This window comes from Chryseobacterium salipaludis (assembly GCF_022968825.1).
Lineage (GTDB): Bacteria > Bacteroidota > Bacteroidia > Flavobacteriales > Weeksellaceae > Kaistella > Kaistella salipaludis.
In genome coordinates this window covers 1-57,262 of sequence record NZ_JALHKS010000005.1, presented here as the reverse complement: position 1 = coordinate 57,262, position 57,262 = coordinate 1, and the positions used below count along the sequence as shown (strand labels likewise).

General features: G+C 43.2%; 61 protein-coding genes, 1 tRNA gene and 1 pseudogene (1 of these 63 cut by a window edge). 49 read left to right on the top strand and 14 right to left on the bottom strand.

Going from position 1 to position 57,262, the window contains the following annotated elements:
• On the top strand, positions 1-83 hold the 3' portion of the coding sequence (locus MVI27_RS09110) for a TPM domain-containing protein (protein WP_246961090.1). It extends 727 nt beyond the left edge of the window; 83 of the gene's 810 nt are visible here — the last part of the coding sequence; the start codon falls outside the window, past its left edge; the stop codon is at positions 81-83.
• A gap of 8 nt (positions 84-91) precedes the next feature.
• Here MVI27_RS09110 and MVI27_RS09105 read toward each other — a convergent pair whose 3' ends face one another.
• The gene (locus MVI27_RS09105) at positions 92-886 is read right to left on the bottom strand and encodes a head GIN domain-containing protein (protein ID WP_246961087.1); all 795 of its coding nucleotides are present in this window, start codon (positions 884-886) and stop codon (positions 92-94) included.
• Positions 887-941: 55 nt separating this feature from the next.
• Here MVI27_RS09105 and MVI27_RS09100 point away from each other — a divergent pair, with 55 nt between their 5' ends.
• The 12 genes from MVI27_RS09100 (at position 942) to MVI27_RS09045 (ending at position 9,380) form a co-directional block, all read left to right on the top strand.
• Complete coding sequence (locus MVI27_RS09100) at positions 942-3,080, top strand: M3 family metallopeptidase (RefSeq protein WP_246961084.1); 2,139 nt, start codon at positions 942-944, stop codon at positions 3,078-3,080.
• Positions 3,081-3,264: 184 nt separating this feature from the next.
• Positions 3,265-3,543: a CD225/dispanin family protein gene (locus tag MVI27_RS09095; protein WP_246961081.1), complete on the top strand. Its 279-nt coding sequence runs from the start codon at positions 3,265-3,267 to the stop codon at positions 3,541-3,543.
• Positions 3,515-3,913, top strand: coding sequence for a DUF2752 domain-containing protein (locus MVI27_RS09090; protein ID WP_246961078.1), 399 nt, complete (start codon positions 3,515-3,517; stop codon positions 3,911-3,913). Before MVI27_RS09095 ends, MVI27_RS09090 begins: the two co-directional genes overlap by 29 nt.
• An 8-nt stretch (positions 3,914-3,921) precedes the next feature.
• Complete coding sequence (locus MVI27_RS09085; protein ID WP_246961075.1) at positions 3,922-4,425, top strand: hypothetical protein; 504 nt, start codon at positions 3,922-3,924, stop codon at positions 4,423-4,425.
• Between the two features lie 27 nt (positions 4,426-4,452).
• Positions 4,453-4,668, top strand: a complete 216-nt coding sequence (locus tag MVI27_RS09080) for an energy transducer TonB (protein WP_266213263.1) — start codon at positions 4,453-4,455, stop codon at positions 4,666-4,668.
• 143 nt (positions 4,669-4,811) lie between these two features.
• Complete coding sequence (locus MVI27_RS09075; RefSeq protein ID WP_246961070.1) at positions 4,812-6,017, top strand: pyridoxal phosphate-dependent aminotransferase; 1,206 nt, start codon at positions 4,812-4,814, stop codon at positions 6,015-6,017.
• Positions 6,018-6,071: 54 nt separating this feature from the next.
• Positions 6,072-7,088 carry a UDP-N-acetylmuramate dehydrogenase gene (gene murB / locus MVI27_RS09070; RefSeq protein ID WP_246961067.1) on the top strand — a complete coding sequence of 339 codons (1,017 nt, stop codon included), beginning with the start codon at positions 6,072-6,074 and terminating at the stop codon, positions 7,086-7,088.
• A gap of 212 nt (positions 7,089-7,300) precedes the next feature.
• On the top strand, positions 7,301-7,537 hold the full coding sequence (gene rpmB / locus MVI27_RS09065; protein WP_246961064.1) for a 50S ribosomal protein L28: 237 nt from the start codon (positions 7,301-7,303) through the stop codon (positions 7,535-7,537).
• Positions 7,538-7,549: 12 nt separating this feature from the next.
• Entirely contained in the window at positions 7,550-7,732 is a 183-nt protein-coding gene (rpmG, locus tag MVI27_RS09060) for a 50S ribosomal protein L33 (protein ID WP_027384735.1), read from the top strand.
• Between the two features lie 19 nt (positions 7,733-7,751).
• Positions 7,752-7,907: a DUF4295 family protein gene (locus tag MVI27_RS09055; RefSeq protein WP_246961061.1), complete on the top strand. Its 156-nt coding sequence runs from the start codon at positions 7,752-7,754 to the stop codon at positions 7,905-7,907.
• 114 nt (positions 7,908-8,021) lie between these two features.
• Positions 8,022-8,978, top strand: coding sequence for a signal recognition particle-docking protein FtsY (ftsY, locus tag MVI27_RS09050; RefSeq protein WP_246961058.1), 957 nt, complete (start codon positions 8,022-8,024; stop codon positions 8,976-8,978).
• Positions 8,979-9,125: 147 nt separating this feature from the next.
• A complete protein-coding gene (locus tag MVI27_RS09045) occupies positions 9,126-9,380 on the top strand; it encodes a GlsB/YeaQ/YmgE family stress response membrane protein (RefSeq protein ID WP_246961055.1) in 255 nt (84 codons plus the stop codon).
• 62 nt (positions 9,381-9,442) lie between these two features.
• Here the strand turns inward: MVI27_RS09045 and sppA are convergent, their stop codons facing one another.
• The gene (gene sppA / locus MVI27_RS09040; protein WP_246961053.1) at positions 9,443-11,200 is read right to left on the bottom strand and encodes a signal peptide peptidase SppA; all 1,758 of its coding nucleotides are present in this window, start codon (positions 11,198-11,200) and stop codon (positions 9,443-9,445) included.
• 23 nt (positions 11,201-11,223) lie between these two features.
• Between sppA and folK the strand changes: the two genes are divergently transcribed.
• The 4 genes from folK to fmt all read left to right on the top strand — a co-directional run bounded on the left by folK (position 11,224) and on the right by fmt (position 16,133).
• Positions 11,224-11,640, top strand: coding sequence for a 2-amino-4-hydroxy-6-hydroxymethyldihydropteridine diphosphokinase (gene folK, locus MVI27_RS09035; protein WP_246961051.1), 417 nt, complete (start codon positions 11,224-11,226; stop codon positions 11,638-11,640).
• A 103-nt stretch (positions 11,641-11,743) separates the two neighbouring features.
• Positions 11,744-13,153 carry an OmpA family protein gene (locus MVI27_RS09030; protein ID WP_246961047.1) on the top strand — a complete coding sequence of 470 codons (1,410 nt, stop codon included), beginning with the start codon at positions 11,744-11,746 and terminating at the stop codon, positions 13,151-13,153.
• Positions 13,154-13,182: 29 nt separating this feature from the next.
• Positions 13,183-15,162: a RecQ family ATP-dependent DNA helicase gene (locus MVI27_RS09025; RefSeq protein ID WP_246961043.1), complete on the top strand. Its 1,980-nt coding sequence runs from the start codon at positions 13,183-13,185 to the stop codon at positions 15,160-15,162.
• Positions 15,163-15,182: 20 nt separating this feature from the next.
• On the top strand, positions 15,183-16,133 hold the full coding sequence (gene fmt / locus MVI27_RS09020; protein ID WP_246961040.1) for a methionyl-tRNA formyltransferase: 951 nt from the start codon (positions 15,183-15,185) through the stop codon (positions 16,131-16,133).
• A 77-nt stretch (positions 16,134-16,210) separates the two neighbouring features.
• On the opposite strand, the gene tsf is transcribed toward fmt, so the two are convergent.
• Positions 16,211-17,035 carry a translation elongation factor Ts gene (gene tsf, locus MVI27_RS09015; RefSeq protein WP_246961037.1) on the bottom strand — a complete coding sequence of 275 codons (825 nt, stop codon included), beginning with the start codon at positions 17,033-17,035 and terminating at the stop codon, positions 16,211-16,213.
• Positions 17,036-17,174: 139 nt separating this feature from the next.
• Between tsf and MVI27_RS09010 the strand changes: the two genes are divergently transcribed.
• Positions 17,175-17,753: a DUF6759 domain-containing protein gene (locus MVI27_RS09010; protein ID WP_246961035.1), complete on the top strand. Its 579-nt coding sequence runs from the start codon at positions 17,175-17,177 to the stop codon at positions 17,751-17,753.
• On the opposite strand, the gene MVI27_RS09005 is transcribed toward MVI27_RS09010, so the two are convergent.
• Genes MVI27_RS09005 through MVI27_RS08995 form a run of 3 tightly spaced genes read right to left on the bottom strand, consistent with a single transcriptional unit; the run spans position 17,754 to position 20,541 of the window.
• Positions 17,754-18,458, bottom strand: a complete 705-nt coding sequence (locus MVI27_RS09005) for a tRNA1(Val) (adenine(37)-N6)-methyltransferase (RefSeq protein ID WP_246961032.1) — start codon at positions 18,456-18,458, stop codon at positions 17,754-17,756.
• A 12-nt stretch (positions 18,459-18,470) separates the two neighbouring features.
• Positions 18,471-19,916, bottom strand: coding sequence for a sensor histidine kinase (locus MVI27_RS09000; RefSeq protein WP_246961030.1), 1,446 nt, complete (start codon positions 19,914-19,916; stop codon positions 18,471-18,473).
• 28 nt (positions 19,917-19,944) lie between these two features.
• Positions 19,945-20,541: a riboflavin synthase gene (locus tag MVI27_RS08995; RefSeq protein WP_246961027.1), complete on the bottom strand. Its 597-nt coding sequence runs from the start codon at positions 20,539-20,541 to the stop codon at positions 19,945-19,947.
• Between the two features lie 108 nt (positions 20,542-20,649).
• Between MVI27_RS08995 and pdxA the strand changes: the two genes are divergently transcribed.
• The 8 genes from pdxA (at position 20,650) to rocD (ending at position 26,587) form a co-directional block, all read left to right on the top strand.
• A complete protein-coding gene (gene pdxA / locus MVI27_RS08990) occupies positions 20,650-21,741 on the top strand; it encodes a 4-hydroxythreonine-4-phosphate dehydrogenase PdxA (protein ID WP_246961024.1) in 1,092 nt (363 codons plus the stop codon).
• Between the two features lie 84 nt (positions 21,742-21,825).
• The gene (locus MVI27_RS08985; protein ID WP_246961022.1) at positions 21,826-22,353 is read left to right on the top strand and encodes a YceD family protein; all 528 of its coding nucleotides are present in this window, start codon (positions 21,826-21,828) and stop codon (positions 22,351-22,353) included.
• Positions 22,354-22,421: 68 nt separating this feature from the next.
• On the top strand, positions 22,422-22,625 hold the full coding sequence (gene rpmF / locus MVI27_RS08980; RefSeq protein ID WP_246961019.1) for a 50S ribosomal protein L32: 204 nt from the start codon (positions 22,422-22,424) through the stop codon (positions 22,623-22,625).
• 114 nt (positions 22,626-22,739) lie between these two features.
• Positions 22,740-23,222, top strand: a complete 483-nt coding sequence (gene accB / locus MVI27_RS08975) for an acetyl-CoA carboxylase biotin carboxyl carrier protein (protein ID WP_246961016.1) — start codon at positions 22,740-22,742, stop codon at positions 23,220-23,222.
• 98 nt (positions 23,223-23,320) lie between these two features.
• Entirely contained in the window at positions 23,321-24,676 is a 1,356-nt protein-coding gene (gene accC, locus MVI27_RS08970; protein WP_246961014.1) for an acetyl-CoA carboxylase biotin carboxylase subunit, read from the top strand.
• Positions 24,677-24,785: 109 nt separating this feature from the next.
• Positions 24,786-24,980: a DUF2683 family protein gene (locus MVI27_RS08965; RefSeq protein ID WP_246961011.1), complete on the top strand. Its 195-nt coding sequence runs from the start codon at positions 24,786-24,788 to the stop codon at positions 24,978-24,980.
• 68 nt (positions 24,981-25,048) lie between these two features.
• A complete protein-coding gene (locus MVI27_RS08960; protein ID WP_343217664.1) occupies positions 25,049-25,285 on the top strand; it encodes a Txe/YoeB family addiction module toxin in 237 nt (78 codons plus the stop codon).
• Between the two features lie 54 nt (positions 25,286-25,339).
• Positions 25,340-26,587 carry an ornithine--oxo-acid transaminase gene (rocD, locus tag MVI27_RS08955; protein ID WP_246961008.1) on the top strand — a complete coding sequence of 416 codons (1,248 nt, stop codon included), beginning with the start codon at positions 25,340-25,342 and terminating at the stop codon, positions 26,585-26,587.
• On the opposite strand, the gene MVI27_RS08950 is transcribed toward rocD, so the two are convergent.
• Complete coding sequence (locus MVI27_RS08950; protein ID WP_246961005.1) at positions 26,574-27,659, bottom strand: glycosyltransferase family 4 protein; 1,086 nt, start codon at positions 27,657-27,659, stop codon at positions 26,574-26,576. The genes rocD and MVI27_RS08950 overlap by 14 nt on opposite strands.
• A gap of 243 nt (positions 27,660-27,902) precedes the next feature.
• Here MVI27_RS08950 and MVI27_RS08945 point away from each other — a divergent pair, with 243 nt between their 5' ends.
• On the top strand, positions 27,903-28,808 hold the full coding sequence (locus MVI27_RS08945; protein ID WP_246961002.1) for a glycosyltransferase: 906 nt from the start codon (positions 27,903-27,905) through the stop codon (positions 28,806-28,808).
• Between the two features lie 196 nt (positions 28,809-29,004).
• Here the strand turns inward: MVI27_RS08945 and MVI27_RS08940 are convergent, their stop codons facing one another.
• Positions 29,005-30,189 (bottom strand): glycosyltransferase, encoded by a 1,185-nt coding sequence (locus tag MVI27_RS08940; protein ID WP_246960999.1) that lies wholly within the window; start codon positions 30,187-30,189, stop codon positions 29,005-29,007.
• Between the two features lie 230 nt (positions 30,190-30,419).
• Entirely contained in the window at positions 30,420-30,758 is a 339-nt protein-coding gene (locus MVI27_RS08935) for a phosphomannose isomerase type II C-terminal cupin domain (protein ID WP_246961417.1), read from the bottom strand.
• A 91-nt stretch (positions 30,759-30,849) separates the two neighbouring features.
• Between MVI27_RS08935 and gltX the strand changes: the two genes are divergently transcribed.
• The gene (gene gltX / locus MVI27_RS08930) at positions 30,850-32,370 is read left to right on the top strand and encodes a glutamate--tRNA ligase (RefSeq protein ID WP_246960996.1); all 1,521 of its coding nucleotides are present in this window, start codon (positions 30,850-30,852) and stop codon (positions 32,368-32,370) included.
• A gap of 36 nt (positions 32,371-32,406) precedes the next feature.
• Entirely contained in the window at positions 32,407-33,363 is a 957-nt protein-coding gene (locus MVI27_RS08925) for an acetyl-CoA carboxylase carboxyltransferase subunit alpha (RefSeq protein ID WP_246960993.1), read from the top strand.
• A 74-nt stretch (positions 33,364-33,437) separates the two neighbouring features.
• Here the strand turns inward: MVI27_RS08925 and MVI27_RS08920 are convergent, their stop codons facing one another.
• Both MVI27_RS08920 and rpmH read right to left on the bottom strand, forming a co-directional pair.
• The gene (locus MVI27_RS08920) at positions 33,438-34,148 is read right to left on the bottom strand and encodes a cell division ATP-binding protein FtsE (RefSeq protein WP_246960990.1); all 711 of its coding nucleotides are present in this window, start codon (positions 34,146-34,148) and stop codon (positions 33,438-33,440) included.
• Between the two features lie 153 nt (positions 34,149-34,301).
• On the bottom strand, positions 34,302-34,460 hold the full coding sequence (rpmH, locus tag MVI27_RS08915) for a 50S ribosomal protein L34 (RefSeq protein WP_034746626.1): 159 nt from the start codon (positions 34,458-34,460) through the stop codon (positions 34,302-34,304).
• 190 nt (positions 34,461-34,650) lie between these two features.
• On the opposite strand from rpmH, the gene MVI27_RS08910 reads away from it, so the two are divergent.
• Complete coding sequence (locus MVI27_RS08910) at positions 34,651-35,658, top strand: DHH family phosphoesterase (RefSeq protein ID WP_246961416.1); 1,008 nt, start codon at positions 34,651-34,653, stop codon at positions 35,656-35,658.
• A 49-nt stretch (positions 35,659-35,707) separates the two neighbouring features.
• Here the strand turns inward: MVI27_RS08910 and MVI27_RS08905 are convergent, their stop codons facing one another.
• The 3 genes from MVI27_RS08905 to MVI27_RS08895 all read right to left on the bottom strand — a co-directional run bounded on the left by MVI27_RS08905 (position 35,708) and on the right by MVI27_RS08895 (position 37,464).
• Positions 35,708-36,487: an alpha/beta fold hydrolase gene (locus MVI27_RS08905; protein WP_246960988.1), complete on the bottom strand. Its 780-nt coding sequence runs from the start codon at positions 36,485-36,487 to the stop codon at positions 35,708-35,710.
• Positions 36,488-36,555: 68 nt separating this feature from the next.
• Positions 36,556-37,005 (bottom strand): D-aminoacyl-tRNA deacylase, encoded by a 450-nt coding sequence (gene dtd, locus MVI27_RS08900; RefSeq protein ID WP_246960985.1) that lies wholly within the window; start codon positions 37,003-37,005, stop codon positions 36,556-36,558.
• A 12-nt stretch (positions 37,006-37,017) separates the two neighbouring features.
• On the bottom strand, positions 37,018-37,464 hold the full coding sequence (locus MVI27_RS08895; protein ID WP_246960982.1) for a hypothetical protein: 447 nt from the start codon (positions 37,462-37,464) through the stop codon (positions 37,018-37,020).
• 100 nt (positions 37,465-37,564) lie between these two features.
• Here MVI27_RS08895 and greA point away from each other — a divergent pair, with 100 nt between their 5' ends.
• The 19 genes and pseudogenes from greA to MVI27_RS08800 all read left to right on the top strand — a co-directional run.
• A complete protein-coding gene (greA, locus tag MVI27_RS08890) occupies positions 37,565-38,035 on the top strand; it encodes a transcription elongation factor GreA (protein ID WP_246960979.1) in 471 nt (156 codons plus the stop codon).
• A 102-nt stretch (positions 38,036-38,137) separates the two neighbouring features.
• Positions 38,138-38,527 carry an HIT family protein gene (locus MVI27_RS08885; RefSeq protein WP_246960977.1) on the top strand — a complete coding sequence of 130 codons (390 nt, stop codon included), beginning with the start codon at positions 38,138-38,140 and terminating at the stop codon, positions 38,525-38,527.
• A gap of 44 nt (positions 38,528-38,571) precedes the next feature.
• Positions 38,572-39,756 carry an ATP-dependent Clp protease ATP-binding subunit ClpX gene (gene clpX, locus MVI27_RS08880; protein WP_246960974.1) on the top strand — a complete coding sequence of 395 codons (1,185 nt, stop codon included), beginning with the start codon at positions 38,572-38,574 and terminating at the stop codon, positions 39,754-39,756.
• 60 nt (positions 39,757-39,816) lie between these two features.
• Positions 39,817-41,100, top strand: a complete 1,284-nt coding sequence (locus tag MVI27_RS08875; protein ID WP_246960971.1) for a TlpA family protein disulfide reductase — start codon at positions 39,817-39,819, stop codon at positions 41,098-41,100.
• A gap of 112 nt (positions 41,101-41,212) precedes the next feature.
• A tRNA-Met gene (locus MVI27_RS08870) sits at positions 41,213-41,286 on the top strand.
• A 540-nt stretch (positions 41,287-41,826) separates the two neighbouring features.
• Entirely contained in the window at positions 41,827-44,289 is a 2,463-nt protein-coding gene (locus MVI27_RS08865; RefSeq protein WP_246960969.1) for an ATP-dependent Clp protease ATP-binding subunit, read from the top strand.
• A 13-nt stretch (positions 44,290-44,302) separates the two neighbouring features.
• Positions 44,303-45,178: a lytic transglycosylase domain-containing protein gene (locus MVI27_RS08860; protein WP_246960966.1), complete on the top strand. Its 876-nt coding sequence runs from the start codon at positions 44,303-44,305 to the stop codon at positions 45,176-45,178.
• Positions 45,178-45,618, top strand: a complete 441-nt coding sequence (locus tag MVI27_RS08855) for a GPW/gp25 family protein (RefSeq protein WP_246960963.1) — start codon at positions 45,178-45,180, stop codon at positions 45,616-45,618. The genes MVI27_RS08860 and MVI27_RS08855 overlap by 1 nt, the downstream gene beginning before the upstream one ends.
• 15 nt (positions 45,619-45,633) lie before the next feature.
• Positions 45,634-47,514 (top strand): type VI secretion system baseplate subunit TssF, encoded by a 1,881-nt coding sequence (locus MVI27_RS08850; RefSeq protein WP_246960961.1) that lies wholly within the window; start codon positions 45,634-45,636, stop codon positions 47,512-47,514.
• Positions 47,515-48,371: 857 nt separating this feature from the next.
• Positions 48,372-48,776, top strand: coding sequence for a type VI secretion system tube protein TssD (tssD, locus tag MVI27_RS08845; protein WP_246959169.1), 405 nt, complete (start codon positions 48,372-48,374; stop codon positions 48,774-48,776).
• Between the two features lie 683 nt (positions 48,777-49,459).
• Positions 49,460-51,400, top strand: a complete 1,941-nt coding sequence (locus MVI27_RS08840; protein WP_246960958.1) for a type VI secretion system Vgr family protein — start codon at positions 49,460-49,462, stop codon at positions 51,398-51,400.
• Between the two features lie 11 nt (positions 51,401-51,411).
• Positions 51,412-52,776 carry a zinc metalloprotease gene (locus tag MVI27_RS08835; RefSeq protein ID WP_246960955.1) on the top strand — a complete coding sequence of 455 codons (1,365 nt, stop codon included), beginning with the start codon at positions 51,412-51,414 and terminating at the stop codon, positions 52,774-52,776.
• Positions 52,776-53,456, top strand: a complete 681-nt coding sequence (locus tag MVI27_RS08830) for a hypothetical protein (RefSeq protein ID WP_246960952.1) — start codon at positions 52,776-52,778, stop codon at positions 53,454-53,456. Before MVI27_RS08835 ends, MVI27_RS08830 begins: the two co-directional genes overlap by 1 nt.
• A 117-nt stretch (positions 53,457-53,573) precedes the next feature.
• The gene (locus MVI27_RS08825; RefSeq protein WP_246960950.1) at positions 53,574-54,149 is read left to right on the top strand and encodes a hypothetical protein; all 576 of its coding nucleotides are present in this window, start codon (positions 53,574-53,576) and stop codon (positions 54,147-54,149) included.
• Positions 54,150-54,159: 10 nt separating this feature from the next.
• Positions 54,160-54,954, top strand: a complete 795-nt coding sequence (locus tag MVI27_RS08820; protein ID WP_246960946.1) for a hypothetical protein — start codon at positions 54,160-54,162, stop codon at positions 54,952-54,954.
• Positions 54,935-55,477: a hypothetical protein gene (locus MVI27_RS08815; protein WP_246960943.1), complete on the top strand. Its 543-nt coding sequence runs from the start codon at positions 54,935-54,937 to the stop codon at positions 55,475-55,477. Before MVI27_RS08820 ends, MVI27_RS08815 begins: the two co-directional genes overlap by 20 nt.
• A complete protein-coding gene (locus tag MVI27_RS08810) occupies positions 55,434-55,928 on the top strand; it encodes a hypothetical protein (protein WP_246960940.1) in 495 nt (164 codons plus the stop codon). Before MVI27_RS08815 ends, MVI27_RS08810 begins: the two co-directional genes overlap by 44 nt.
• 529 nt (positions 55,929-56,457) lie before the next feature.
• Positions 56,458-57,039, top strand: a complete 582-nt coding sequence (locus MVI27_RS08805) for a bacteriophage T4 gp5 trimerisation domain-containing protein (RefSeq protein ID WP_246960937.1) — start codon at positions 56,458-56,460, stop codon at positions 57,037-57,039.
• Positions 57,040-57,041: 2 nt separating this feature from the next.
• Positions 57,042-57,262: pseudogene (locus tag MVI27_RS08800) on the top strand (hypothetical protein); the annotation flags it as partial.

The window sequence follows — 57,262 nt, the reverse complement described above, 5'->3', positions numbered from 1 at the left end:
GTGGCAGTTTCGGCGGTGGCGGCTTTGGTGGCTTCGGCGGTGGCGGCAGTTTCGGTGGCGGTGGCGCTTCCGGCGGCTGGTAAAGTATTATTTATTTTATTGAAATACTGCCTCCGCTGCTTTCCTTAACATCGGCTTTGGTTAAAGCTCCGTTCTTATTAACATGAATATCGCCACCTGAACTGGCCCTCGCAGAAACTCGATTTGAAACCGTAAGGCTGATATCACCGGCACTGGAAGCACTTAAGTCAGCAGATTTTGCGAAGACCTTCCCGGCATTAATGCTGCCCGAAGAAGAAGCTTTCATCTTCGCGCTGCCTGTCTTTCCCGTTAAGGTGACAGCACCGGCCGAAGAGGCAGCTGCCTCCAGATTCAATGCCCAGATCTGGCCCTGATAACTGCCTGAGCTGGAAGTACGGACAGAAAGCTGATTGGCTTCGAAATCTCCGAAGATCTGCCCTGAACTGGAAGCTGAAATATCAGTGCGTTCTTGGGTGAATTTATCTTTCACGCGGATCCTGCCCGAGGAACTTGCCTCGACGGTGGAGAGATTCTTTGTATAGACTTTAGCACTCACATTATGGGCCGAGATATTCAGGCCGGGACGAAAACGGATCTGCACCGAATTGCCGGATTTTTCTGCCAACACATCATCGATGATATCTGCCGGTGCCGAAATTATGATTTTATTTTCATCGGATTTAAAGACTTCTGCATCAATTCCCTGAGAAACGCGCAGGCCGCTGAAATTCATGGTGTACTCGCGCGTGGTCAGCGGGCCGGTGGCAGTTTTGGTCACCAGGTTGGACAGCAAAGACATATCGGTCTTAATGTTGCAGGAAAACAGAAGAAGCACAGCTGTGCCCAGAAGCAGCGTATTTTTCATGGTCGTTATTTTTAGTTAAATGTAGTATCTTTACTTTAATTAAAACAACTGACGAATGAGAAATATTGCTTCTGTATTTTTAATTTCAAGTCTGGCGCTCACCACCGCCTGTACCACTATGAAAAAATCCAATCATCCGGTTGAGGTAGCCGTTCCTGCCTCCATGGCCAATAACCCGTTCCTGCAGAAGAGTGCACTGCAGTACCAGGCGCCACAGTTCGACAAAATTAAGGATTCGCATTACAAGCCCGCCTTCGATTATGGCATGAAAGTGCAACTGGCTGAAATTGAGTATATCGCAAATAACCCGGAGGCACCTACTTTTGAAAATACCATTCTCGCTTTGGAAAACAGCGGCGAAGTGCTGAAACGTGCGCAAAGCGTTTTTTATAATTTAACAAGTTCCAATACGAACCCAACGCTGCAGAGCCTGGAGGTCACGTATGCTCCGATCTTTTCGGGCCTGAGCGATAAAATATATCTGAACGAAAAGCTATACAACCGTATCAAAGCGATCTCTCCGCTCAATCTGGGCGATGAAGAGAAAAGGCTGATTGAAGTCTATAAAACCAACTTTGAAATTGCGGGTGCCGATTTGCCGCAGGCGAAAAAGGAACAGCTGAAAAAGATCAACGAAGAACTGGCTACACTTTCCACGCAGTTCTCTAATAAATTACTGGATGCGCGCAAGCACGGCGCGGTCGTATTTGATAATGCCCGTGAGCTCGATGGCTTAAGCCCTGATGCACTCGCAGCCGCTGCGGCAGATGCCAAAGAAGCCGGGATGACGGGGAAATATCTGATTGCGCTGCAAAATACAACGCAGCAGCCGGTTTTGCAAAGCCTGAAAAACCGTTCCTCACGCGAGAAAATTTTTAAGGCTTCCTGGTACCGTGCCGAGAAAGGCAATGAAGATGATACCCGCGCCATCCTGGAAAAGCAGGCAAGACTGCGTATGGAAAAGGCGCATTTGCTGGGCAAAAAATCCTTTGCTGAGTGGAAGCTGCAGGACCAGATGGCACAAACTCCGGAACACGCGATGGACCTGCTGGCAAAACTGGCCAAACCGGCGGTAGAAGCTGCCAAGCGCGAGCGGGATGAAATCCAGGCACTGATTGATAAGCAGAAAGGCGGATTTACAGTGGAGCCGTGGGACTGGAACTTTTATGCAGAGCAGGTACGCAAAGCGAAATATGACCTGGATGAGAACGAAATCAAACCGTATTTTGAGGTAGAAACCGTTTTGGAAAAAGGTGTTTTTTATGCTGCTGAAAAATTCTACGGAATTACTTTTAAGAAGCGTACCGACTTACCGGTATACCATCCGGATGTAGTAACCTATGAAGTGTTTGACCGCGACGGCAGCTCGTTGGCGCTGTATTATCTGGACTTCTTTACCCGCAATAATAAAAACGGTGGCGCCTGGATGAACAACTTAGTGGATCAGAGTTACCAGCGGAATCAGAAACCGGTGATTGTGAATGTATTCAATTATCAGAAGCCGGCCGCCGGAAAACCTTCGCTGATTTCTTACGATGATGTGGAGACGATGTTCCACGAGTTCGGGCACACATTGCACGGTTTATTTGCGGACCAGAAATATGCCTCTATCTCCGGTACCAGCGTACCACGTGATTTTGTGGAATTCCCGTCGCAGATCAACGAGTTCTTCGCGCTGGAACCTGAGGTATTGAAGAATTACGCGCTGCATTATCAGACTAAAAAACCAATGCCGGCCGCGCTGGTGGCAAAGATTAAAAAAGCTGCTGCCTTCAACCAGGGATATTCTACCACGGAGCTGGTGTCCGCCGCTACGATTGACATGAACTGGCATTCTGTGACAGACGCTTCGCAATTCCGCCCGACGCTCGAATTTGAAAAGGCTGCGCTCGCGAAATATGGCTTTAACCTGAAAGAAGTTCCGCCAAGATATCATTCGCCGTACTTTGCTCATATCTGGGGTGGCGGCTATTCCGCAGGATATTATGCCTATATGTGGAGCGACATGCTGAACGCGGACGCCTGGGACTGGATTACCAAAAACGGCGGAATGACACGCGCCAACGGTGACCGCTTCCGCAAATACATTTTATCTGTCGGAAACTCCAAAGACCTGAACCAAGCCTTCAAGGATTTCACCGGTCACGACCCGGATCTTAAACCGCTGTTGAAAAACAAAGGCTTTATTAAATAAATAATTTTACAAATTGAGAATCCGCTGCCCACGCAACGGATTTTTAATTTTTAAAGTTCTGCGTTTTTTTACCGTAAATAAATAATATCTTAGCCTAAACTAATTCTGATTTAAAAAATTTTAAACTTTTACTTTAATTTAATGAGGAAACCATCTCATCAAACTTATTTATTACTATAAAACTATGGAGAATTTAAGCAATCAAACCCCGCCGAAAAGCTGGCTGGTAGAATCTATTCTGGCAACCTTATTTTGCTGCCTGCCTTTTGGCATTGTCGGTATCGTGAACGCTTCAAAAGTGGAAGCACGCTTTTACGCCGGTGATCTTGCCGGGGCGCAGCGGTATTCCGAGGAAGCGAAAAAATGGACGCTGATCAGTGTAGTATTGGCACTTGTCGGACTTGGTGCTTATTTTATTCTTGTGTTTATTGCCGGTGTATCACTTTTTAGTTCGCAATATTAAATACCTGAAAGCAGGTCTGCTGGTGATCTTTCTGGGTGGATTGGCCTTGATTTATAAAATCTACAATCCACTGGAAAGTCACTGGTTTCCGAAGTGCCCTTTTCTTTCCCTCACAGGACTGCAGTGCCCGGGTTGCGGTTCTCAGCGCGCCCTTCATCATTTGCTGAACTTTCATCTCGCTGAAGCCGCCAGAGAAAATCTTTTACTCGTTTTGTCAGTACCATACATGGTGACGGGCCTTATTTTTAATCTAGTTAAAAGTACAGATCCTGCCTTTTTGCAATGGAGAAAACGGCTGTTTGGACCGCGGGCGATTATGGTGGTACTGGTGGTGATTTTAGCTTTTTGGGTGATTAGAAATAGTAAATGAAATTTCACATGAACAAGCTCTTTATTCTTGCTCTTCTCTTCACCGCATACTTCCCTTTTGCGCAGAAAGTACTTCCTTATTATCCCAATGGGCAGGACGCCTACCAAGGCGGTGCAACTGCCATGTTTGGGGAGATGCAGCAATATTTCGTCAGCAACAACCTGAAGCCTTGTGCCAAGCAGGAAATGTATTGGGTACACCTGAAAATAGATGAAACCGGAAAACCGGCGCTGGTCCGGAGGAAAAATGATGCTGTGACGGTGGAGAAAAACAGATGTGCCTATGAACTGGCTGTTCGCTCATTGGGAACTTTGCGCAAGTGGCAGCCTGCCGAAGTAAACGGTAAAAAAGTAACCGCCCATTTTGATTTTCCGTTTCATCCCGCCCATTTCTTTGATTCCTACACCCAGGGATATGATATTACAATGACCATTAACCGTCCTGCATTGCCCGGAGGTATCAATGCCTTTCGAAAAGAGTTTCACAAATATGTGGGCAGGTATCTCGATTAGAACAGCTACCATCCGGAAGGTGTTTTCATCCTGACTTTTGACGTAGGAGCTACTGGTAAAATGGAAAACTTTGATATTGAACCTAAAATAGCCAACAGTGACCGATTGCTGGCAGATATTGTAACCGCCGTCAAGAAAATGAAAAAAACCTGGACACCGGCAAAGTTGAACGGAGTGCCGGTTAAGTACACCTTTAGATTGCCGATCAATTTCAGCACCGAGCATTACACAGAAGATTTATAATACGGGCAGGACCCCTTCTGCAATTAGGTCGCAGTGGCGCAGTTTGCGGTCTTTTGTTCTGCTTCCAGCTGACGATCAGTCTGTCGGTCCGGCTCTGTTTTTCTTGTGAAAAAATCTGTATTTTTGTCAAAAATTAAAACAGCATGCCAACGATTTCGCAACGCGCTCACAATATGCCTGCCTCACCGGTTAGAAAACTGGTTCCATATGCTTTGCAGGCCAAGCAAAAAGGGATTAAAGTATATCACCTGAATATCGGCCAGCCCGATATTGAAACGCCGCAATCAGCGCTGGATGCTGTGAAGAATAATGACCTCAGCATTTTCGAGTATTCACTGTCTGAAGGAAATCTGGAATACCGCACGGCACTGCAGCAGTACTACCATACTTTAGGTTTCACAGACCTGACCACTGATAATTTCATCGTAACCAACGGTGGTTCGGAAGCTTTGAACTTTGCTATTTCCACCTTGTGTGATGATGGAGATGAAATTATTATTCCGGAACCCTACTATGCAAACTATAATGGTTTTGCAAACAGTTTTAATGTAAACGTGGTTTCCGTGCCGTCCAGCATTGATACAGGTTTTGCCCTGCCGCCCATGGCTGAGCTGGAAGCGAAAATTACCGATAAAACCAAAGCAATCCTGATTTGCAACCCGGGCAATCCAACCGGTTATCTGTACACCCGCGAAGAGTTGCAGCAGTTGGCAGAGATTGCACTGAAGCACGATATTGTCATCATTTCAGATGAAGTGTACCGCGAATATGTGTATGATGGCAAACAACAGATTTCCATGCTCGAGTTTCCTGAACTGGAAAACCACTGTATTATTATCGATTCCGAATCTAAGCGCTATTCCATGTGTGGGGTGCGGATTGGCTTTATGGTAACCCGTTCCAAAGCAATTCATGATGCAGCCATGCTGTTTGCGCAGGCGCGTTTAAGCCCTGTCTTGCTGGGGCAGATTGCCGCAGCTGCAGCCCACGTGAATGATGCAGATTATATCCTCAAGGTTCGCGCGGAATATACCTCACGCCGAAACCTGCTCGTGGATTTGTTAAATGGCATTCCGGGTGTAATCTGTCCGAAGCCAAAGGGAGCCTTTTACTGCGCCGTAGAACTACCGGTGGATGATTCCGACAAGTTTGCCCAATGGTTACTGGAAAGCTATTGCCATAACAACGAAACCGTAATGGTTGCGCCCATGAGCGGTTTTTACAGTGATCCTGAACTTGGCAAAAAGCAGGTGCGTATTGCGTACGTCCTGAAAGAAGAAGACCTGCGCCGCAGTGTGGAATTGCTGAACGATGCGATCCAAAAGTACCGCGCTGAATTCCAACTCTGATTATAAAGTATAATAAACAGGCGGGCTGCGGCCCGCTTTTTCATTTAAAGCTCGATGGAGATACACGAAAACTTCTCTTTACAATCCTACAATACCTTTGGTGTTCCCGCACATGCACGCTATTTTTCGGAAGTGCGAAATACACAAGAATTACGTTCCGTGATGCAACAGTTCGGGACCGAAATACCGCGTCTTTTTCTGGGTGGCGGCAGCAATGTGCTGCTTACGTCCGATTTTCCTGGTCTTGTTATTCAACTGAATCTGAAAGGAATAAATAAAGAAGTTGTTTCAGAGAATCACGTTTTGGTCACAGCACAAGCCGGGGAAAATTGGCATGCTTTCGTGCAGTATTGTCTGTCGCAGGAATATGGCGGACTCGAAAATCTGTCGCTGATTCCGGGAAATGTCGGGACATCACCTATGCAGAATATCGGTGCCTACGGCGTTGAAATTAAAGATACTTTCGAGTCGTGCGAAGTTCTGAATCTCGAAACCCTGGAAACCGAAATTTTCACTGCACAACAATGTGATTTCGGCTACCGTGAATCATACTTTAAAAAAGAAGGAAAAAATGAATATGTCATTCTTTCAGTGACGTTCAGGTTAACCACCCAGCACCATACCATGAAAACATCGTATGGTGCCATTCAGGAAGAACTGAAGAAAAAAGGAATTGAAAATCCCAGCATCCGCCAGGTTTCCGAGGCGGTTATTGCCATTCGTCAAACTAAATTACCGGATCCGGCGGTAACAGGAAACGCCGGCAGCTTTTTTAAAAACCCGGTGATTTCGCAGGAAGCATTTATTAAAATTAAAGAAAAATATCCGCACATTCCATCCTATCCGGCGGGGGAACACGTGAAAGTACCGGCCGGTTGGCTCATTGAAACTGCGGGCTGGAAAGGCAGGCAAATAGGTAATGTGGCCTCACATGCGCAGCAGGCTTTAGTTCTCATTAATAAAACGGGCCAGGCGACTGGTCAGGAAATATTTGATTTTTCCGCCGAATTAATTCGTGATGTTCAGCAAAAGTTCGGAATTACGCTGGAGCGTGAGGTGAATATTATTTAATATTTATAAAAAGCACAGAAACGGGATTGAGCAAGATATAAAACGAAGGGGGTGAAGTTGTGGCAATTGCCATAATCGCAGCAGGTTCGGGAAATGAAGTGGCAAAAGCGCTGATTTTCTTTAAAATAATACGCCGCGGTACTTGTCTAAATAAAAATTTCTTCGTTATTTTGCACTCTCAAATATTTAGTAGCTAAAAAGAACATCGAGATATGTCAAGAATTTGCCAAATAACAGGAAAGCGTGCTATGGTTGGAAACAGCGTTTCTCACGCTAACAACAAAACGAAGCGTCGTTTTGAAATCAACCTACTGGAGAAGAAGTTTTACCTGCCTGAGCAGGAAAAATCTGTGACGCTGAAAGTTTCGGCACACGGACTGAGAATCATTAACAAAATCGGAATCGAGGAAGCATTGGAAAATGCAACCAGAAACGGTTTCATTAAATAAGCTTAAGAAGTCATGGCAAAAAAAGGAAATAGAGTACAGGTTATTTTGGAATGCACCGAGCACAAAGAAAGTGGCGTTGCAGGAATGTCCAGATACATTACTACTAAAAATAAAAAGAACACTACTGAAAGACTGGAACTGAAAAAGTTTAACCCGGTTCTGAAAAAGTACACTGTTCACAAAGAAATTAAGTAATTTTTTAAGTATATAAAAAATGGCAAAAAAAGTAGTAGCAACACTTCAGGGTGGGGCAGGTTCAAAAAAAATGACCAAAGTAGTGAAAATGGTACGTTCTGCTAAGACAGGTGCTTACGTTTTCGACGAAAAAGTAATGAGCGCTGACGAAGTTGACGCTTACCTGAAAAAATAATCGCAACCACTGCGATGATATAAGAAAAGACTATCCACAAGGGTAGTTTTTTTGTTTTATCTTTGTTTGCCGCTGCTGGCGGCTTTTTATTTACTTTTAATTTATACACACGGAATGAGCTGGTTTAAAAAAGTTTTCGGCCGGGAAGAAAAGGAAAGCCTGGATAAAGGACTGGAGAAATCCAGTCAGGGATTCTTTGAAAAGATTTCAAAAGCAGTGGTGGGGAAATCCCGCGTGGACGATGAAGTGCTGGATGACCTGGAGGAAGTGCTGATTGCTTCCGATGTCGGTGCAGAAACCACTATTAAAATCATCAAGCGCATTGAAGACCGTGTCGCCCGCGATAAGTTCGTGGGGACCGATGAGCTGAATACCATCTTGCGTGAGGAAATCAGTGGCATGCTGCTCGAAAATCCGCTGGCAGCGACCGGCAATATTGACGAATCCAAGAAGCCATACGTCATTATGGTTGTCGGTGTAAACGGAGTCGGGAAAACCACCACCATCGGTAAGCTGGCACATCAGTTTAAAACCGATGGCAAAAAAGTCGTTTTGGGTGCGGCCGATACCTTCCGTGCAGCGGCAGTGGATCAGCTTGTCATTTGGAGTGAGCGTGTAGGCGTACCGATTGTCAAGCAGGGTATGGGCAGTGATCCGGCCTCGGTAGCTTTTGATACGGTGCAAAGCGCGGTGGCCAGTCAGGCCGATGTTGTTATTATCGACACTGCGGGAAGGCTGCATAATAAAGTTAATCTGATGAACGAGCTGACCAAAATCAAACGTGTGATGCAAAAAGTAATTCCGGATGCACCACATGAAATCCTGCTCGTGCTGGATGGTTCCACGGGACAAAATGCTTTTGAGCAGGCGAAACAATTTACCGCAGCCACAGAAGTCAATGCACTGGCGGTAACCAAACTGGACGGCACGGCGAAAGGCGGTGTGGTCATTGGAATTTCCGATCAGTTTCAGATACCGGTTAAGTATATCGGCGTAGGTGAGAAGATGACCGATCTCCAGCTGTTTAACGGAAGCGAATTTGTAGATTCCTTTTTTAAACAAAGATCCTGATAAATAAAAGACTGATATTCATAGCGATATCAGTCTTTTTTTTGCCTTGTTGCCATATCCGGCAAACTGCGCGTTTTTCGTTTTGGTCCTATGTTTGATATTTAGTGTTTACAAATCACAAAATATTAATTATTAAATTTTAAAACTATGGGAATTTTAACGTGGATCATTTTTGGTCTGATCGCAGGTGCAATTGCAAAATTTATTATGCCGGGTAACCAATCAATGGGGTGGCTCATGACTATTATCTTGGGAATCGTGGGGGCGTTCGTCGGCGGATTCATCGGCAGTCTGATTGGCTGGGGAACTGTGGAAGAATTTGATATTAAGAGTATGTTCCTGGCAGTGCTGGGTGCCATTGTAGTTCTTTGGCTCTTCGGAATGTCGCAACGTCGCGCATAATCATACACAAATGAAATTAAAAAAAATCCCGCTCAGGTCAAACTGTGCGGGATTTCTGTTTCTTATCTGGTTTTAATTTCGAATGGCATCTGCATCATCACGCCCTCCTGGAAACGTGGCTGCGTGATTTGCTCCATCAGTCGGTAATTCTCCGCACCGAGACGACTTTTCAGCAGTCGGGTCGTAATCTGGTTTTCATCCATATCCTTAAAGAACTGATCAAATGGATTTACTTTTTTAGGGTAAGTGGTGAGGCCATATCCGTCTTTAAGTTTCGCCTTTTTTGCAGCAAAGGCAATAGCGTCATGCAGGCTGCCCAATTCATCCACCAGGCCTAATTCCTTCGCTCTGGTACCGCTCCATACACGGCCACCGCCGATTTCATCGATCGCTTCGAAAGATTTCTTTCTGTTCTGCGTAACAAAGTGTACGAAACGCTTGTAGGTGTTCTCCACACTTCTGGTCATAATGGCTACGCCGCCCGCAGAAACACCATTTACCGGTGAATACATGTTGGAGTTGGCATTCGTATTCACAGCTTCCGAATGAATCCCGTTTCTGTTGGCTAAATCTTTAAAATAAGGAATCATGCCGAACACGCCGATAGATCCGGTTAATGTATTAGGCTCAGAATAAATCCGGTCTGCTCCCATGGCGATATAGTATCCGCCTGAGGCCGCGTAATCCCCAAATGAAACCACCAGCGGTTTTTTCTTTTTTAATTCCTGCAGTTCAAACAGGATTTCGTCCGAGGCATTGGCACTTCCACCCGGCGAGTTAATACGCAGAACCACTGCTTTAATCTTTTCGTCTTTTGCCAGTTTGCGAATATCTTTCACAAAATTCTCAGCATAAATTTCGTCGTATCCTTCACCACCATAAATGGCGCCGGAAGCATAAAGTACACCGATCTCACCATCACCTTTTTTATCGTCCGCAAAGGTGCGGATGTATTTGCTGAATGAAACCTGAGCTAATTTGTCTTTTTCTTTAAGTTGTAATTTATTTTTAATAAAATCTTCATATTCTCCTTTCTGCGCCAGTTGGTCGGTGAGTTTGTATTTCAGGCATAACTCCGGGATAGCTCCGTACAGACTGTCGGTTATCATTTTAAACTGTTCTGCAGATAACTTGCGGGAAGCAGCCATTTTTGTGGCCTGTGTATTCCATACATCATTTAACAATGTGGAAAGCTGTTCACGGTTTTCTTCCGACATGTCGTTTCTCATATACGGTTCCACCGCGGATTTATATTTTCCGTGCCGGATGATTTCCAGGCCGATTCCATATTTATCTGCAAATTCTTTCAGGTACATTACTTCCATACTCAGACCCTTGAGATCGATGGCACCTGCCGGGTGCAGGAAATAACGGTCTGCCACAGAGCCCAGGTAATATGCCGGCTGAGAAACGGTGTTACCATATGCATACACAAATTTTCCGCTTTTCTTAAAGTCTTCCAGTGCACGGCGAAGCGCGTCCAACTGGGTAAGACCAGCCTGCATTCCATCGGTCTCCAGGCTGATGCCTTTAATTTTATCATCTTTCGCGGCGCGGTTCACCGCCTCCACCATATCATAGATCATCACATTCTTACTGTTGCTTTGTAAGGAGAAAATACCCTCATTGTCTTCAGCCGGACTGTCGATAATATTGGTTTTAAAATCGAGCGTCAGCACGGTTTGATCTTTTAGGTTGGGTTTCGAGGGGTTACTGAATGCACTGGCGGCTATCATCATGATTAAGGAAATGCCGAACAGGGCCGCAATGATAATGATCGCGACAATATTGGCAAATACCATTTTGAAAAAACTCTTCATAATTCTTTTTCTAATTTTGCAATATGTCGCAGCATACCCTCACTTTGTTACTCGGAAGTAATCTTGGAAACCCATCTCAAAACATTACTGAAGCTTTAGAACATCTGGAAACGCGTCTGGGCGCGGTTTTGCAGCGTTCTGAAATGCTGAAAACAGCCCCTGTAGAATTTGCGAGTAGTAATTTTTTTTGTAATATTGCAGTTCAGTTAAAAACTTGCTATTCTCCGTTAAAAGTTCTTAATATTATTAAAGATATTGAACGTGAGATGGGCAGAGCAACAGACACATCAATTTCAAAAATCTATACTGACCGGATTATTGACATCGATGTGGTTTTTTTTGACCGTTTGAAGTATATAAGCCGTTCTTTGTGCCTGCCACATGAGAAGCATGCCTCCCAGCGTGAGTTTTCTCAGGTATTGCTAAAACAGATGAAATGAGATGTGTGTTGGCATAAGTTTTGGTAATGGATGTTAAAATTTATAAAACTGTAACATTTTATAAATTACCCATTAAAATAATAACTCAACAAAAAATAAAATTATGAAATTAAATTTAGCAGCTATTGCATTCTCGTTGTTGTTACCTGGTGCAGTTTTGGCTCAGGATACTGTAGCAGTATCTTCAAATGCCTATTCTTCAGGATCCGAAAACATTTCGGCTTTTACGCAGGATTCAAAACGTTTTAACGATTGGGCTATCTCTGCCGGTGCTGGAGTACCTATTGTTCACGGTGCAGAATTAAATTCTTTGAAAGAATTTGGAGCGGGTAAGAATCTTTTTGGATGGTCCGCATATCTTAGTGTAGATAAAGCGATTTCACACGCTTTCGGTCTTAAGTTACAGTATGACAAAGGGGAAACACGGCAAGGTTTTGTAAACACAAAAGATCACGAAGCTTCTCCGAACGGGGATGGCGGTCGTACACAGTACGATGCACTGTCTTTGCTGGGAGACGTGAATTTTTCGAACCTGCTTCGAAGAGTTGATAATCATTCTGCTTACAGATGGGCTCTGCATGGCTATGCAGGTATCGGAACTTTAGCTTATAAAGCATATCGTCAGAATGCTGGACCGGCTTATAATCAGCAGTTGGTTAGAGAAGTAAAACCGTTTAAGCTCGGAAGTCTTTTTGGCCAGGCTGGTGCGGGGCTAAAATTCCGTGCGACACAAGCTTTAGACCTTGAAACAAGATTGATGTATATCGTTACTGGTGACGAAGGTTTTGATGGTGCGCGCACTGCTAGCGGACAATCATCAGACAATATGTTTAACTTTACTCTAGGAGCTACCCTTAATTTAGGTAAGCATCAATCACATTTGTTCTGGCATGATCCACTACAGGAAATTTACTATAAATTAGATGTTTTATCAGAACAGAATCGTGATGTTGAAGTTTGCAAGAGTGGTGATGCAGATAATGACGGAGTTTGCGACGATTGGGATCGTCAGCTGGATACGCCGGCAGGTGCAAGAGTTGACGGAGCGGGAGTTGCGCTTGATGTGGACATGGATGGTGTAATTGACCTCTACGACAAATGTGTAACAGTACCAGGACCAGTGGAAAATAACGGTTGCCCGTATGGTGCAACAGTCTCTGATAATACCAGAGCGCTGGAAGGAATTGAATTTGATTTAAATTCAGATCGCATTTTGCCTTCAAATACACCAATCTTGAATGACGCAGTTAATTACATCAATTCTTCTGAAGGAAGATATAACGTAGTAGGTGCCACAGACACTCGCGGTACTGCTGCATACAACCAGAACCTCTCTGAAAGAAGAGCTAGCAATGTGAAAAATTATCTTATTCAGAACGGTGTTAGCAGTGGAAAGCTCGATGCGGTGGGAAGAGGGAAAACAGACCTGAAATATCCGGAATGTGATCCTGCTACAAAATGCCCGGAATGGAAAAACCGCGCAAACCGTAGAGTATATTTCGAAGCAAAATAATCTTGCAGAATTTATAAAATTGAAAAGCCATGCATTCGCTGCGTGGCTTTTCTGTTGTTTTACGCCAGATCTTTATTTACTTTTACGAGGTGATATCAGCCGAACAGTTTACCGCATTAAAAAAGCAGACCCTGAAACATTTTTGGGGGCACGATACTTTTCGCGAACTGCAGGAGGAAATCATAGATACAGTCATAAGCGGCCGGGATGCACTGGCCCTGCTGCCTACCGGTGGCGGAAAATCACTTTGTTACCAGTTGCCTGCGCTGTTGCTCGAAGGAACCTGTATCATCATATCGCCGCTGCTGGCCCTGATGAAAGATCAGGTCATCCAGATGCGCAGGCAAGGTGTGGAAGCAGAATATCTCTCCGCGGAACTGGAAGATTTTATGGCAGAAGAAATTTTCTCCCGTTGCAAGGAAGGCCTCACCAAACTTTTATATGTATCGCCGGAGCGTTTAACGAATCGCCTATTTCTGGACCATTTGCCTGAAATTACCGTCTCGATGATCGCGGTGGACGAAGCACATTGCATCTCAGAATGGGGACAGGACTTCCGACCGAGCTATCAGCATATTCGCGCGTTTCGCGAAGGATTGGGAAATATCCCCTGTCTCGCGCTCACGGCAACCGCCACACCCAAAGTGCTGGAAGAAATTAAAGCAAAACTCGGCCTGCGAAATGCGCAGACTTTTCAGCAAAGTTTTCAGCGTTCCAACATCCGGATCATCAGCAATAAAACCGGAGATAAATACGAGCAGGTACTTAAAATACTGCGTTACACGCAATCCTCAGGCATTATTTACGTTCGGACCCGAAAAGAAACAGAGCAACTCACCGAATTCCTGAACAGGAACCAGCTCAGTCATGTGGATTATTTCCACGCCGGCATTCCGGCTTTTGAAAAGAACCGAAAGCAGAAGCAATGGCTTAGCAGCAACCAGCACGTGCTGGTTGCAACCAATGCGTTCGGGATGGGGATCAACAAGGATAACGTGCGGTTCATTATTCATTTTTCTCCTGCTGGTTCTCTTGAAAATTATTATCAGGAAATCGGCAGGGCAGGGCGTGATGGTGCGGAATCCTACGCCTTCTTGCTGTGGAATGAGCAGGAACTTAAAAACTTTGACCAGATTCTGGCCAATCAGATTCCTTCCAAAAAAGAATACACCGCTATTGTGTCTTATTTGTATTCCTCTTTTCAGGTGGCTGAACATGATTTGCCGGAAGAGTTATTTCAGCTTCAGATTCAGCGGATCCAGAAATTTACGAAATGCTCATTAGCAAAAATCCGGAACGTCCTGAATTTTCTGCACCATCAGGAATTGATCCATTACGATGCGCAGCAGGCATTGTCTTCTTTAGAACTAAAAATAAAAACCGGGGAAATAGATTTACTGCACAGGAAAGATGCGTATCTGGTGGAACTTCTGTTGCGTTCCTTATCCGGTTTATCTTCCGGCCGCCGTGTTTTGTTCAGCGAGAAAAAACTCAGTGAAAAGCTGGAAGCTGATGTACTGCTGGTTCGCGAGCGGCTCCGGGAATTGCAGGCAAAAGGTTATCTGGAGTATATTGATGGTGCTTTGTCGCGCATCAGGTTTTTAAAACACCGCGAAGACCGCGCCCTGAATGGAAAATACTGGCATTTGTTTGAGCAGATCCAAAAAAATAAAATCCGCAAATGGGAAGAAATGAAATTCTTTGTGGAAAATGAGGATTATTGCAAAATGCGCATGATTCTCACCTATTTCGGAGAAAAAAATGCCGGCGACTGTGGAACGTGCTCCGTTTGCGAACAGCAGAAAGACACACTCATTGGCAAAGATGTTTCCGCAGAAATTCTTCAGGTCTTAAAAACAGCACCGGCTGATATTGAGGAACTCAGCATCAAACTCAGCTATTTTGCTAAAGAAAATATTCTGGAAAACCTGATTTATCTGCTCGATAGTGGTAAAATTAAAATGCTCAACTTCCGGACGTATTGCTATAATCACGACGCATCCCTTTAACTTAAAATCTAAAACAAAATATGAAGTCTTTGAAAGTTGTTTTTTTTGGTACACCCGAATTTGCAAAAGTAATCCTGCAGCATATTCACGAATCCCATCATGAGGTGGTAGGCGTGGTCACTGTGGCGGACAAAGCCAGCGGGCGCGGTCAGAAAATACAACAGTCAGCGGTGAAACAATACGCCGACAGCCAGAATTTAAAAACGCTTCAACCTGAAAAACTGCGTGACGAACATTTTCTGGAAGAAGTCCGCAGCTTGCAGGCAGACATTTTTGTGGTGGTGGCTTTCCGGATGATGCCCAAGGTTCTGTTTGAAATGCCACCGCTGGGCACTTTTAACCTGCACGCTTCTTTGCTGCCGGATTACCGTGGTGCCGCGCCGATCAATTATGCCATTATTAATGGTGAAAAAGAAACAGGCGTGACCACTTTTTTTATTAATGAAAAGATTGATGAAGGAAATATTCTGTTGCAGAAGAAAACGGCCATCGGTCAACATGAAACAGCCGGAGAGCTACATGATAAGCTGATGCTAAATGGTGCCGAACTTGTCCTGGAAACATTGAATGGCCTTGCTGCCGGCACGATTGAAGAAAAGCCTCAACCCAAAACGGAACAGCCGAAAACAGCATATAAAATATTCAAAGATGATACGCGGATTAACTGGAATCAGCCGGCGGACCAGGTCCATAATTTCATCCGCGGGATGTCGCCTTATCCTGCAGCGTTCACCTATGTTACATTAAGTGATGAAAAGAAATTCCTGAAAATATACAGCGGTACATTTGAGGTGGTACATCATGACAAACAGCCGGGCAGTTTTGATATCAGCAAGAACAGTTTTATTTTTTACACCGCAGATGGAACGTACACACCAACGGAAGTTCAGCTGGAAGGAAAGAAGCGCGTCGCCGTGAAAGATTTCCTAAATGGGTTCCAAAACTTCGAAAATATTCGCACCGCAGAATAAATTTTATATTTAAATATAAAGACAAAAAAATCTCCCTTCGAGCAGAAAGGAGATTTTCTTATTAAGAATGAGATTTCTTAGGTCAGGCTTACGCGAACGAAACCAAGAACTTTCAGGTCACTGTTGATAAACTTCACATAATCAGCTACAGACATGTTGCTGTCTTTGATGAAAGCCTGGTGTACCAATGTATTGTCTTTGTAGAAACGCTGCATTTTTCCTTTCAGGATATTGTCGATGATATTCGCAGGCTTTCCTTCTTTTGTCAGAAGTTCACGCTCAATATCCAATTCTTTGTCGATGGTTTCCTGAGAAACAGAAGTTTCATCCAGGGCCAGTGGGTTCATCGCCGCCACCTGCATGGAAACTGCTTTTGCAGCATCAGCAGCACCGTCTACATTTGCAGAAAGGGAAGTGATCGCCGCAATCTTGTTACCCGCATGGATATAAGAACCAAGGAACGGACCTTCAATTCTTTCGAAAGAACCGATCTCAATTTTTTCACCGATTACGCCGGTTTGCTCAATCAGCTTATCGCTTACAGTTACACCGTGGAAATCAGAGGCCAGAAGCTCTTCTTTGGTCGCATACGCCAAAGCCTGCTCTGCCAACTGATGTGCCAGCTCTACGAAGTTATCGTTTTTTGCTACGAAGTCAGTTTCGCAGTTCAGCGCGATGATCACCCCTTGCGTGTTATCTGCATTTACTTTTGCGATTACTGCTCCTTCAGTAGATTCACGGTCTGCGCGGTTCGCTGCTACTTTCTGGCCTTTCTTACGCAGGTTCTCAATAGCTTTATCGAAATCTCCTTCAGCTTCTACCAAAGCTTTTTTGCAGTCCATCATCCCTGCACCTGTAATGTTTCTTAATTTCGCTACATCTGCAGCAACCGGTGTATACATATCTCTATTTTTTTTGTATTAAATTTGACTTGTTAAGCTCATTTTTAAGCCCTGCAAAGATAATAAATTCTGAATAAACTAAAAAGCAGATTTAACCGTTATCCTTTCAGGTAATCTCAGCTAAAATGCTCCGGTTTTTATGAAAAAACTTCTCTCTTTTATATTTGTTTTTATTTTTCTCAGCGTCTGGTCGCAGTCCAAATACACCGTGGCACAGGTAGAGAAAAGCAATGACCCGCAAGTCATTGCCAACTTTGTGAAATTCAATCCGAACCACCCGCGAACGCCTGCCTTTAAGCAAAAACTGATTGCCATTGTGGTTAATGATAAACCCGCCGCCCAGCAGGCAAAAGTGGCCAAGCCGTCCGTAACGCCGGTCAGCACCAAAAAGTTACAGAATGAAGTGCGCCGCGATGTGGCTAAAAACGGCACAAACGCGAAACATAAAAAAACGGAAGAACTGCTGAACCATCTTTTTAGTAATGATGCCGGCAGCCGCCAGGCGTATGTGCAGATTGTGAACAAGTCTGCCTGCAACCTGATTGTGAAAATTAGTGGTAAAAGGTTTTACAACCTGGATGTGCCTGCCAAAAATCAGAACTTCATTCTTGTGGATAAAGGTTCCTATACGGTGACCACCTCGGTTTGCGATGCCAAATACAGTTCAGTGAAAAATATCGGAAAGGATATTGTGATTACACTCAACCAGCCGAAATAGTTATTTCTTTTTGAAGATGTGAAAGTCTTTGGTCAGCTCAAGGTATTCCCGGCTGTATTCCCGCGGATTATTTTCCAGCACAAGTTCTTCTTCAATCAGCTGAACATTGGTATTTTTAGTGTATTCCAAAACTACCCGTTTGGGTGGGCTGCCTCTGCGTCCGGAAATCATTACTTGTCTTGATTTAGAAAACTGATGCTGTTTGCTTATGTCAGTAAATGTCTTTTCGCTGTCCGCCGGAATAATGACACTGAGCTTTCCCGAGGAGGCGAGCACTTTCGAACTAGTTTCGATTAAATCAGAGAAAGTAAGCAGCAGTTGTTGCCGCGCCCATAAATCTTTGCCGGAGTCATTTACCTCAAAATACGGCGGATTGCAGACGATGTGATCTACTGTAAATTTTGTCTCAAAAGTTTTGAAATCTGCAACAGTCGCAGTCAGTCGGTTACTCCAGGGCGAAGCTTTAAAGTTACCGGCGGCTAACCCGGCAGCGAGTGGGTTAATATCGATCGCTGCGAAAGTGGCCTCAGGATAGCGCTGGGCAAGCATGAGTGTAATGATACCGGAACCGATGCCCACTTCCAAAACGGAGGCAGCTGTTTCTTCAATTTGCGCCAGTGCGCCTAGCAGAACGCCATCGGTTCCTACCCGAAATACTTCAGGATGCTGCTGAACAGAAAATTGCTGGAAATGAAATGGTTTCAAAAGAACGGCTGATTACTGATGCGCCACCAACTCCGGCTGCGGCTGTTTTACATTGCTGGGCAGGGAAATCGTGAAGCAAGTACCTTTGCCTTGTTCAGATTTCAAGGTGATTTCTCCTTTGTAATCTTCCACCATTTTGCGGACCATGGTCAGGCCGATGCCCATTCCGCCGGATTTCGACGTGAAATTCGGTTCGAAGATGCGGCCCATCATCTCCGGATCAATGCCGTTGCCTTTATCTTCCACGCTGATGATAATTCGCTTTTGGCGCTGTTCCACATCCACATTAATTATGTTTTCGCGCTCGTCGGATGTAGCCTGCTGCGCATTGGAAACGAGATTGGTAATGATGCGCATCAGGTAGGTTTTATCCATATTCACCATTATTTCAATCTTATTGCTGTGGAAATAAATTTTTTCGCCGCTGTAGATTCTTAAGATGTTTTGTATTTCTTTATTAATGTCGAAAAGTTCGTTATTCTTCTCCGGTAGTTGGGCAAATTGTGAGAAAGCATTCGCAACGGTAGCAATCAGGTCGATCTGATCCACCATTACTTTGCAGAGCCTTTTTACTTTATCCGTAGCCTGAGGATCTTCCGGATCGAATTTACGCTCAAAATTCTGGATGGTCAGTTTCATCGGCGTGAGTGGATTTTTAACCTCATGCGCCACCTGCTTGGCCATTTCGCGCCAGGCTTCTTCTTTTTCTTTAAAACTAAGGCGTTCTTTCTGCTCATGAATCTGCAGAATCATCCGGTTGTAGGCTTTCACGAGTTGATTAAGCTCATCATTCTGGTAATACCGGATCGGCTGCGGATCTTCGTCCAGTAGCGTAACCCGGTTGATCTGGTCAGAGAATTTCCGCACCGTACGCGTTAAGTGCCTTGAAATGATCCAACTCAGCAGAATCCCAATACCCAAGACCACTGCATTCACAATGAGTATGAAATTAAAATATCTTTTAAAGACGCTGTTGTAGGAAGAATCATTATGATAATACGGAAAATACACAATGCCGATCGGTTCCAGCATGTTGTTTTTCAGTACGATATAAGAGGAAGTTACATTTGCGTCGATACTTTTATCATACGACTGAATATCCACCCGCTCATTACTGCGAAGTGTACGATTAATGAGATCCCGTGAAAGTTTTTTCTGCGGAATTAAATTGTAATCTTTGTTTGAAATCAGAAAATCGCCCTTCAGATCATAAATAATAATATCCTGATTATTAATATCGGCAATCTCAAAAATAGAATTTGATAAGATACTGACCAGGTTATCAGTCTGCACCTGGGTGTGGCTCACGGCATAGTCCAGAGACGACATCAGTGACTCGGAGCGTTTCTGCAAATCGGTGCGGCTCAGCACATCAGCATTGTTCTGCAGAATCCAGTACGACAGAAAAGAGGAACCGCCGATGCTCAGGATGCAAATCAACAGAAATGCCCAGAACATCTTTTTCCTCAAACTAAAACCTTTATACTTAGATAGGGGCATTTTTATTCATTAGTTTATAAACGTACTTCCCGATGATATCAAACTCGAGATTCACGCGGTCGCCCGGCAACAGATTTCTCAGGTTCGTCAGTTCCCATGTGTAAGGAATGATCGCCACGGAGAAACGGTTTTCGGTACTGTCAGCAACGGTGAGGCTTACGCCGTTAACGGTGATGGAACCTTGTGGTACGGTGGTAAACTCAGCTTCTGATGAATACGAAAAGGTAATATAAAAACTACCGTCTTTGTCTTCTATGCTCACTACTTTGCCGGTCCGGTCCACATGTCCCTGCACCAGGTGCCCGTCTAACCTGCCATCAAACTTCAAACAGCGTTCCAAATTTACTTCTGTTCCGATTTTCCAGTCGCCAAGCTGTGTCTTTTCCAGCGTTTCATGAATGGCGGTCACCTTATACTGTTCATTATCAGTTTCCACCACCGTCAGACAGCAGCCGTTATGCGCCAAACTTTGATCAATTGTTAATTCATGCGTAAATGGGCAGGAGAGATAAAAATCTATATTCTGGCCATTTTTCTGGATATCGGTTACAATGCCGGTAGCTTCAATGATTCCTGTAAACATAATTATTGTAAATTGCTGGAGTTAAATAATGCCTGTTCCGTTATTAGTTCGGGTAACCCACCAAATTTGCTAAATTTGTACGGTTAAATAATTTCCAAATATAAGAAAATGAGTACTACACCGCCTAAGATACGCGTCGGAATCTCTATCGGCGATTACAATGGGATCGGACCCGAAATCATCATTAAAACCCTGGCGGATAAAACGATTACTGATTTTTTTACGCCGGTTATTTTTGGTTCGGGAAAACTCTTTACCTACCAGAAAAATATCTTTAAGGTACAGCAGACGTATCAATATATTAATGAAGCATCTCAGGCGCATCCGGACAAAATCAATATGGTGAACCTGACGAAGGAAAATGTGAATGTAGAGTTAGGCAAACCGACGGAAGAATCTACCCGCATGGCCATTGATTCTCTGGAAGCAGCAACCACTGCTTTGATGAACGGTGAAGTGGATGTGCTGGTAACAGCTCCTATTAATAAGGAGGAAATGCTGAAGCTTGGTTTTGAACATGCCGGCCATACCGGCTACCTGGAACAAAAGTTCGGCAAAAAAGGCCTGATGTTTCTGGTAACCGATGAATTGAAAGTAGCCGTTTCCACGCATCATATCCCAATTTCTGCCGTCGCGGAAAATATATCGAAAGAGAAAATTAAAAAACAGATTCGACTGCTGAATCAGTGTCTGGTGGAAGACTTCTGTGTTGAGCGGCCGAAAATCGCCGTATTGGGATTAAATCCACACGCCGGCGACGGCGGTGCGATCGGCAAGGAAGAGATTGAAATCATCAGTCCGGCTATCAGAGAATTGATAGATAATGGAATTCTGGCGTTCGGGCCTTATCCGGCAGACAGCTTCTTCCAGCCCGAAAAATACTGCAAGTTCGACGCGGTTCTGGCGATGTATCATGACCAGGGGCTGGCACCTTTTAAAACCATTGCTTACGAGGAGGGAGTGAACTATACCGCCGGATTACCTTTTATACGTACAAGCCCGGATCACGGAGTGGCGTATGATATTGCCGGTCAGAATATAGCGGATCCGCGCAGTTTCAGCGAAGCTGTTTTTGCGGCAATTAAAATATTCCGAAACCGAAGTGAGTACGCAGATCTGATGAATGGGCGGCTGCGTCCGCGGAAATCGAGAGACCACCACGGTACCGATGAAGATTTGCCGGCAGAAAAGAACAGATAAGTGTGGCATACTTTAAATTGTGCGACATTGACCGGAAATAATTTGTAATATTAAAAAAAAAGCATATTTTTGCAACCTCATTTTATGGACAAGTTTAAAAACTACGATATCGTGTTTTCCGGCTTGAAGAACGGGAAGCATGAGTTCAGGTTTGAGATAGATAAGGCGTTCTTTCAGCTTTTTGATACCGAACAGGAATTTACAAATCCGGAAATCACAGTACATGTACTGATGGAAAGGCACAGTACTTTTCTGGAACTGTGGATTCGTATAGAAGGTACGGTGCAGCTGCAGTGCGATATCAGCAGTCAGGAATTCGATCATCCGGTGGAAAATGAAATCAGTGTGCTGGTGAAATTCGGAGAAGAGTATGATGACAGCGATGTGGATGTGATTACGATCCCGGCCACAGACCATGCAGTAAATGTTGCGCAGTTGATTTATGAAGATGTGATGCTGAGTATTCCGATGAAGAAGGTGTCACCGAATCTTTCGGAAGAACAGCTTGCGCTGCTGGATCAGTATATGCCTGCCGAACCTGATGAAGAGGAAAAAGAAACTGAAGTGGACCCGCGATGGGCCGCGCTTAACAAATTGAAAGATAAAAATTAAAATAGTTTAAAATGATGAGAATTGAGCAATCAACAACTCATCACTCATCAAATTAAAAATTATAGAAAATGGCACATCCAAAGAGAAGACAGTCGTCAACAAGAAGAGATAAGAGAAGAACGCATTACAAAGCAGAAGTTCCACAACTGGCAAAAGATGCTGCTTCCGGTGAAATGCACCTGTACCACAGAGCACACTGGCATGAAGGAAAACTATACTACAGAGGTAAGGTAGTAATGGAAAAAGAAATTGAAACTACTGAAGAAGCATAAGCCCGAAAAGAGCTAAAATCTTCAATTTTATAGCTAAACCACTCAAAATATTGGATTTTGAGTGGTTTTTTGTTGATTTTTAGTATCTTTGGCCGTATAATTAAATAACGACATATGGACATTAAAGACATTCAGAACCTGATTAAATTTGTCTCCAAGGCTGAAGTTTCCGAAGTTAAATACAAGACCAAAGATTTCGAAATTACCATCAAAACGCCACTGGGCGGTTCTGAAACTAATTTCATGCCTTCACCGGCAGTGTATCACACCGCTCCGGCTCCTGCTGCTGCACCTGCACAACCGGCTGCTCCCGCTGCTACAACACCGGCTGCGGAACCTGCATCTGACGACAGCAAGTTTGTGACGATCAAATCTCCGATGATCGGAACGTTCTACCGTAAGCCGTCACCGGATAAAGATGTATTTGTGAATGTAGGCGACGAAGTTTCTGTGGGCAAAGTAGTTTGCGTGATTGAAGCGATGAAACTTTTCAACCAAATCGAATCTGAAGTGTCCGGAAAAATTGTAAAAGTTCTGGTAGATGACGCAACACCGGTAGAATACGATCAGCCGTTGTTCCTGGTAGATCCGTCTTAATTTAGAAATTAGATGTTAGACATTAGATGTTAGATTAAGTTCTGCATTAAAATTAAAATTATCTGATTTTCAAATTTCTAATTTTCAAATTAAAGTAAATGTTCAAAAAAATACTGATCGCCAACCGTGGCGAGATTGCCATGCGCATCCTGCGTACCTGCAAGGAAATGGGAATCAAAACGGTAGCGGTATATTCCACCGCAGATAAAGACAGCCTGCATGTGCGCTTCGCTGATGAAGCAGTCTGCATCGGGCCTGCGATGAGCAAGGACTCTTATCTGAAGATTCCTAACATTATCGCCGCCGCGGAAATTACCAATGCAGATGCGATCCACCCGGGATATGGTTTCCTTTCGGAAAACTCTAATTTCTCGCGTATCTGCCAGAAAAATAATATTAAATTTATCGGAGCTACACCAGAACAAATCGACCGGATGGGCGATAAGGCCAATGCGAAAGCAACGATGAAAGAAGCCGGTGTTCCTTGTGTGCCGGGCTCTGATGGCCTGATAGAATCCTACGATCACGCGCTTAAAATTGCCAAAGAAATCGGGTATCCGGTAATGATTAAAGCAACTGCCGGTGGCGGTGGTAAGGGAATGCGCGCAGTCTGGAAAGAAGAAGATCTGAAGGACCACTGGGAATCTGCCATTCAGGAGGCGGTTGCAGCTTTCGGGAACGGCGGAATGTATATGGAAAAACTTATTGAAGAGCCACGCCATATCGAAATCCAGATTGCCGGCGACCAATATGGGAAAGCGTGTCACCTTTCAGAAAGAGACTGCTCTGTTCAGCGTCGTAACCAAAAACTGACCGAAGAAACACCATCTCCTTTTATGACAGAGGAACTGCGTACGGCAATGGGCGCAGCAGCGGTAAAAGCGGCAGAATACATCGGGTATGAAGGCGTAGGAACCATTGAGTTCCTGGTGGACAAGCACCGTAATTTCTACTTTATGGAGATGAATACACGTATTCAGGTGGAGCATCCGATTACCGAGCAGGTGGTGGATTATGACCTGATCCGTGAGCAGATTTTGCTGGCATCGGGTTCACCAATTTCCGGACGTGATTATCTGCCGAAACTGCATTCAATCGAATGCCGTATTAATGCGGAGGATCCCTACAATGATTTCCGTCCGTCACCAGGCAAAATCACGGAACTGAATATCCCTGGCGGTCACGGGATCAGAGTGGATACACACGTTTATTCCGGCTATACGATTCCTTCCAACTATGACTCGATGATTGCCAAGCTCATCACCACAGCGCAAACCCGCGAAGAAGCCATTTCCAAAATGAAGCGTGCGCTCGAAGAGTTTTATATTGAGGGTGTGAAAACCACAATTCCTTTCCACCGTCAACTCATGGAGGATGAAAATTACCTTTCCGGGAATTACACGACCAAGTTTATGGAAGACTTTACAATGGATAAAAGGTTTGATAATAACTAAACCATTTCAATTGAAACATATTTGCATCACAGCCCTTCGGTTGTGATGTTTTGCTTTAAAAAGCGGTGATTCATCTTTAATTATGTAATTTTGTACAAACGATTGCATCATGGAAAATATCATCATTATCCCCGAGAGCAAGAAACAATCGGCCGTAATCAAGGCTTTCCTGAAGGAAATTAAAATTCGTTTCGAGGTAGAAAAGGATGACACCGAGATGACCAAGGAGGAGTTCTTTGCAAAGATAGACCGGGCAAAGCAGGAGGTAAAGGAAGGGAAAGTGACACGAATCAATACGACTTAGGAGTTGCACGCTTTTTTGAAAAGCTTATGAAATACTCATGAGTTTTCACAGATAAATTCACGAAAGACATTCATCTTATTAAGAAATCTGGCGAGAAAGCGCTCTTCAAAAAAGTTACGGCCTTGCTGGAAGAAATCGTACAAAATCCTAAGGTTGGTACTGGAAAACCTGAACAACTGAAACACCACCAGGTCAGTGTATGGTCGCGCCGCATTTTCGGAAAACATCGGCTCGTTTACGAGATTCATGATGAAGAAATCATCATTATTCTGCTCTCTGCCTACGGACATTATACTGACAAATAGATACCGGCTCGCAACCGTTTGTTAATTTAACTTTTAATAATACCAAAATAATTTATGACCAATTCCGCACACAATTCTGACTATTATATTGAACTCGAAGAAAAATATGGCGCTCACAATTACCATCCGCTGCCGGTAGTGCTGGAGCGTGGAGAAGGAGTGCATGTCTGGGACGTGGAAGGGAAAAAATATTTTGATTTTCTGTCAGCGTATTCAGCCGTTAATCAGGGACACTCGCACCCACATATAGTGCAGGCGCTGACTGCTCAGGCGCAGAAACTGGCTTTGACCTCGCGTGCTTTCTATAACTCAAGTTTGGGCGTCTATGAAAAGAAAATAACCGACTTGTTTGGATTTGATAAAGTGCTGCCGATGAACTCCGGCGCCGAAGCTGTGGAAACGGCACTGAAAATCGCCAGAAAATGGAGTTACGAAGTGAAAGGCCTGCCGGAAAACAGCGCAAAAATCATCGTTTGTGAAAATAATTTCCACGGGCGTACCACTACGATTGTCTCTTTTTCCAATGATCCGGATGCGAATACGAACTATGGTCCGTTTACGCCAGGGTTTATAAAGATTCCATATAATGATATTTCAGCATTAGATAATATTCTGAAACAGGAAGGCGACCAGATTGCAGGCTTTTTGGTAGAGCCGATTCAGGGAGAGGCCGGTGTATATGTGCCGGATGCCGGTTACCTGCGCGCCTGTGCTGATTTGTGCCATAAATACAATGTTTTATTTATCGCTGACGAGGTTCAGACCGGTATTGCCCGTACCGGAAAATTGATTGCCTGTTACCATGAAGATGTACAGCCGGATATATTAATTCTGGGTAAGGCACTCTCTGGCGGAATGTATCCTGTCTCTGCAGTGCTTGCTAATGATCCTGTAATGAATGTGATTAAGCCGGGCCAACACGGCTCCACCTTTGGCGGAAACCCCCTGGCATGTGCTGTCGCCATTGCCGCCCTGGAGGTTGTGGAAAAGGAACAGCTTTCAGAGCGCGCCGAAAAGTTGGGTCAGTTATTCCGCGACGAAATTAACAAACTCATCGAAAAAACAGATTTGATTACCAAAGTACGCGGTAAAGGTCTCTTAAATGCCATCCTGATTAATGATACACCAGAAAGCAGTACGGCCTGGGAGCTGTGCCTGAAACTGCGTGACAATGGTCTTTTAGCAAAACCAACGCATGGCAACATCATCCGCCTGGCGCCGCCTTTGGTGATCACAGAGGAGCAGCTGCTTGCGTGTGTGAAGATTATTGAGAAGACGGTGGAGGAGTTTACTTGCCTTTAAGTATTTCTCGGTACAGCGCTAAGTAATTACTCGCCATTACCCGATAATCGAACTGCAGAGCCCAATTGCGGAGTTTTTCTTCATAATTTTTATCAGAACGGTATGCCCGCATGCCGTTCTTTATCGTTCCGGCCATTTCTTCGGCATCAAACATTTTGAAATAAAACGCGTGTGGACCTCCGATTTCAGGGAGACTGGTAAGTTGACTCAGAAATACGGGTCTGCCGAAATACATAGCTTCGATCGGTGGAATACCGAAACCTTCAGCTAGAGAAGGATGGAGCATTGCCTCGCAATTTTGAATCAGTGCGTATTTCTCATCATCTGAAATGTTCCGCAGAATATGCACGCGGGTTTCAAGCTGGTGATCGATAATAAATTTTAGCAATTCCTTTTCATATTCTTTTTTCGAACCGGACACTATAAAAACAAGATCTTCTTCAATTAGCGACAAAACGTTAAGCAAGCTAAGTTGGTTTTTCTTGGGGAAAAGTACACCGATATTCAAAAAATATCTTTTGTTCTTTAGATAATTATATTTACCCAAGTCATATTGCTTTGAGCCATCTGGAAACTGCAAGCCATTATAGATTACCCTTATTTGCTGTTGTTTTTTTACATTGAACAGATGTTGGTTTTTTAAATAATCTTGTTTTACGAATTCTGAGATGCACACGACCATATCTGCGTTTTGAACGTTTTGCTGTACCCTGCGAATATTCCTGCGCATTCTACCGGAGCCAAAATCTTCGTGCAGAAAATTCAGGTCATGCAACGTGACAATCTTCTTTTGATTTTTAGGTTTATAATGAAAATAAGAAGATAATTGGTGTGAAACATGAATTAAATCGAATGATCTTGAAAAAAATGGGTTAAACTTTTGAAATTTCGTCCATTTTAAATGGCTGAAATCTCCTGTATGCTCGATGGACGCAGGTCCATAAATTGCGATCTGTTCTGTAATTTTCAGTAAACGCAGGCCTTCAGATAGGTTACTAAATACCCGGGCAATACCGGAGTGTTTGTATCGCAGCCGTTCAAGATCTAAAAGAATGTTTTTATGTGATTTCATCACCACAAATATATCTATTCATTTACAGTTTAACTAAAACAAATTTTAGTTGTGCAGCTGTTATTTAAGATAGAGCAGATTTCTTAATAGGGATTGTTAGCCTCTATTATGTCCATACATACTTTTCTTATTTATTCTTAAATTTGAGGCAACTTTTAAAAGTAAATGAATACTGACCTAATTTGTAGTGCAGTGCTTGAAAGTTACCGCCTATTAGCTTGGTGTAATTATTGAAATTGTAATATGGTAAAAATTTCTGCCTACGGATATGTTCGAAATGGCTTTTTATATGGAGTTCCCTTCTTGGAATCAATACAATCTGTACTTCCTATTTGTGATGAATTTATCATAGTAGTTGGTGATTCTACAGATGGCACACGTGAAGCTATTCTCAAATTAAATAGCCCTAAGATTAAAATAATCGATACTGTTTGGGACGACAACCTGAGAAAAGAAGGAAAAATTTTTGCACAGCAGTCAAACATCGGGCTTGACCACTGTACTGGCGACTGGGTCATCCATATTCAGGCAGATGAGGTAGTTCATGAAAATGATCTGCAAAAAATAACAGAATATATCGAAAGGTATAATGATAACCCTAGAGTCGACGGATTCTTGCAGCCATTTCTTCATTTTTGGGGAGATTATAACCATATTCGTACGTCTAGAAGGGTACATCGGAATGAAATTCGGGTCTTCAAGAATTCATCCAGCATCCGAGCTTACCGTGATTCGCAAGGCTTTAGAAAATTTCATTCTCAGGAGAATTATAAGAATGGCAGCGAGAGAGGAACTAAGTTAAATGTCATTAAACTAAATGTTCCAGTTTATCACTATAACGCGGTAAGAAGTCTTAATGCTATGGAGCTCAAAGCTAATAATTTTCAGTATTACTACGGACATACAGAGGAGGCTTTAACCGAGATCCCGAGCATTTCCAATTTTAATTATCACGAGGTCGACCGTGTGGGCAAGTTTACAGGAACGCATCCCAAAGTAATGGAGTCAGCAATAAAAAATTACATCTTCGTTTTTGAGCATGATACGAGCCAAGCCGTGTGGAAAACAAAAGACAAATTGCTTCAGAAAATTGAAGATGCGCTGAATACAAGATTTTTTGAGTATAAAAATTATAAGCTTATAAAATAGAAAAGAAATCTTGCTTTCTCTCTGGTGGCCGCCTGTGCAGCCGGCATCACTTCTTCGAAAGCCTCTACTCGGTGTTTATCGTGTTAACGGACAGATGTTGTTTACGATGTAGAATTACAATTTCTGTTCGGTCGTTGCACAAATTCATTCGCGCCTTGTTATTAGTAAAGTTAATTTTTATTATAAAAATTTGGAGTTATTTTGCAAGGGCACTTTCAATTGCTTTGATCCATTTCAGACCAACATTTTCGATGTCATATTCAGCGGATTTTAGCATGACATTTCTTTGCATTTCTGCCCGTAAAAATTCATTGCGCATAAGTAGCGTGAGTTTCTGCTCATACTGCTCTAAATCAAAGCAGTCGACTAAAAAACCATTGGTTCCGGAAGGGGCAATAATTTCCTTTACACCAGCAGAACAATTAAATGCAATAGGAATAACTCCGGCTTGTTGAGCCTCAGTTAAAACCAACCCCCAGCTTTCAATGGTAGAAGTCATGCACAGTATACTTGCTGTATTATAATAGTTATAGGTATTGTTAGTAGAACCACATAAAGTTATTCTGGGTAATTCCTGTTTTTTAATAGATAAGCGTAAGTTTTCGAATTCTTCTCCAGTTCCCACAATCAACACCTCCCAATCAGGAAATTTCTTATAGATCCTACGCCATATTTCAACTAGACGATCCGCCCGTTTGTCCGTATAGCTGAGTCGACCAACATAAATAATCTGGTTTTTCTTCTTTGTACTGTAAGGCATTTCCGGAGTAACCTGGGCATTAGGGATTACATGGATCTTGCGGGCGTCAGATAACCTTAAGGATGTACGTATAGTGTCTTTATATGACTGCGTGAGCACAGTAAAAGCGTCACATTTCTTATAAATCGAATGATATCTCCCAAGAATTCTGCGTCTATACAAATCAAACAGAAGAGGTTTATAGTACTTGTATTTCCATCTGCTCAGCAACATTTTACGAGTAATTGCCTTGCGCAGGTAAGACTGCCGAAGATTTTCAATTTCCCAAAAAGGAGTTCCATGAAGTGAAAAAATATACTTACATCCTATAGAACGTGCAATTCTGTGATGATTAACTTTAAGATGGCCACCAACAAAAATGATGACGTCCATACATTTGTCTCTTGCTTTTTGAACCAAAAGATTATTCCTCTGGTAATTAAACAGATTTTTTTTTTCAAATAATACGAATGTAAAAACCTTTTTATCTTCCTCATTCAATAGTGCCTCATTGATACGACACGTAAAAATATAGATGTTAAAGCCATGCATAGCCAGATACTGTCCGACATCAGATGTTACCTTCTCAGCGCCGCCAAATGGGTATTCTTCATGCAAAAATGCTATATTTTTTTTATACATTAGAGTAAAGTTGAGAATCTTTGGTGTTTGTAAATGCGATCCAGTATGACTGTATCGCAGTAAATGTATTGGTGAAAAGATTTCGTCGGAAAATAAGCGTTCATAAGCTGAATTTCAACAGCCTTATTTTAAAGTCTGCTGTAATCAGTTTGGCTTATTAATCACCAATTGTACAATAAGCACATCCATGCTAATGGCATCGCATTAATATAAAGGATTATGTCAACTCCCTACCTTTCATAATCATCCTCCAACCTTATAATATCATCCTCCCCGAAATAGGTTCCCGTCTGCACTTCAATAAAAATTAAAACAGCATTGCTTCGGTTTTCAATCCGGTGGCGGGCGCCTTGGGGAATGAAGATGCTTTCACCGTAGCGTACTGTATGCTCTTTTTCATCCAGGATCACAACCGCTTCGCCTTCTACCACCGTCCAGAACTCCTGGCGGTGATGATGGTACTGGTAAGACAAGCGATGGCCCGGCTGAACCTCGATTCTCTTTAGTTTGTAATGGGGCTCATCCGCCAATACATAATACGTTCCCCACGGTCTTTCTCCAATTTCCAGCATACAGTATCTTTTCCTGCAAAAATAACTAAAATTATCATACGCCGATTTTTTCTGTAAATTTGTAGGCTTATTAAAACCCAACGGAATTATGAAAAAAGTGCGCGTGCGTTTTGCACCCAGCCCCACCGGGCCCTTGCACCTGGGCGGCGTCAGAACCGCCTTGTATGATTATCTTTTTGCTAAAAATCAGGGCGGCGACTTTGTGCTGCGGATTGAGGATACCGACACAGCCCGCTATGTGGAAGGAGCAGAAGAATACATCATGGAAGCACTGGAATGGTGTGGTATGATTCCCGATGAAAGTCCCGTGCACGGTGGTCCGTTTGGTCCGTACCGCCAGTCGGAACGGCGTGAGATTTATGATCGTTACGTGGCCGAGATTCTTAAAACTGATTACGCTTATATCGCCTTTGATACACCCGAAGAACTCGATGCCATCCGCCAGGAGTATGAGCAAAACAGGGAAGTGTTCGCCTATAATAATATGACCCGGAACCGCCTGCGGAATTCCATTACTTTAACCAAAGAAGAAGTACAGCAGCTGCTGGACGAGCAAGTACCCTACGTGGTACGTTTCAAAATGCCGATCGACCGCGTGCTTAACCTGGAAGACATCATTCGCGGTAAATTTTCCGTGAATACCAATACACTCGATGACAAAGTTTTGGTAAAAAACGATGGCATGCCGACGTACCATTTCGCCAATATTGTGGATGATCATGAGATGCAGATTTCGCATGTCATCCGCGGCGAAGAGTGGCTTCCTTCGCTGGGACTGCACTGGTTGCTGTATGAAGCCATGGGCTGGGAGCGCCCGGAATTTGCGCACCTGTCCCTGATTCTGAAACCAGAAGGAAAAGGCAAACTCAGCAAGCGCGACGGTGATAAATTTGGTTTCCCGGTCTTTCCTTTAAATTTTAAAGATCCCGCGACCGGCGTCGTTTCGAAAGGTTACCGGGAAGAAGGTTACCTGCCGGATGCTTTCGTAAACATGGTGGCACTGCTCGGCTGGAGCCCTGCTGATGACCGTGAAATTCTTTCGCTGGAAGAAATGGCAGCGGAATTTGATCTGGCGAAAGTACATAAAGCAGGAGCGCGCTTCAGCAAAGAAAAAGCAGAGTGGTTTAACCAGGAATATCTGCGCGCAAAATCCGCAGAGGAACTGTTGGTTTTATTGAAAGAAATACCGGGAGTTACCGGAAGTTCGCTATCAGATGATACTTTACTCCGAATTATTGAGCTGATGAAAGAACGTGCCGTCTTCGCTAAAGATATTTATACGGAAGGTCGCTTCTTCTTCGAGGCGCCGCTGAGCTATGATGAAAAAGCAGTAAAGAAAGCCTGGAATGCCAATGCGTCTTCGCTCATGGCCGCTTTGACTGATACTTTGCAGACAGTAGATTTTGAAACCGACGATCTCAAAGAACAACTGCACCAGTTTGCCGAAAAGCACAGTGTGGGCATGGGCAAAGTTATGATGCCGCTTCGCCTGGCATTGGTAGGTGAGTTAAAAGGTCCTGATGTACCCGATATCATGCGCGTGCTGGGCAAAGAAGAATGTATTTCCCGGATTCAGCATGCAGTGAATAATATACCGGTGATCGCCTAATTTTTTCCTAAATTTGAAAATATTTTAATTAGAAGAATGGAGTATTTAAATTTTGAACTTCCGGTGAAGGAATTGATGGACCAGTACCAAACCTGTTCGCTTGTAGGCGAGGAAAGCGGGGTAGATGTAAAACTGGCCTGTTCCCAGATCGAAGATAAAATTATAGAGAAGAAAAAAGAGATTTATCATAACCTCACGCCATGGCAGCGTGTGCAATTGTCCCGTCATCCGGATCGTCCGTACACACTGGATTTCATTAAAGGGATTACAGATAAAGACAGCTTCCTGGAACTCCATGGCGACCGAAACTTTGCGGATGATCCTGCAATGGTAGGAGGTTTGGCCACCATTGACGGACAGCGCGTGATGATCATTGGTACCCAGAAAGGCCGCACGACCAAAGAAAGACAGCACCGCCGTTTCGGAATGAGCAACCCGGAAGGATACCGCAAAGCACTGCGGCTGATGAAACTTGCCGAAAAATTCCGCATTCCTGTTATTTCGCTGATTGATACACCGGGAGCTTATCCGGGTCTGGAAGCAGAAGAACGCGGACAGGGAGAGGCCATCGCACGCAATATCTTCGAAATGACCATGCTGAAAACGCCTATTTTCTGCTATATCATCGGTGAAGGTGCCAGCGGCGGCGCGCTCGGTATTGGGGTTGGAAACAAGGTATATATGCTCGAAAACACTTGGTACACCGTTATTGCACCCGAGAGTTGCTCCTCTATTCTGTGGAGAAACTGGGACCACAAGGAAGACGCTGCCAATGCGCTGAACCTGACACCTACAGATGCACTTCGCGAGAAGTTTATCGACGGTATTATTGAAGAGCCGCTGGGAGGTGCGCATTATGATCCGCAGGCTGCTTTTGGGTTTCTTAAAGCTTCTATTCTGCAGAACATCCGTGCGTTTTCCAAGTTCACGGCGCAGGAACTGGAAACACAGCGCCAGGAAAAATTCATTGCCATGGGGCAGTTTAAAGGATAGAATTTATGATATACAAAAATCCCGTGTTCAGCAGAATACGGGACTTTTTGTTTTTAAAAGGTAAGTTTTCGTTTTTACTCGAACAGTTCCTTCGTGTCGAGTACGGTGACTTTACCGTCTTCGCAGCGAATCGCCTCGCCGGGAAAATTGTGAATCATATGGTAATCGTGTGTCGCCATGACTACGGCAGAATTATTTTCAAAAGCTACCTGTTTCAGCAGTGTCATAATCTCGTTGGAAGTTTCCGGGTCCAGGTTGCCGGTAGGTTCATCCGCCAGGATGAGTTCCGGGTGATTTAGGAGCGCGCGTGCAATCGCTACCCGCTGCTGTTCCCCGCCGGAAAGCTCATGCGGCATTTTGTGTTTTTTGGACTTCATGCCCACACTTGCCAGCACTTCATTAATCCGGTCATCAATTTCGGTTTTATCTTTCCAGCCGGTTGCCTGCAAAACGAAGCGAAGGTTCTTCTCGACACTGCGGTCCGTGAGCAACTGAAAATCCTGGAAAACAATTCCCAGTTTGCGGCGCAGGTTGGGAATGTCAGACATTCGCAAACCCTGCAGATCAAATCCCGCCACGTTTCCCTGGCCTGCTGCAATGGGGATATGGCCGTACAAAGTTTTCAGCAGTGAACTTTTCCCGGAACCGGTTTTGCCGATAAGGTAGCAGAACCGTCCTTTTTTAATGTTAAGGTTCACCTCGTTCAGTACCGTGAAATTCTTTTGTGAGATTTTAGCATTTTTCAGCCGGATCACGTCCTGGCCTTCCTGAGAAGAATGTGGCATACAACTAAATTTAAATATAAAGGCAACCGCTGTTGCACTGCCCAAAAATAGCCAAAAACTTTTGCTTTCGGCTGCTATTTAATAAATTTTAACGAACAAAAAATGCCTGAAAAGAAACTTTTCAAGCATAGTGGTATATGATAATATCCGAGATTATCTCTTAGCGCGTACCGCACTTACAGTTAAACTCTTTCTGCCTTTCGCTCTTCTCGCAGCCAGTACTCTGCGCCCGTTTGGCGTAGACATTCTTTCACGGAATCCGTGCTTGTTTCTTTTCTTTCTTTCAGATGGCTGGAATGTTCTCTTGCTCATAGCTTACTATTTTAAGGTAAAAACGCTTTCTTATTTTTCAGATTGCAAAGATATAAAACTTTTTATTTGCTGCAAACTAATTTCAGTTTTTGCGCTTTCTTTTTACAAATTAAAATCAAGGAAATGCCGCGCTTCTTCGGCGAACAGGAAAACAAAACTTATCTTTGTGGCTCATTCCGATTTGTATTTTATGTTTACACCTGCTGAATTATCAAAGATAAAAAATCTGCTCACACCTGAAAAGAAAATTGTCATTCTTACCCATTATAACCCTGATGGGGATGCGATCGGTTCCAGTCTGGGGTTAAAGCATTTCCTGGCCGCAAAAGGAATTGAAGCAGAGGTAATTGTGCCGAATGACTTTCCGAAGTTTCTGAAATGGATGCCCGGTGCCAAGCAGATTATCATTGCCGATTACAAGCGTAAAAAAGCCGGTGAAGCTATCCACCATGCAGATCTGATATTTGTTCTGGATTTTAATTCCGCACAACGCAGCGGAAACCTGGTGGGCCCGTGGCTGCAAAAAGCGCGCGCAACCAAAATATTAATCGACCACCACCAGCAGCCGGATCCGTTTGATTATGTATATTCAGATGTAAGTATTCCCGCCACATGCCAAATGGTGTATCACTTTATCCAAGCTCTGGAAGAGGAAGAACTGGTTAATAAAGACATTGCCGAATGCCTGTACACCGGTATTATGACCGACACCGGCGGCTTCCGTTTTCGCTCCACAAGCGCTACCACGCACAGAATCGTGGCCAATCTGATCGAGAAAGGAGCCGATCCTGCCAAAATTACCAGCAATACCTGGGACACTAATACCGTTTCGCGTTTGCATTTGCTCGCGCTGGTGCTGGGCCGGATTGAAGTAGTCCAAGAGGGCAAGGTTGCTATCCTTTGGTTGAAACGTGATGAACTAAAGGAACTGGGTTTCCAGAAAGGGGATACGGAAGGTTTCGTGAATTACGGCCTGGGAATTCTCGGTACACAGATGTCTGCCTTTTTTATGGAAGATTTATATGAGGATTTCATTAAAATATCTTTCCGTTCGAAAGAAGATCTGGATGTAAACCAGTTTTCCCGAAAATACTTTAACGGTGGCGGTCATATCAACGCAGCCGGCGGAAAATATTATAAGTCTTTGGAAAATACAATTGAAGATTTCAAAGACTACGTGGAACAGGAAGATATTTAAATATAAAAAAGAGGATTGTTTTGGCAATCCTCTTTTATTTAAATTTTATTTAAAATACCAGTTCCGGCAAATGGTGCAGTAATTCGGTATTAATGATGGCCGCGCAGACGGCGGGTTTTTCCCAGTGACCGTTATGCGCGCAATCCAGCAGATAGGATTTTACGGTGGTGCGGTCGGGTAATCCTGCAAGTGTTTCCTCTACCTTGATAGCCTGATCATGCTTCCCGGCGAGGAGCAGAATTTTACGGTCGAATTTCATTACTGTTTCTTTGTGGTCCTTTCTTTGCGCCATTGCCTGAACAGTGGCAATAACGCCTTCCTGCGGGGTGGATAAGGCAATTTCTTTTGCTTTTTTAATGGCTCCTTCCAGGATATCGCGCTCGTTTGGGTTGAAGAGATTGGGAATACCTGCGCTCACATACGCTGGAAAAGCGTCGCGAATTACCCGAAGGCTTTTTAATCTTTGTTGTTTTTTTTCTTCATCATCTGCCAGGTACGTTGAGAAAAACAGCGTAAGAGTTTCCAAACGTTCGGGAAACAGTTCCGCAAAAGCGAGGCTTACATAGCCGCCCATCGAGTGACCAAGAATATGAATACGCTTCGTAATTTCCAGGTGATCTAAAGTTTCCTTCACCGCTGCGGCCTTCGATTCCATGCTGGTATCCTGTTCCACCAGTGATTCGCCATGTCCGGGCAGGTCCATTTTTATTAAGGTGAAATCTTGCGAAAGATGGGGTTCAAGATCATCCCAGATGGTAAGGTTTTCCATAAAACCGTGAAGTAAGACAAGGATGTGGGAGCCGGATCCTGATTTGGTATAGTGCAGCATTTTAAATGAAATTAAAGTAAATCCGGTGCAAAACTTACACCAGAAAGAAACGCCACCAAGTATTGCTGTTATGCTTTAGTCTGGCTGTCCATCACAATCGTAACCGGGCCATCGTTCAGCAGGCTAACTTTCATGTCAGCACCGAAGATCCCGCTTTCGATTTGTAAACCGGATGTTTTTAATTGTTCTTTGAAATATTCAAACAGAGGAACGGCTGCTTCCGGTCGTGCGGCGCGGATAAAGGAAGGCCGGTTTCCCTTTTTATAATCAGCAATTAAAGTAAATTGGCTAATGCACAGGATTTCTCCCTTGATATCCTGCACGGATAAATTCATTTTCCCCTCGCCATCACTGAAAATCCGAAGGTTGAGAATTTTGCCGGCCAGCCAGTCGGCATCGGCTTTTGTGTCGTTCTCTTCCATACCAATTAGTAAAAGGAGCCCTGCCGTAATCTTGCCGGTAACCGCCCCATCCACTTTTACTTCCGCTTCTGAAACTCGCTGAATAACTGCTTTCATTATCTAACTTTATCAATAAATCTGCAACGTGTTACTAAAGGCGTCATAGCTGGTCAGATACAACTTAGGTGCGATAGTTGCCGTTTTAACAGGTTCGCCGGTAAGCAAAATCCACTCGGCGCCATCCTGCGGACAAATGATTTTAATGTCGTTCTGGACTTCAAGCGTCGTGTCACTGGAAGGGCAGAGGTGCGGCGCATTGCGGTCATATGCTTTGAAACCCTGGGTGGTACGCACGACAATTAAACCGCGCGTGCCGGATTGCTGTTCGGAAACATACACCCAGCCACCTACATTCTGCAAGGCGAAATAAGAAGGCAGGCTCAGGTTTATAACTACATTCACAGGTGAGGCAGGAAAACAGCTTACAGTGTCTTCTCTTTCGCGGCAACTGCTCATAATCAGTAAGGTAAAGCCTAAAAACAGAAATAGATACGGGCGGAAAAATTTTCTTGGCATATGAAATAAATTTATATCTTTGTCCGATACAACCTATTCGAAAACATTGTCCGGCAAATGTCGGATTATTTTTTTATACTAACATTAAATCTCGCATATTATGGCAAGTTATGTGACCAAAGACGGACTGGAGAAGATGAAAACAGAGCTGGAGCACCTGGAGACAGTGGAGCGCCCAAAGATCACGCAGCAGATTGCCGAAGCACGTGATAAGGGAGACCTTTCTGAAAATGCCGAATACGATGCCGCTAAAGAAGCACAGGGCATGCTGGAGATGAAGATCTCCAAGCTGAAAGACCAGATTGTGAATTCCAAAGTGATTGATGAAAGCCAGCTGGACATCTCGAAGGTTTCCATCCTGACCACCGTTCGCCTGAAAAACCATGCGACCAAAGCCGAGCAGAAATTCACGCTGGTGCCGGATAATGAAAGTGATTTGAAATCTGGGAAAATTAGTGTGAACACACCGATTGCCAAAGGTTTATTAGGTAAGGTCGTTGGTGAAACTGCAGATATTGTACTTCCGAACGGCAATAAATTAACTTTCGATATCCTGGAAATCTCATTGTAGAAATTCCCCGACCGGGAAGTTGATTCCGGAATAAATTATGATTTCGTAATTTTGTACCCGCACTTTTTGGTGCGGGTATTATATTTTAAAACACGTATTGTTATGGCGTCTATATTCGCTAAAATTATCGCGCGCGAGCTCCCGGCGTACATCATTGCGGAAGATGATAAACACCTGGCCTTTCTGGATGCGATGCCGCTGATGGAAGGTCACTGCCTGGTAATCCCTAAAGAGGAAACCGATTTTATCTTTGATATCGGCAGTAAGGAACATCAGGAACTTTGGGATTTTGCACGGACGGTGGCGCTGCAGCTTGGGAAAGCTTATCCGGAAAAGCGTGTGGCGGTGGCGGTAGTCGGACTGGAAGTTCCGCATGCGCACATCCATCTATTGCCGATTACAGCGGTAAGTGATATGAATTTTGCCAACGAGCGCGTGAAGTTTACGCCGGAACAATACAAAGAAATACAACAGAAGATTCTGGCTTCTTAATAGAAGGAGCGGGTCACTTTTTTTAATTATCATAAATTATATATATGAATTCTAACCAATGTTCTTTTTGCGGAAAAAAAAGGAATCAGGTCCAAATGCTGATCTCCGGTAACAACGGTTTTATCTGCGAAGAGTGTATTGAACAGGCACACGGTATCGTGCAGGAAACAAGCAGAACAATTGCACAGCCTGCCCAGACGATCGATGAACTGAAGAAACCCAAAGAAATAAAAGCATTCCTGGATCAGTATGTTATCGGTCAGGATCAGGCAAAAAAGCAACTTTCCATTGCGGTATATAATCATTATAAAAGATTATTGCACGCACAGAATGAAGACCGCGAGGTAGAAATTGAAAAATCTAATGTTATCATGATCGGTGAAACCGGTACCGGAAAAACCTTGTTGGCTAAAACCATAGCGAAGGAATTGAATGTGCCGTTTTGTATCGTGGATGCCACGATTCTGACTGAAGCAGGATATGTGGGTGAGGATGTAGAAAGTATTTTATCGAGGCTTTTGATGGTGGCAGATTACGACGTGCAGAAAGCTGAACGCGGAATTGTTTTTATTGATGAAATTGATAAGATCGCGCGCAAGTCTGATAACCCAAGCATTACCAGAGATGTTTCCGGTGAAGGAGTTCAACAGGGACTCTTGAAGCTGCTGGAAGGAAGCATTGTGAACGTACCGCCGCAAGGAGGCCGAAAGCATCCGGACCAGAAGTATATTCAGGTTAATACCCAAAACATTTTGTTTATTGCCGGTGGTGCCTTCGATGGAATTAAAGAAATTATCGAGCGCAGGCTGAATAAACAGGCGATAGGTTTCAGTTCGGAAAAGTTATCGAAGGTGGACGAAGAAGATTATATCCTGAGCCAGATCAATGCAATAGATTTGCGCAAGTTTGGTTTGATTCCTGAATTGCTGGGCCGTTTCCCGATTATTACTTATTTGGATAAGCTGACCAAGGAAACGATGATCCGCATTATGAAAGAACCTAAAAATTCTATCATTAACCAGTTCATTGAATTATTTAAGATGGATGGTGTGGAACTCGAATTCACGCAGGAAGCTTTGGAGAAAATAGTGGAGGAAACCACTGAAAAAGGTCTCGGTGCCCGCGGATTGCGGGGCACGACGGAGAAAGTTCTTGAGGATTATATGTTCAATATTGAGGACGAAAAGAAAATTTTAGTTTCGGGCGAAAGCATAAGCTTTGGAATATAAATGCTTACAAGATTGGATCAAACTCACCCTCACCGGTGAGTTTTTTTATATATTTACGGTATGAAAAAATTCTCTGTGGCCTGTGCTTTTCTGGCACTCGGCTGGATGAACGCCCAGTTTAGTGTATTTGTGGAAGGACCGGCAGAATTCCCGGCAAAGGAAGTGTATCTGTACACGCTGAACGGCTCCAAAGACGTTCTGGCAACCAAACAAAATAAAAAAAGAAACACTTGGCAGCTGAAAGTGCCGCAATCCTACAAAGGGATGATGAAATTGTATTTTCCTGAAACCAACACCTCTGTCAATTTTATTTCTGAAAATCAGGATGTGCGCCTGGCGTTCGCAGTGCGAAACGGGAAAATTGCCAACGTTGATTATAAAGATGCCGCGAATACGCTGATGAACGAAATTCAGGAAGTACAGCAAAAGAAAGAAATCATCCTGCCGGCGCTCTATCAGATCAAAGAATATTATAAAGCAAACAGTGCCTTTGGTGCGGCGCTCGATCAGGAAATCAACAGGTTGTCGGCAGAGAAAATGGATGCCGGGCAATTTCCGTTTGTTACATATTACACGACCAATTACAGTAAGTTCCTCGAAAAGAAAGCCGGAAAACCCGAACCTACCCGCGCAGAAATTATCCAGTTTATCGCAGGTTCCAATGAATTTCTGGAAACATCTTCTCTGCTCAGGCCCGTGTTGGTTGCCTATCTGAATGCCGGCTCATCTTCAGAGATATCAAAGGATGTCGATGAACTTTTGGCAAAGGTTAATTTAGAAACACCGCGCGGACAGACCGTCATTTCGGAACTGATTGATATTTTTGATGCCTACGGGATGCCCGAAATGAAGGAACGCTATCTCGCGCAGGCAGCAGATCTGAAATGTACCATAACAGACCGTCTTGCGCAGACCATCGCTTCCAATAAAATGACACAGATTGGCGCCACCTTCGCTGATTACAAATTCAGCAACCCCGCACACACCACTGCTAAATCCATTTATGATGTGAAAGCAGACCGCAAAGTCATCATGTTCTGGGCCTCCACTTGTTACCACTGTGAGAACGACCTACCTGTGCTGATAGAGAAATACAACGCGATGAAAAAACAAAAAACTGAAATTATCGCGCTTTCATTGGATTCTGACGCAGCGGCCTTTAACAATAAGGTAAAAATGCTCCCTTGGATTAACGACAGCGAACTCCGCGGCTGGAACAGTACCGCTGCAGAACAATATAATGTGCGCGCTACGCCAACTTATTTTGTGCTGGATAGTAATAATAAAATCATTGCAAAACCCAACCGTGCGGCAGACGTTATTTCTTTTTTAAAATTGAATTAATTTCTTTGCACGCTCATAAAATAGTTCTATATTTGCACCACCTTATTCAAGGGCAATGAAGGATGTGTGAACAGCGCTGTTTTCTTGCTTTAGAATATCGGTTAATGTGAATGGCGAGGTAGCTCAGATGGTTAGAGCGCAGGATTCATAACCCTGAGGTCACGGGTTCAATTCCCGTCTTCGCTACTAAAGTCCAGTCGAAAGACTGGACTTTTTTTATTTTTTATCGGTTCAAATGTCAGGATTTATATCTGCCACGGCGGACACGGGTTCAATTCCTTCCGTTTGAGAAGAGATTATTAAAATGTAGTCGGTAAATATTAAAATGCCTTAAGACGAAAGTATATATTTTAAAGCAAAATAATTTGACAATATAAAACGGCAATATTGATTCACTGGAAGTTCTGAAATTACTTTCTAACTTTCCAATTTTAATGTCAAGAGATTCAGTAGCGTATTAAGTTGCAGTCTGGAAAGCTATATTTCGGCCTATTCACTAAAACACCTTGCCTGAAATATCTTAAATCTTCATTTAATGTGAGCTCTGAACCTTTGTTTCGGCATTCTACTAGATTTTTTTATTTAGCATCAATTTCTCAAATTATCGACAGATATGGTAATTCCTTTTTAATGAATAGTAATTAAAGGTATTAATGCTACGGTTTATTTATTATATTTGGATATTGTACGGCTTAGTATTATCCATCCAAATCACAATAAAGAAATATGAGCGTATTAATTACCAATGAAACAGTCAAGGAACTGTTCCACATCGCACAGTCGCTCGCGCGCGAAAATTACAATTCCACCTTTGGTGCTCCGCATCTTCTGCAGGCTTTAATGCACAACAACATCGGGTTAAAAGATTTCCTGGTAACACTGGGTAAAGATCCGGCCTACATTTATGAGTGGTCCGAAGTGCGGATTGAAGAATATCCCAAATCAGGACGCATGGTGCAGGAACCCGAACCGGATGACGCCATCGATGATATCCTCGAAGAAGCAGACGAGGTCCGTATTAAACTCGGCCTGGACGAGATTTCAGCTTTATGTATTCTTACAGCCGTTACGAAATCCGGTGTCGCTTTTTCTGCTCAGGAACTCAAGTCATTGCCGGTTCGGGAGCATGAAATTTTAAATTATTATCGCGGAGAGGATAATGCAGTTAAAAATACAGAACAGCAGGTCTTTTCCGGACTGCAGCAAGATTCAGCCACACCTGCCCTGGATGCATATTGTGTCGATAAAATAGAGCAGGCACGCAGTGGGAAGTTAGACCGCATTATCGGACGCGACCGTGAACAGCGGATGTTGGTGGAAATTCTGTGCCGGCGAACTAAACCCAATGTAATCATTGTTGGCGAGCCCGGTGTCGGTAAAACAGCTCTCGTGGAGGGGTTTGCCATGCAGATGCTGGCGGGGAATATGCCGGCGCTGCTGCAGAACGCGGTATTGTATGAACTGGATACCGGCGCTTTAATGGCTGGCGCTTCCTATAAAGGTGAAGTGGAAGACCGTCTTAAAAAAGTAATCAACGATTGCAAAAAGCTGGGCAAAGCCATTTTGTTTATTGATGAAATTCATGCGCTGCTGGACAGCAAAGGCAGTTACGGCAATGTGGCGAATTTGCTGAAACCGGAACTTGCCCGCGGCGAAATTACGGTGATCGGATCTACCACGGAAGAAGAGTATCGCAAGATTATCGAGCCAGAACGCGCCTTTAACCGCCGTTTCGAGGTGTTAAAGGTGGAAGAGCCTGCCGATACGGCTTGTGTTAAAATGATTGAAGAAGTATTGCCTGGTTACTGTGATCATCATCAGGTGAAAGTGGATCCCGCCGCTTTGCCGGACTGTGTAAAACTTGCCAAGCGGTATTCCAAAGGGAAAAAGTTGCCGGATTCTGCCATTGATCTTCTAGACAGAACCATGGCTTCCGTACGGATGCTGGGTGAAATGTCGCAAACCGAATTGCAGCGATGGAAAGAAACCTATGACCAACTCTTGGAAAGTAAGGCGGAAACTGATGAGTTGCTTTGGCATTACCGTACGCTCGAAGATAAATTAAGTCCGATTCTTTGGGGTTCTTTGAAAGAGCAACCGGAGTTGGACGACGCGATGCCTTCTGAAGAACTGCAGCAACGCATTGATTCGATTTTTAAAGAACTGGAAGAATATGCCGCGATAGAACGGGAGCAGGTGAGCAGTCTGGAACTGGCTGCGGTGATGGCTGCCAAAACCGGCATTCCGATCGGGAAAATTCAGGCTGGTGAAAAGGAGAAACTGCTGAATATGGAAGAGCTGCTCATGAAGCGCGTCGTAGGTCAGAATCATGCACTCAAAACTATTTCCGACGCGATTATTGAAAACCGCAGCGGCCTGAACAAACCCGGCCAGCCAATCGGTTCCTTTTTTCTGCTGGGTCCTACCGGTACCGGAAAAACAGAACTTGCCAAATCCATCGCTGAATTGTTGTTTAATGATGAAAAAGCAATGATCCGGTTTGACATGTCGGAATTTAAGGAAGAGCATTCAGCCGCGCTTCTGTATGGTGCGCCGCCCGGATACGTGGGCTATGAGGAAGGAGGAATGCTCGTTAACAAAATTCGTCAGCAGCCATACGCAGTGGTTCTGTTCGATGAGATTGAAAAAGCACACGGTTCCGTGTTCGATGTCTTTCTACAGATTATGGACGAAGGAAAAATCCATGATAAACTCGGAAAGGAAGGAGACTTTAGTAATGCGCTTATATTATTTACGTCCAATATCGGCAGCGAGGAAATTGTGCAGTATTTCGAAAGAAAGGAAATTCCCCCTTCCAAGGATTTACTTCGGATCATGAATGAGTCCGGGCGTTTCCGTCCCGAATTCCTGGCCCGGATTACAGAAATTATTCCGTTTTCACCGATTACAGAGGAAATGGCGGTTAACATCTTTAATATTCAGCTCAAAGCTTTGCGGCACTCGCTGGAACGCCTTGGGATGCAACTGGAAATAAGTGAGGAAGCTGTGAAAAACCTCGCCTTAAACGGCTTTAGCAGTAAATATGGCGCGCGGCAAATTTCGGGTGTCATCCGTTCACAGTTGGCACGACCCATTTCCCGCCTGATTGTTCGCGAAGAACTGCAGCATGGCCAAAAGCTTTCGATTGGCTGGGATACTGAAAAACAGGAACTGACCTGGGATATGTAATTGAACGCTTACTATGAAAAATAAAAAAGTAATATACCGCTGCTGTATTTTTTTATTACTTCTCTGCAGCAGTAGTTTATCAGCACAACTAACGGCCACCGATACGTCGGAGCGCAGTGTGCGAAAATATCAGCAGGTGATTCGCAGCAACAAACAGCTCGTCAGCCTGATAGAATATACTTTTGCGCAGCGCAAGATTCCTAAGTTTATGCGGAATCTGGCCATCATTGAATCCGGTTTGGATCATCAGGCTGTTTCCACTGCCGGTGCCAGAGGGGTCTGGCAGTTCATGACCCCACATGCCCAGCAGTATGGCTTGTCCGAAGAAGACCGTTCGGATATGTACAAGAGTACCCGCACGGCTGTTAACTCTCTCATTAATCTGTATAATAAATACGGAAACTGGGTGACAGTGGTAGCCGCTTATAATTGTGGCGAAGGAAATATTGCCAAGGCGATGTCTGCAGCCGGGTCCAAACGCTACACTGATTTTGCACCCTTTCTGCCAGCAGAAACGCAGATGCACGTGAAAAAGTTTCTGAACGCGAGTTATGCTACGGGCGAACTGCAGGCTGTGCTGGCAGATTACCATAAGACCGGAACGGCTCCGGCTGCCGTAGCGCAGAAAACTGTTCAGAAACCCGGCAAACCTTTTACCAAAAATAGCGGTAAACTTTCGGAGATTGTTTTAAATGGTGCTTTCGATTTAACCGTAATTGCAGAGCGTCTGGACATCGAGCTCAGTACTCTGCTTGGCTGGAATCCCGGCATAGAACAGGCACTGGCTGAAAAAGGGCAAAGTGTTTTTTATCTGCCGCGTGAGAAAATGCTGGACTTTCAGTTAACAAAAAATGAAATCCTTACCGCTTCTTTAAACAGTAATGAATAATGGATAATACGAATTACAGAATGCCTTTCGATCCGCGCGCCGCCATGACCAGCGACGGCAATATAGCAACGTGCAGTACCGGCGAGAGTATTGCCCAGAATATCATGCTGCTGATTATTACCAAGAAAGGCGAAAACCGCTACGATCCGCAGTATGGGAATGATGTCTGGGAGGTGGAGTTTGATAATGGCGTGTCCTCGGCCGCCTGGGAAAATATTTTCATCAAAAGCCTGCAGCGGCAGATCAGGGATTATGAACCCCGGCTGACAGAGGCACATGTTTCAGCAGATATTAATTATGTGGAACACAGCTATGAAACCCGGAATTTCACCGAGGTAAAAAAGAAAGTGCGGGTCGCCATCAATGCGAAAATGCGCGAAACCGGCGAGAACTTCAGTTTTTCTACGGAATTGTTTTTAAGTCCTATGTCAATCGATTAACTTTTTGAAGAGTGTATGAATATTATCAGACAAAATTATTCTAAGGAAGCTATACAGGCCCGCATGCTGCAAAATGCAACCCAGCTGTGGGGCGTAAAAAATATACAGTCGCTGGACCCTTTTGTGAAATTGCTCATTGATGCGTTCAGTACAGAAGTCTTTAAGGCAAATAATGAAATTCAGACCATCAACGGCCGCATTCTCGAAAAGCTCGCCCGGCTGCTGACTCCTTCCCGATATGCTCACCCGTCGCCCGCGCATGCCATTGCCTTTTGTGCTCCCTCGGAAGACCGGCAGCTGTTGCTCGCGCACAGTGAATTCTTTACCAAAAAACAGGTGAACACTTTGCAGAAAGACCGTTCGGACCGGCAGGTCAATATTTCGCTGACAGCGGTAGATCACGTGGAACTTATCCGTGCACAGACAGTGCTCATGGTGGCCGGCAATACAGTGTACAGTATTGATGAGCAGTTAAATAAACTGCCGGTGGCGCGGCTTCCTGTGCAGGTGGAAGCGTATCGAACCATGAAATTAGGAATTGATTTATCTGCTTATGAATCAGAGAAATTTCCTGAGCGTCTTGCTTTGTATGCCTCCAATCCTACCTTTGAACATGTGGATTTTGTCTATCGGCTCCTGCCGCACGTTCGGGTATATCACGGATCCGAGGAACTACAAGTGGCGCACGGCCTGACCTACGCCGATTCTCCGCTGAAGGAAGGCTTTGAAGGTATTTTCGAAGAGCAATCGCTGCATCATAAAATCCGGCAGGACATCAAAGGAATTTATCATGACCGTTTTATTGAGATCAGCGGTTTCTCGCGGAACACCATGAAAAATACCGAGGTCGCCCTGCCTGATGAACTGGATGACGGAACGGCCGTCTGGGATACCTACCGGGGGAAAAAGCTGCTGTGGCTGACCCTGGAATTCCCGCCACAGTTCACTGCTGAAATTCTGGAAAACTTTTTATTTGTTACCAATGCTTTCCCTGTGTACAACCGCGCCTGGAAGAAAACAGAATACGCGCTGGATATTATGGGAAATAATATTCCGCTGGATACCTCGGAGGATGAGTTCTTTCTGTATGTGGACGAAGTGCTCGACGGGCAGGGCAACCGCTACGGAGAAATTCCCTTTACGCCCAGTGATCATATGGAAAAAGGTTTGTACACTGTGCGCAAAGGCGGCATGGAACGGTTCACTGATCGCAATGCCATTGACCTGATGTCGCACCTGATGGAACTCCTGCGTGATGAAGTAGCGGCCTTTTCGATTATCAACCGTGATAAGGTAAAGGAAGTGCTGGGTGAAATTTCGGAGAAAATGAAAGGCCTGATGCAGAAAGTGGAAATGGCCAACCGCGAACTTCGCGAAGATGTCAATTATGTCATTATTCAGCCGCTGGAGGATTCTGCGCATACCTACGCCAGTTTTTGGGTGACGCATGGTCCGCTGGCAAACGCCATCCGCCCGGGAACGGTTTTCAATTCCCAGCGCAGGCTGCAAAGTATCACATTGGTAACGCCCACCTCAGGCGGCGTGCGGGAACAAAAGCAGTCGGACACTATTCAGGCATATAAATACGCACTGACCACGCGGGATAAGATTATTTCAGTGGAAGATATTCGCAATTACTGTAAAATGGCTTTGCGAAATGAGGTGAAGAAAATTACAGTCAGCCGCGGCACGATGATCAGTGATCGTCCGAAAGAAGGGTTTGTACGCACCGTGGATGTTACCATTGTACCACAGGATTTCGCCTTTTATGGTGCCAAATACTGGGATCAGCAGGCCGAGATTTTGCGTAACAGCATCAAATCAAAAGCAATTGACGGGGTAGAATACCGCGTCTCGATTCAGGAAGAAGCTGCCATGACTAAAGAGATTTTATAGTAGTTTGCCAATCCAGACAACTAAAATGCTTTCGGTTTTATATCGAAGGTATTTTTTTTGGCGGACAATTCGCGCTGTCCACTCATACTCCTCGGTCGGTCGTTTCCGCTGCGCTCCACCGCCTCCCTGCGGGGTAACCATTTCCATCGCGGCCGCAAGGGGAGCCTTTTTCCAAGGGCAGCGGGAACGGGCAGAGCGGCTGTTTTTTTTGGTGTGGGGCGCAGGGTTTAATGTTAGAGGTATGAGATAAACTGTTGCATGTGCGCAGTTGATCTGTGTAAATCTGTGGAATCTGTGTGGGTTACTGCACGTTGCAAGGTGCAACTTGCAAAGCCTCTGCGCAATTATCTGTTAAATAAGTGCTCTTTAAATCCTGTTGCTTATAACTGACAGCATGCAGCATACAATTTTCATCGCCTATCATTATACATTCTACGTTATACTTCATACAAATCATCTTCAATATCAGCTGAATTCAGCACCACTTCCAAACCTGCAAAGCACGCCATGCCCGGAATCCCCGATAAAAAGTCGTAAAACTACTACACTTTTCAAAGTTTCGCTCCGTTTGGTTGATTTATGAAAAAGATGCGCGTAAGTTTGATATGTAGAAAGCAGGAAACAGGAGGACAGAAGACGGAAGCGGGAGGACAGAAGCCGGAAGTCTGAAGAAGGAAGTCTGAAGCGAAGAAAGAAAAAAGAAAAAAGAAAAAAGAGAAAAACAGATTGACGGATAAACAGATCAACGAATAAACAACTCAACAAGTCCAAGTCTCCTCTAATTTCTAACCCTCTAACCTCTAACTTCTGAATTAAAAAACCAAATCAATTCATATAACACTTAAAAACCTACCATCATGGCAAACAATTCAAGAGCCGTATTAAAATTCAACGGCGGCAACGAACAGAAAGTATTAAAACTAAACTATGGTGTTTCCAGATCTACGGATGTTTCCGGACGCGTGGCTTCGGATCCTAACAATGCGCTGATTAAAATTACCGTGGAAGCTACTGAAGACAGCGGCATTCTGGAAAGCCTTCTGAACGGCAAGTACAAGCCTACCAGCGGCGAGGTGACTTTCAACAAAGCACACGAAGAAGGCGCGCTGACCACCCTGAAGTGGGAAAACGGCTACGTGATTCAGCACGAAGTAGATTATGACGCCCTGAACGAAGACAACATGCAGGTATCCTTTGTGGTAAGCGCTGAGAAGATCGACTACGGCAACTCTTCCTACGATGGAATCTGGCCACAGAAGTAAGCCGCACGCAGCTGTAAGCTATAAGCTATATGCAGTCAGCACTACGCGCTTTAAGTGGTAGGCAATACGCTACACGCAGTACGCAACGCTTAGAGCATATAGCCTAAAGCATACAGCCATACAACATTCATCATTTGTGTTAACCGCTTCCCGATACGGTCCGGCTGCCTTGGTAGTCCTCCGGTCGGGAAGTTTTTTTCGCGCGATGAAGCGCTAATCATTTTGTGCTAAATATATAGTGCGGCAATCCCGCTGCCGCCGGAACTTTTATCGAAATAAGAAAAAGACAAATTTTATTTACTGTCATGATATCTTCATAAGACCAATTACATATTAAAGGTGCAATTCATGCGCGGCAGTATCCCGAAAGCTAGTGAATCTGAAATTATGCTATGTAATTAAAAATAATACCTTAATTTTATTAGCAATAATTGTTTAAAGTGTTCAATGTTTTGTGCGCTAAACAAAACTTAATTATAAAGTTAATTAAGACAGAAGCTAATAGAATTTTTGAGCCAAATAACACGCTAACCCTAACCGCCTTGTCAATTAACAAATCAACAGATACACAAATCAACAAATACACAAATCAACAAATAAACAACTGAACAACTGAACAACTCAACAACTCAACCACTGAACGACTCAACCACTCCTCAACTTTAACCCCAAACCTCCTCCCTATGTCTTCCCTCAACCTAAAATCCTCCCACACCGCGCGCGCTGTTTCTGAGCATCAGCTGCGCGGCATCAACCGCCAGGTAAAACTCTCGGTGATTATCGAGGGTAGAGTCATCTCGCACTACCGGCATTTAAGCCTGGAGCAGTACAGCCATACCCACCATCATTTTGAGCTCGAACTCTCGCACGATACCCTGGGCGCTGAGGAAAACCATCAGCTGCAGAGTGCCAACCGCTTTTTAGGCAAACGCATTACTCTGATTCAGAAATACCGCGAGGTGGAAGACAGCCCCGAGCGCACCTTTGTGGGGGTGATCACCAAAGTAAGCTACCGCCAAGAGAAAGGAGGCCTGGGCACGGTGATTCTCTCGGGCGGCAGTCCTACGCTTTTGATGGACGCCGCGCCCCATACCCAGAGCTTTGGCGGTGACCAGAGTGTGAACATGAGTATTATTGCCCGGGAAGTCATTAATCAGGCGCTGAGCCGTGAGAAGTTTGACTTCCGTATCGAGGCCAATGACCACTGCCAAATCCCTTATTCAGCGCAGTATGAGGAAACCCATTACAATTACCTCTGCCGTATGGCCGTGGCCTATGGTGAGCAGTTCTACTATGACGGAGAAATACTGCATTTAGGAAAACTCCCCGCGCCTGAAGCGCCGCTGACGCTGCACTATGGCAGTAATGTGAGCAACATTCAGGTGGACCTGAATGCTGTGCACATAAAGCCCGAGTTCTACGGCTATAATTCCTCTCAGCATACAAAACTTACTTCAGGAGAAACACCGGCCAGCCATAAATCAGATCTGGCGCGCACGGCTTATAGAAACAACAACGATATTTTCAAGACCCGCTCGCTTCAGGTAGCACCCCTAAGAGCGCAGACTGATCAGGATGTGGTCAGCTCCCAGCAGAGCGCCTGGGGGCACCGCGCGGTGGATGTCTTTACGGTGAGCGGAGATACTTCGATTCCTTTTCTGTATCCGGGTTGTGTCTGCGATCTGGAGATGCGCAAAACCGACAGTACCGAAACCTCCTACTTCACGCGCATCATGATTACCGAAGTAACCCACGATCTGGATGCCACGGGAAAATACAAAGGCAGTTTTAAAGCCATTGCCAGCGATACGGGCTATCTGCCCCAGCCGGAGTTCACCACACCCACTGCTCAGCCGCAGATGGCTACGGTCATCAGCAACACAGACCCACAGGGCCAGGGTAGAGTTACAGTGCGCTTTGACTGGCAGCTGCATGACACCACCAGCTTTATCCGCATGATGAGTCCCGATGCCGGTGGCACCGATCAGGTCACCCAAAACAGAGGTTATGTCGCCATCCCGGAAGTTGGTGATCAGGTGATGGTCGGTTTTGTACACAACCACCCGGACCGGCCTTTTGTAATGGGTGGCATGTTCCACGGGCAGGTGGGGCTGGGTGGAGGTTCTGATAACCGCGTTAAATCCATCCAGACCCGAAGCGGCCATCGGATTATCTTTACGGAAGACGAAAGTATTGTCATCACCGACAAGAGTGGCAATGAAATCCATTTGGATACCACCGGCAGCAATATCAGCATCACCGCGCCCGAAACCATGACACTTAACTGCAAGAACATGAATATTAATGTGGGTGAGAATATGACCACGAGTGTGGGAATGAACAGCAGTGAGACCATTGGCCTGAACAGTTCACAATCAATCGGAATGAATGCTACCCAAAGCATCGGTGCGATGAAGATGACCTCGGTACTGGGCGATGCGAGTGTGTTTATTACCGGGAAACTTACAGAAATGATTGAAGGAGATGTGCATAGTGAGACCGCAAAAGGAAAAACAATCGTCAATTCGGACCAGGGAATTGAAACAAATTCGCAGGCTTCCATTAACAGGCATGCTCAGGAAGAAGTGCAGAATAACAGCGGAGAAAAGTCTAAAAACTATTAAGATTTTATAAAATGAGTAGAACAAGAATAGTAAAAGGGAAAATTACGGAGATTATCGGGAAAGATTATAATATGTACTCTGAAACCAGTATCATAGATTATGCTGCCGAAGTGGTTTCTGAAAAAGGTAAAACAAAAGGCGTCAGTTATGGAAATCCTGAAAAGCCATCTGGTAGAGAAATAAAAGCCAAGTGTTTAGTGAAATTTAGACCCCATGACAAATATAAAGATAATCCTGACTTTGGATTTGATTGGCTTCGTGCAGGAGATTCTGGTCAAAAAGGAGATAACTGGTTCGGAAATATTATGGGTAAATATTATGAAACAGATAATGTTACTGTCTTCAAAAATGGAAATAGCTGGAATACCAATTTTCGCAAAGATCTGAATATGTATGACCAAAAGTTGAAAAGTTATAGCAGTTTTTCAGTGGTGTGGAAAAAAATAAATAAAAAACCCTACTTATATCCAATTCCTATTCTAACCCTTTTGAAAGGAAAATCTGCGTTGTTTAATTTGAAAATTGAAATTCAAGAGAAGCCAAAGAAATTAAGTTTAGAATTTAAAGACGAGGAATCAGAAAAATACTTATCGCTTAATTTAAAAGAAATTGGTGATATTAGAAAAGGCAAATATGACAAGTTTAATTATCTAAAAATTACTTGCAAAGAAAGTTTCGCAAAAGAACAAATATTATATGTAAAAGCAGATGGAGAAATTTGTGGTGCAATGAAAATTCATCCTAATTCTACACAACATCAAAAACTTATTACAACAATTTTCGTTTCAGTAAAAACAGATATTAATGGAATTATTAAATCTGGAGTTTCTAAACAAGGAAGCCAACAATATTTTACGGAATGCTTAAATCAAGCGCTCGTAAAGCCTACTATTTTAAATAACTTCTCAATTGATTGTACAGGTAATATCTTGTATAATACGTTTATAAATAAATTTTGCACGAAACTAGGTGGAAAAAATTATATTAGTAAATCTATTGGATTAAAGGATTATTTGGAAAAAGAATTTAAAAAAAAATATGGAAGTAAATATGATAAATTTTATAAAGTTTTTTTTATTGATGATATTTATCCATCGTGGAAGAATGGAAAAATTTCTGGTTACACAAATGGTTTTTCTTATTTTAATACCACCTTTACAGTTCAATTTAATACACATTCAAAAGAAACTGTAGCGCATGAACTTATGCATGCTCTAGGACTTCCACATACTTTTGATGGAAATACTCAAGCAAAATACACATACGAAGCGTACAAAACCAACAACCTTATGGATTATTGTCATCATATAGCGATCCCAAGAATATGTATATATAAATGGCAATGGAAAGTATTAAATTCTAAGATAATTGCGTGATGAAAAGACTTATTTATTTACCAGTGTTCTTTTTTTTGACATTTATGTGTCAACAAGAAAAAAAAACAAACATAAAAGGAAGTGAAAATAAAACCAATATTATGGCTGAAAAATTTGATTTTGAATTGTATAAAAAATATCAGGAAAGTAACGGTACATTAGAATTAAAAAATGGCTATACTATTTTGTCAATTGTTCCACCTGAAGATAATGAAATGGGTATGCAAACAGAATTGCTTCCAAAACCATCATTTTTATTCTTGTACAAAGAATTTTATCCCAATGGATATATCAAAAAAAAGGAAGTAAGAATTAGTGAAACAGTGAAAGTAATGCAATCTGAATATTATGATGAGAAAGCAAACCCAATTAAATCTGTAGATGAAGATAAACATTATGGCAAAATTAAATATCAGGATATTTTAAATTTTCTTCATAAAATGAAATACATTAATATTAGTACTGGTAAAGGTAGATTAAACGAAGATGGAACTAATAAATATGATATTACATATGATAAAGACATTTCTGTTTGGACGATTTTAATTACTCAAGGAAAAAAATTAACTGAAGATGAATTTTTAGAAGCAACAAGAAGTTCTGAAGGAGAACCGAGTATTTGGAAGCCTATTGAGTACAAAATTGACGGAGAAACTGGTAAAGTAAAGGAGATAAAATAAACTTCTAAATAATTTAAAAATCAGAATTTAGTTTCTGATTTTTTTTAGACTTTATTGTTTAGAAATCTACAACAAAACCGTGGTTACGTCGCCATCTTGCAAGTTAGGGATCAAGTAATGGTGGGTTTTGTGCACAACCACCCGGACCGTCCTTTTGTGATGGGTGGCATGTTCCACGGGCAGGTGGGGCTGGGTGGAGGCTCTGATAACCGCGTTAAATCCATCCAGACAAGAAGCGGCCACCGTATTATCTTCACAGAAGATGAAAGTATTGTGATCACCGACAAGAGTGGCAATGAAATCCATTTGGATACCACCGGCAGTAATATCAGCATTACCGCACCGGAGACCATGACACTAAATTGTAAGAATATGAATATTAATGTGGGGAAGAATATGACTTCTACGATCGGCAATAATCAGAGTACTTCGGTTGGGCAGAATCAGAGCAATACAGTAGGAATGAATATTACCGAAACTGCTGGAGCTAATATTTGGCAAAATGCTACTATGAACTATAATCTTAATGCGACCAACATCATGAATATGGCGTCCGAAAATTTCATCTATGATGCTACAGATATTCATAAAAATGCTTCAGAAGCTATCGAAGTTGCTGCTATCGGCGATTATATTCAGAATAGCGAGACAACAATACATAACTTGTCTGGAGAGAAAGGACACAACGCATAAATTTACTGATATGGAGAATCAGTCTAAAAAAGGGAGAATTCAAGTATTTGCTAAAAATATAAGAGGTAATGCCAATGGAAGTATTTTGGAAGAAAGCAGATTTACAAGAAATGTAGCTGGTGGAAGACAAGTGCAAAACGGCTTTGGCGGAGAGGTAAATCATGATGTAAACCAAGCTAGAAAATCAGTTGAGGAAACAAGAGTGAAAACAATTGAATGCCATAGTGAGCTTGATGATGGTTCAGCGAACGATGGCTCGGGAACAAGTTTGAAAAAAGGTGTATTATTTAATAAAACCTATAGATTTAAAGCGAAAGAATTTACGAACGGAGAACCGAAAAATCCTAATAATATTCGATGGGCACTTAAATTTACTCATCCAGAAACTGGAGTAGTTGAAGAGAATATTCTCCAAAATAAAGATTGCCGCGGCTTGGAACTAAACCTTCGCTTCTCCAGCACTGAATGCTGTGGAAGTAATATGGAGGTGCGAGCATTTATAGAAAATGCAGATTCCGAGGGTAAATTTCCGATATTTATGCACAACAGGTTCCGATGGTTTGACGGGCAAATAGTTCAAAATGAGTTAAATTCTCGAATTAACAGTCCTTGGCTAATTAATCAAAGCTCAACTTCTTTATGTGGAATGGCTTGTATTTTTTATTTATTTGCTAAGGAAAAACCACAGGAATATAAGGTTTTTACACAAAATCTTTTTAGGAAAGGTGTTTCCAATTCCAACCAATACAAAGTTGAACCAACAGGAGAATTGCTTGAAAAAAAAATTGACTACAGGATTTCCTGATAGAACAGGTGGTATGCCTTTAGCGGATTTTATTGCGCTTGCTGGAACACGAAATCACGATAATAACAGTTATAAAGGTGGTAATGAGGAACTTCAAGCAATAAATTGGCCGCCTTTAATGATGGAATTAACAGAAAAATTTTTAGGTTATTCTGATGTTGAGTCAAATGGAATTTATAATCCTATAAAGAAGTTAAAAAACTTTCCTTTACCAATTGTTTGGCAAATGATAGAGGATATCAATAAGCAGATATCAGATGGGTATAAATTAATTTTAATGATAGATTCTGATCTTATTGCTTCAGACCCCGATACAATATGGAATTTATTCTCTTTAGAGTACCATTGGGTTGTTTTAGAAACCCCAATCCAGACTATTCAGAATTTAGATGGAAATGGTCGAATTTTTTATACATTAAATTTTAAAGTATATACCTGGGGGACTAATAATAAATATTTACAAAGTGTAATTACTATGGATGATTTTAAAAGAAATTATTATGGTTATATTAAAGCAAAGTAAGATTTTTCTATTGATTATCATCTGTATATTATCAATGTGCTCATGTGTAAAAAACAATAAAAATATTGTGCAGAAAAAGCAAATGTGTATAAAGGAACGTGAAATCAATATTTATAATGCTAGTGACAGTATTCTTATATTTTTTAATGGAAAATATCAAGATAAATCTTTTAAAAATCTAAATATTGAACACTCAAGGAACAATAAGAAAATAAATGACGCAGGCTTCAGGCTCTCTAAAGAAAATTATTTAAAAATTTCCGGCAATATTAAACTAGAGTCCAAAGATTTTTTAAAAATAATATTTTCTGATGGGGAAACAATAACCATTACTGAGTTTCAAAATGAACCGTATTTTGGCGGCGGAAAATTTTTAGGATGTTTCTTAGGAAATTGTTTGGTTGACGGAAAACTCACAAAAGCTAAAAATGAAATTAATATATACAAATAACTTGACTAAATTTTCCTTTATGTTCTTTTATGAAGTAACGGGATAAACAAAACTTAATTTATACACACGGAGGCAGAATCCTATGGTAAGAAAATAACAGCGTCGGCTATGATTTTTCAGAACAAATTACTACGGTTATATCAATTCAAAATAAGTGTGAGTTTTTTTATTAAACTAACAATAGTTGCGGTTTTAGTATTTATTCTATCTGTTTTTTTACTTTATAATATTTTCATTTATTATAGTCCTCCAACAGAAGACGGACACAAATATATGCCAACAGAACAAATAGTTAAATCTATATTTTTTAGTGTTACACTATCAATTATAACATTTATCATCTGTTGGAAATTGCAACAGATAAATTAAAAGGTTCAACTTGTAATATGTGTATTCAAGAATTAATACTTTCGCTTCGACTTCCTGTATGGAGCTAGTTTCATTTTTTAAGGAAAGCCTTAATTTAATTTGTCCTAACAGATGCATTATAAACAATTAGTAGGGAATTGTAAAAGTATGCACTCAGGTCATGGTGGGTTTTGTGCACAACCACCCGGACCGGCCTTTTGTGATGGGTGGCATGTTCCACGGGCAGGTGGGTCTTGGAGGCGGTTCTGATAACCGCGTTAAATCCATCCAGACCCGAAGCGGCCACCGTATTATCTTCACCGAAGATGAAAGTATTGTCATTACCGATACGAGTGGCAATGAAATCCATTTGGATACCACGGGAAGCAATATCAGCATCACCGCGCCGGAAACCATGACGCTGAATTGCAAGAACATGAATATTAATGTGGGGGAGAATATGACTACGAGCGTGGGAATGAACAGCAGTGAGACCATTGGCATGAACAGTTCACAATCCATCGGAATGAATGCTACCCAAAGTGTCGGTGCCATGAAGATGACCTCCGTGATGGGTGATGTCAGCGTGTTCATCACCGGGAAACTGATGGAGATGATTGAGGGTGATGTGCATAGTGAGACAAAGCAAAACAGAAACGAGATTTCACATGATGATATTGAAATTTCTTCCAGCAAAAACATCACAAAGAATGCGCAGCAGGAAGTAAAAAATAACAGTGGTGAGAAAAGCAAAAATCATTAGTTATGTCTCGTACCAGAATTGTAAAAGGTAAATACATTAAAATTTCTGCAGGGGATCACTATATTTCTGCTGAGGGAAATATTATTTCCAGCGCAGCAAGCGAAGTCAGAGATCACGGAGTTGAGCGCGGCGTGTTTTATGGGAGTTATGAACGTTTGGGCAGTGATATAACAGATGACTTCGAAATAAGTTTTTCACAAAAGAAGAATGGAATTTATTCTAC

Excerpts from the sequence above, each read along its gene's own strand:
- MVI27_RS09105 (WP_246961087.1), bottom strand. The coding sequence starts at position 886 with ATGAAAAATACGCTGCTTCTGGGCACAGCTGTGCTTCTTCTGTTTTCC.
- MVI27_RS09100 (WP_246961084.1), top strand. The coding sequence starts at position 942 with ATGAGAAATATTGCTTCTGTATTTTTAATTTCAAGTCTGGCGCTCACC.
- MVI27_RS09095 (WP_246961081.1), top strand. The coding sequence starts at position 3,265 with ATGGAGAATTTAAGCAATCAAACCCCGCCGAAAAGCTGGCTGGTAGAA.
- MVI27_RS09085 (WP_246961075.1), top strand. The coding sequence starts at position 3,922 with ATGAACAAGCTCTTTATTCTTGCTCTTCTCTTCACCGCATACTTCCCT.
- MVI27_RS09075 (WP_246961070.1), top strand. The coding sequence starts at position 4,812 with ATGCCAACGATTTCGCAACGCGCTCACAATATGCCTGCCTCACCGGTT.
- murB (WP_246961067.1), top strand. The coding sequence starts at position 6,072 with ATGGAGATACACGAAAACTTCTCTTTACAATCCTACAATACCTTTGGT.
- rpmB (WP_246961064.1), top strand. The coding sequence starts at position 7,301 with ATGTCAAGAATTTGCCAAATAACAGGAAAGCGTGCTATGGTTGGAAAC.
- rpmG (WP_027384735.1), top strand. The coding sequence starts at position 7,550 with ATGGCAAAAAAAGGAAATAGAGTACAGGTTATTTTGGAATGCACCGAG.
- MVI27_RS09055 (WP_246961061.1), top strand. The coding sequence starts at position 7,752 with ATGGCAAAAAAAGTAGTAGCAACACTTCAGGGTGGGGCAGGTTCAAAA.
- ftsY (WP_246961058.1), top strand. The coding sequence starts at position 8,022 with ATGAGCTGGTTTAAAAAAGTTTTCGGCCGGGAAGAAAAGGAAAGCCTG.
- MVI27_RS09045 (WP_246961055.1), top strand. The coding sequence starts at position 9,126 with ATGGGAATTTTAACGTGGATCATTTTTGGTCTGATCGCAGGTGCAATT.
- sppA (WP_246961053.1), bottom strand. The coding sequence starts at position 11,200 with ATGAAGAGTTTTTTCAAAATGGTATTTGCCAATATTGTCGCGATCATT.
- folK (WP_246961051.1), top strand. The coding sequence starts at position 11,224 with ATGTCGCAGCATACCCTCACTTTGTTACTCGGAAGTAATCTTGGAAAC.
- MVI27_RS09030 (WP_246961047.1), top strand. The coding sequence starts at position 11,744 with ATGAAATTAAATTTAGCAGCTATTGCATTCTCGTTGTTGTTACCTGGT.
- MVI27_RS09025 (WP_246961043.1), top strand. The coding sequence starts at position 13,183 with ATGCATTCGCTGCGTGGCTTTTCTGTTGTTTTACGCCAGATCTTTATT.
- fmt (WP_246961040.1), top strand. The coding sequence starts at position 15,183 with ATGAAGTCTTTGAAAGTTGTTTTTTTTGGTACACCCGAATTTGCAAAA.
- tsf (WP_246961037.1), bottom strand. The coding sequence starts at position 17,035 with ATGTATACACCGGTTGCTGCAGATGTAGCGAAATTAAGAAACATTACA.
- MVI27_RS09010 (WP_246961035.1), top strand. The coding sequence starts at position 17,175 with ATGAAAAAACTTCTCTCTTTTATATTTGTTTTTATTTTTCTCAGCGTC.
- MVI27_RS09000 (WP_246961030.1), bottom strand. The coding sequence starts at position 19,916 with ATGTTCTGGGCATTTCTGTTGATTTGCATCCTGAGCATCGGCGGTTCC.
- MVI27_RS08995 (WP_246961027.1), bottom strand. The coding sequence starts at position 20,541 with ATGTTTACAGGAATCATTGAAGCTACCGGCATTGTAACCGATATCCAG.
- pdxA (WP_246961024.1), top strand. The coding sequence starts at position 20,650 with ATGAGTACTACACCGCCTAAGATACGCGTCGGAATCTCTATCGGCGAT.
- MVI27_RS08985 (WP_246961022.1), top strand. The coding sequence starts at position 21,826 with ATGGACAAGTTTAAAAACTACGATATCGTGTTTTCCGGCTTGAAGAAC.
- rpmF (WP_246961019.1), top strand. The coding sequence starts at position 22,422 with ATGGCACATCCAAAGAGAAGACAGTCGTCAACAAGAAGAGATAAGAGA.
- accB (WP_246961016.1), top strand. The coding sequence starts at position 22,740 with ATGGACATTAAAGACATTCAGAACCTGATTAAATTTGTCTCCAAGGCT.
- accC (WP_246961014.1), top strand. The coding sequence starts at position 23,321 with ATGTTCAAAAAAATACTGATCGCCAACCGTGGCGAGATTGCCATGCGC.
- MVI27_RS08965 (WP_246961011.1), top strand. The coding sequence starts at position 24,786 with ATGGAAAATATCATCATTATCCCCGAGAGCAAGAAACAATCGGCCGTA.
- rocD (WP_246961008.1), top strand. The coding sequence starts at position 25,340 with ATGACCAATTCCGCACACAATTCTGACTATTATATTGAACTCGAAGAA.
- MVI27_RS08950 (WP_246961005.1), bottom strand. The coding sequence starts at position 27,659 with ATGAAATCACATAAAAACATTCTTTTAGATCTTGAACGGCTGCGATAC.
- MVI27_RS08945 (WP_246961002.1), top strand. The coding sequence starts at position 27,903 with ATGGTAAAAATTTCTGCCTACGGATATGTTCGAAATGGCTTTTTATAT.
- MVI27_RS08940 (WP_246960999.1), bottom strand. The coding sequence starts at position 30,189 with ATGTATAAAAAAAATATAGCATTTTTGCATGAAGAATACCCATTTGGC.
- gltX (WP_246960996.1), top strand. The coding sequence starts at position 30,850 with ATGAAAAAAGTGCGCGTGCGTTTTGCACCCAGCCCCACCGGGCCCTTG.
- MVI27_RS08925 (WP_246960993.1), top strand. The coding sequence starts at position 32,407 with ATGGAGTATTTAAATTTTGAACTTCCGGTGAAGGAATTGATGGACCAG.
- MVI27_RS08920 (WP_246960990.1), bottom strand. The coding sequence starts at position 34,148 with ATGCCACATTCTTCTCAGGAAGGCCAGGACGTGATCCGGCTGAAAAAT.
- rpmH (WP_034746626.1), bottom strand. The coding sequence starts at position 34,460 with ATGAGCAAGAGAACATTCCAGCCATCTGAAAGAAAGAAAAGAAACAAG.
- MVI27_RS08910 (WP_246961416.1), top strand. The coding sequence starts at position 34,651 with ATGTTTACACCTGCTGAATTATCAAAGATAAAAAATCTGCTCACACCT.
- MVI27_RS08905 (WP_246960988.1), bottom strand. The coding sequence starts at position 36,487 with ATGCTGCACTATACCAAATCAGGATCCGGCTCCCACATCCTTGTCTTA.
- dtd (WP_246960985.1), bottom strand. The coding sequence starts at position 37,005 with ATGAAAGCAGTTATTCAGCGAGTTTCAGAAGCGGAAGTAAAAGTGGAT.
- MVI27_RS08895 (WP_246960982.1), bottom strand. The coding sequence starts at position 37,464 with ATGCCAAGAAAATTTTTCCGCCCGTATCTATTTCTGTTTTTAGGCTTT.
- greA (WP_246960979.1), top strand. The coding sequence starts at position 37,565 with ATGGCAAGTTATGTGACCAAAGACGGACTGGAGAAGATGAAAACAGAG.
- MVI27_RS08885 (WP_246960977.1), top strand. The coding sequence starts at position 38,138 with ATGGCGTCTATATTCGCTAAAATTATCGCGCGCGAGCTCCCGGCGTAC.
- clpX (WP_246960974.1), top strand. The coding sequence starts at position 38,572 with ATGAATTCTAACCAATGTTCTTTTTGCGGAAAAAAAAGGAATCAGGTC.
- MVI27_RS08875 (WP_246960971.1), top strand. The coding sequence starts at position 39,817 with ATGAAAAAATTCTCTGTGGCCTGTGCTTTTCTGGCACTCGGCTGGATG.
- MVI27_RS08865 (WP_246960969.1), top strand. The coding sequence starts at position 41,827 with ATGAGCGTATTAATTACCAATGAAACAGTCAAGGAACTGTTCCACATC.
- MVI27_RS08860 (WP_246960966.1), top strand. The coding sequence starts at position 44,303 with ATGAAAAATAAAAAAGTAATATACCGCTGCTGTATTTTTTTATTACTT.
- MVI27_RS08855 (WP_246960963.1), top strand. The coding sequence starts at position 45,178 with ATGGATAATACGAATTACAGAATGCCTTTCGATCCGCGCGCCGCCATG.
- MVI27_RS08850 (WP_246960961.1), top strand. The coding sequence starts at position 45,634 with ATGAATATTATCAGACAAAATTATTCTAAGGAAGCTATACAGGCCCGC.
- tssD (WP_246959169.1), top strand. The coding sequence starts at position 48,372 with ATGGCAAACAATTCAAGAGCCGTATTAAAATTCAACGGCGGCAACGAA.
- MVI27_RS08840 (WP_246960958.1), top strand. The coding sequence starts at position 49,460 with ATGTCTTCCCTCAACCTAAAATCCTCCCACACCGCGCGCGCTGTTTCT.
- MVI27_RS08835 (WP_246960955.1), top strand. The coding sequence starts at position 51,412 with ATGAGTAGAACAAGAATAGTAAAAGGGAAAATTACGGAGATTATCGGG.
- MVI27_RS08830 (WP_246960952.1), top strand. The coding sequence starts at position 52,776 with ATGAAAAGACTTATTTATTTACCAGTGTTCTTTTTTTTGACATTTATG.
- MVI27_RS08825 (WP_246960950.1), top strand. The coding sequence starts at position 53,574 with ATGGTGGGTTTTGTGCACAACCACCCGGACCGTCCTTTTGTGATGGGT.
- MVI27_RS08820 (WP_246960946.1), top strand. The coding sequence starts at position 54,160 with ATGGAGAATCAGTCTAAAAAAGGGAGAATTCAAGTATTTGCTAAAAAT.
- MVI27_RS08810 (WP_246960940.1), top strand. The coding sequence starts at position 55,434 with ATGATTTTAAAAGAAATTATTATGGTTATATTAAAGCAAAGTAAGATT.
- MVI27_RS08805 (WP_246960937.1), top strand. The coding sequence starts at position 56,458 with ATGGTGGGTTTTGTGCACAACCACCCGGACCGGCCTTTTGTGATGGGT.